51 protein-coding genes (2 of these 51 running past the window's edge) are annotated in these 56807 nt (G+C 63.0%); 33 read left to right on the forward strand and 18 right to left on the reverse strand.

Going from position 1 to position 56807, the window contains the following annotated elements:
* Positions 1 to 919, reverse strand: the start of a protein-coding gene (locus JWV26_RS20350) for a sensor domain-containing diguanylate cyclase (protein WP_241201234.1). The gene continues 944 nt to the left of window position 1, outside the view; 919 of the gene's 1863 nt are visible here — the first part of the coding sequence; it begins with the start codon at positions 917 to 919; its stop codon lies off the left edge, out of view.
* Between the two features lie 203 nt (positions 920 to 1122).
* On the opposite strand from JWV26_RS20350, the gene JWV26_RS20355 reads away from it, so the two are divergent.
* Positions 1123 to 1572: an acyl-CoA thioesterase gene (locus tag JWV26_RS20355; protein ID WP_017677327.1), complete on the forward strand. Its 450-nt coding sequence runs from the start codon at positions 1123 to 1125 to the stop codon at positions 1570 to 1572.
* A gap of 6 nt (positions 1573 to 1578) precedes the next feature.
* On the opposite strand, the gene JWV26_RS20360 is transcribed toward JWV26_RS20355, so the two are convergent.
* Positions 1579 to 1974 carry a hypothetical protein gene (locus tag JWV26_RS20360; RefSeq protein WP_206417675.1) on the reverse strand — a complete coding sequence of 132 codons (396 nt, stop codon included), beginning with the start codon at positions 1972 to 1974 and terminating at the stop codon, positions 1579 to 1581.
* Between the two features lie 96 nt (positions 1975 to 2070).
* Here JWV26_RS20360 and JWV26_RS20365 point away from each other — a divergent pair, with 96 nt between their 5' ends.
* Together JWV26_RS20365 and JWV26_RS20370 are read left to right on the forward strand one after the other, a co-directional pair.
* Positions 2071 to 3018, forward strand: a complete 948-nt coding sequence (locus tag JWV26_RS20365; protein ID WP_206417676.1) for a tRNA dihydrouridine synthase — start codon at positions 2071 to 2073, stop codon at positions 3016 to 3018.
* 244 nt (positions 3019 to 3262) lie between these two features.
* On the forward strand, positions 3263 to 3712 hold the full coding sequence (locus JWV26_RS20370; RefSeq protein ID WP_021489943.1) for an Hsp20 family protein: 450 nt from the start codon (positions 3263 to 3265) through the stop codon (positions 3710 to 3712).
* A 106-nt stretch (positions 3713 to 3818) separates the two neighbouring features.
* Here the strand turns inward: JWV26_RS20370 and JWV26_RS20375 are convergent, their stop codons facing one another.
* Positions 3819 to 7106: a sensor domain-containing protein gene (locus JWV26_RS20375; protein WP_206417677.1), complete on the reverse strand. Its 3288-nt coding sequence runs from the start codon at positions 7104 to 7106 to the stop codon at positions 3819 to 3821.
* A 102-nt stretch (positions 7107 to 7208) separates the two neighbouring features.
* A complete protein-coding gene (locus JWV26_RS20380) occupies positions 7209 to 8090 on the reverse strand; it encodes a LysR family transcriptional regulator (RefSeq protein WP_206417678.1) in 882 nt (293 codons plus the stop codon).
* A 223-nt stretch (positions 8091 to 8313) separates the two neighbouring features.
* Between JWV26_RS20380 and leuC the strand changes: the two genes are divergently transcribed.
* From leuC to JWV26_RS20455, 15 genes are all read left to right on the forward strand, one after another.
* A complete protein-coding gene (gene leuC, locus JWV26_RS20385; RefSeq protein WP_093049805.1) occupies positions 8314 to 9741 on the forward strand; it encodes a 3-isopropylmalate dehydratase large subunit in 1428 nt (475 codons plus the stop codon).
* Positions 9742 to 9752: 11 nt separating this feature from the next.
* Positions 9753 to 10400 carry a 3-isopropylmalate dehydratase small subunit gene (gene leuD / locus JWV26_RS20390; RefSeq protein WP_206417679.1) on the forward strand — a complete coding sequence of 216 codons (648 nt, stop codon included), beginning with the start codon at positions 9753 to 9755 and terminating at the stop codon, positions 10398 to 10400.
* Positions 10401 to 10487: 87 nt separating this feature from the next.
* Positions 10488 to 11570, forward strand: coding sequence for a 3-isopropylmalate dehydrogenase (gene leuB / locus JWV26_RS20395; RefSeq protein WP_206417680.1), 1083 nt, complete (start codon positions 10488 to 10490; stop codon positions 11568 to 11570).
* Between the two features lie 56 nt (positions 11571 to 11626).
* The gene (gene asd, locus JWV26_RS20400) at positions 11627 to 12739 is read left to right on the forward strand and encodes an aspartate-semialdehyde dehydrogenase (RefSeq protein ID WP_003461106.1); all 1113 of its coding nucleotides are present in this window, start codon (positions 11627 to 11629) and stop codon (positions 12737 to 12739) included.
* Between the two features lie 135 nt (positions 12740 to 12874).
* Positions 12875 to 13885 carry an aspartate-semialdehyde dehydrogenase gene (locus JWV26_RS20405; protein WP_206417681.1) on the forward strand — a complete coding sequence of 337 codons (1011 nt, stop codon included), beginning with the start codon at positions 12875 to 12877 and terminating at the stop codon, positions 13883 to 13885.
* A 154-nt stretch (positions 13886 to 14039) separates the two neighbouring features.
* Positions 14040 to 16853 (forward strand): motility hub landmark protein FimV, encoded by a 2814-nt coding sequence (locus JWV26_RS20410; protein WP_206417682.1) that lies wholly within the window; start codon positions 14040 to 14042, stop codon positions 16851 to 16853.
* A 7-nt stretch (positions 16854 to 16860) separates the two neighbouring features.
* Complete coding sequence (gene truA, locus JWV26_RS20415; protein WP_064494613.1) at positions 16861 to 17724, forward strand: tRNA pseudouridine(38-40) synthase TruA; 864 nt, start codon at positions 16861 to 16863, stop codon at positions 17722 to 17724.
* Between the two features lie 24 nt (positions 17725 to 17748).
* A complete protein-coding gene (locus JWV26_RS20420; protein ID WP_420890277.1) occupies positions 17749 to 18402 on the forward strand; it encodes a phosphoribosylanthranilate isomerase in 654 nt (217 codons plus the stop codon).
* A gap of 138 nt (positions 18403 to 18540) precedes the next feature.
* Positions 18541 to 19425: an acetyl-CoA carboxylase, carboxyltransferase subunit beta gene (gene accD / locus JWV26_RS20425; protein ID WP_045733087.1), complete on the forward strand. Its 885-nt coding sequence runs from the start codon at positions 18541 to 18543 to the stop codon at positions 19423 to 19425.
* On the forward strand, positions 19422 to 20699 hold the full coding sequence (gene folC / locus JWV26_RS20430; protein WP_206417683.1) for a bifunctional tetrahydrofolate synthase/dihydrofolate synthase: 1278 nt from the start codon (positions 19422 to 19424) through the stop codon (positions 20697 to 20699). Before accD ends, folC begins: the two co-directional genes overlap by 4 nt.
* A 14-nt stretch (positions 20700 to 20713) precedes the next feature.
* Positions 20714 to 21331, forward strand: a complete 618-nt coding sequence (locus JWV26_RS20435) for an SPOR domain-containing protein (protein ID WP_206417684.1) — start codon at positions 20714 to 20716, stop codon at positions 21329 to 21331.
* A gap of 86 nt (positions 21332 to 21417) precedes the next feature.
* Positions 21418 to 21939, forward strand: a complete 522-nt coding sequence (locus tag JWV26_RS20440) for a CvpA family protein (RefSeq protein ID WP_003461125.1) — start codon at positions 21418 to 21420, stop codon at positions 21937 to 21939.
* Positions 21940 to 22014: 75 nt separating this feature from the next.
* On the forward strand, positions 22015 to 23523 hold the full coding sequence (gene purF, locus JWV26_RS20445) for an amidophosphoribosyltransferase (RefSeq protein WP_003461126.1): 1509 nt from the start codon (positions 22015 to 22017) through the stop codon (positions 23521 to 23523).
* A gap of 53 nt (positions 23524 to 23576) precedes the next feature.
* On the forward strand, positions 23577 to 24788 hold the full coding sequence (locus tag JWV26_RS20450; RefSeq protein WP_206417685.1) for an O-succinylhomoserine sulfhydrylase: 1212 nt from the start codon (positions 23577 to 23579) through the stop codon (positions 24786 to 24788).
* A gap of 2 nt (positions 24789 to 24790) precedes the next feature.
* The gene (locus JWV26_RS20455; protein ID WP_206417686.1) at positions 24791 to 25567 is read left to right on the forward strand and encodes an SDR family oxidoreductase; all 777 of its coding nucleotides are present in this window, start codon (positions 24791 to 24793) and stop codon (positions 25565 to 25567) included.
* Between the two features lie 125 nt (positions 25568 to 25692).
* On the opposite strand, the gene JWV26_RS20460 is transcribed toward JWV26_RS20455, so the two are convergent.
* Positions 25693 to 27357 carry an electron transfer flavoprotein-ubiquinone oxidoreductase gene (locus JWV26_RS20460; RefSeq protein WP_206417687.1) on the reverse strand — a complete coding sequence of 555 codons (1665 nt, stop codon included), beginning with the start codon at positions 27355 to 27357 and terminating at the stop codon, positions 25693 to 25695.
* 324 nt (positions 27358 to 27681) lie between these two features.
* Between JWV26_RS20460 and JWV26_RS20465 the strand changes: the two genes are divergently transcribed.
* Both JWV26_RS20465 and JWV26_RS20470 read left to right on the forward strand, forming a co-directional pair.
* Complete coding sequence (locus tag JWV26_RS20465; RefSeq protein ID WP_012018936.1) at positions 27682 to 28431, forward strand: electron transfer flavoprotein subunit beta/FixA family protein; 750 nt, start codon at positions 27682 to 27684, stop codon at positions 28429 to 28431.
* Complete coding sequence (locus tag JWV26_RS20470; protein ID WP_017677310.1) at positions 28432 to 29361, forward strand: electron transfer flavoprotein subunit alpha/FixB family protein; 930 nt, start codon at positions 28432 to 28434, stop codon at positions 29359 to 29361. It begins immediately after the preceding gene.
* Between the two features lie 69 nt (positions 29362 to 29430).
* Here JWV26_RS20470 and JWV26_RS20475 read toward each other — a convergent pair whose 3' ends face one another.
* The gene (locus JWV26_RS20475) at positions 29431 to 30357 is read right to left on the reverse strand and encodes an alpha/beta fold hydrolase (protein ID WP_206417688.1); all 927 of its coding nucleotides are present in this window, start codon (positions 30355 to 30357) and stop codon (positions 29431 to 29433) included.
* A 108-nt stretch (positions 30358 to 30465) separates the two neighbouring features.
* Between JWV26_RS20475 and JWV26_RS20480 the strand changes: the two genes are divergently transcribed.
* The 8 genes from JWV26_RS20480 to JWV26_RS24440 all read left to right on the forward strand — a co-directional run bounded on the left by JWV26_RS20480 (position 30466) and on the right by JWV26_RS24440 (position 37707).
* Entirely contained in the window at positions 30466 to 31299 is an 834-nt protein-coding gene (locus JWV26_RS20480) for a substrate-binding periplasmic protein (RefSeq protein ID WP_206417689.1), read from the forward strand.
* Positions 31300 to 31308: 9 nt separating this feature from the next.
* Positions 31309 to 31659, forward strand: coding sequence for a DUF4398 domain-containing protein (locus JWV26_RS20485; protein ID WP_206417690.1), 351 nt, complete (start codon positions 31309 to 31311; stop codon positions 31657 to 31659).
* A complete protein-coding gene (locus tag JWV26_RS20490) occupies positions 31659 to 32471 on the forward strand; it encodes an OmpA family protein (protein WP_206417691.1) in 813 nt (270 codons plus the stop codon). The genes JWV26_RS20485 and JWV26_RS20490 overlap by 1 nt, the downstream gene beginning before the upstream one ends.
* A 178-nt stretch (positions 32472 to 32649) precedes the next feature.
* Positions 32650 to 34095: an aminotransferase-like domain-containing protein gene (locus JWV26_RS20495; protein WP_021489928.1), complete on the forward strand. Its 1446-nt coding sequence runs from the start codon at positions 32650 to 32652 to the stop codon at positions 34093 to 34095.
* Between the two features lie 86 nt (positions 34096 to 34181).
* Positions 34182 to 35879, forward strand: a complete 1698-nt coding sequence (locus tag JWV26_RS20500) for a vWA domain-containing protein (protein ID WP_206417692.1) — start codon at positions 34182 to 34184, stop codon at positions 35877 to 35879.
* Positions 35876 to 36448: an RNA polymerase sigma factor gene (locus tag JWV26_RS20505; RefSeq protein WP_045733099.1), complete on the forward strand. Its 573-nt coding sequence runs from the start codon at positions 35876 to 35878 to the stop codon at positions 36446 to 36448. The genes JWV26_RS20500 and JWV26_RS20505 overlap by 4 nt, the downstream gene beginning before the upstream one ends.
* Positions 36445 to 37122 carry a hypothetical protein gene (locus tag JWV26_RS20510; protein ID WP_072424746.1) on the forward strand — a complete coding sequence of 226 codons (678 nt, stop codon included), beginning with the start codon at positions 36445 to 36447 and terminating at the stop codon, positions 37120 to 37122. Before JWV26_RS20505 ends, JWV26_RS20510 begins: the two co-directional genes overlap by 4 nt.
* Before the next feature lie 282 nt (positions 37123 to 37404).
* Positions 37405 to 37707 (forward strand): hypothetical protein, encoded by a 303-nt coding sequence (locus JWV26_RS24440; protein WP_230875498.1) that lies wholly within the window; start codon positions 37405 to 37407, stop codon positions 37705 to 37707.
* Positions 37708 to 37748: 41 nt separating this feature from the next.
* Here the strand turns inward: JWV26_RS24440 and JWV26_RS20520 are convergent, their stop codons facing one another.
* The 8 genes from JWV26_RS20520 to JWV26_RS20555 form a co-directional block, all read right to left on the reverse strand.
* On the reverse strand, positions 37749 to 39575 hold the full coding sequence (locus tag JWV26_RS20520; RefSeq protein WP_206417693.1) for a long-chain-acyl-CoA synthetase: 1827 nt from the start codon (positions 39573 to 39575) through the stop codon (positions 37749 to 37751).
* 309 nt (positions 39576 to 39884) lie between these two features.
* The gene (locus JWV26_RS20525; protein ID WP_206417694.1) at positions 39885 to 40709 is read right to left on the reverse strand and encodes an SDR family oxidoreductase; all 825 of its coding nucleotides are present in this window, start codon (positions 40707 to 40709) and stop codon (positions 39885 to 39887) included.
* An 88-nt stretch (positions 40710 to 40797) separates the two neighbouring features.
* Positions 40798 to 42786, reverse strand: a complete 1989-nt coding sequence (locus JWV26_RS20530) for an acetyl/propionyl/methylcrotonyl-CoA carboxylase subunit alpha (protein WP_206417695.1) — start codon at positions 42784 to 42786, stop codon at positions 40798 to 40800.
* A 172-nt stretch (positions 42787 to 42958) separates the two neighbouring features.
* Positions 42959 to 43756 (reverse strand): enoyl-CoA hydratase/isomerase family protein, encoded by a 798-nt coding sequence (locus JWV26_RS20535; RefSeq protein ID WP_206417696.1) that lies wholly within the window; start codon positions 43754 to 43756, stop codon positions 42959 to 42961.
* 82 nt (positions 43757 to 43838) lie between these two features.
* Positions 43839 to 44999: a citronellyl-CoA dehydrogenase gene (gene atuD, locus JWV26_RS20540; RefSeq protein ID WP_206417697.1), complete on the reverse strand. Its 1161-nt coding sequence runs from the start codon at positions 44997 to 44999 to the stop codon at positions 43839 to 43841.
* A gap of 73 nt (positions 45000 to 45072) precedes the next feature.
* Positions 45073 to 46689 carry a geranyl-CoA carboxylase subunit beta gene (gene atuC, locus JWV26_RS20545; protein ID WP_206417698.1) on the reverse strand — a complete coding sequence of 539 codons (1617 nt, stop codon included), beginning with the start codon at positions 46687 to 46689 and terminating at the stop codon, positions 45073 to 45075.
* A gap of 4 nt (positions 46690 to 46693) precedes the next feature.
* Entirely contained in the window at positions 46694 to 47563 is an 870-nt protein-coding gene (locus JWV26_RS20550) for an SDR family oxidoreductase (protein ID WP_206417699.1), read from the reverse strand.
* Between the two features lie 42 nt (positions 47564 to 47605).
* Positions 47606 to 49420: an acyclic terpene utilization AtuA family protein gene (locus tag JWV26_RS20555; RefSeq protein WP_206417700.1), complete on the reverse strand. Its 1815-nt coding sequence runs from the start codon at positions 49418 to 49420 to the stop codon at positions 47606 to 47608.
* Positions 49421 to 49641: 221 nt separating this feature from the next.
* Here JWV26_RS20555 and JWV26_RS20560 point away from each other — a divergent pair, with 221 nt between their 5' ends.
* From JWV26_RS20560 to JWV26_RS20570, 3 genes are all read left to right on the forward strand, one after another.
* Positions 49642 to 50265, forward strand: a complete 624-nt coding sequence (locus JWV26_RS20560; RefSeq protein WP_021489915.1) for a TetR/AcrR family transcriptional regulator — start codon at positions 49642 to 49644, stop codon at positions 50263 to 50265.
* A gap of 71 nt (positions 50266 to 50336) precedes the next feature.
* Complete coding sequence (locus JWV26_RS20565; RefSeq protein ID WP_420890278.1) at positions 50337 to 51146, forward strand: substrate-binding periplasmic protein; 810 nt, start codon at positions 50337 to 50339, stop codon at positions 51144 to 51146.
* A 76-nt stretch (positions 51147 to 51222) separates the two neighbouring features.
* Positions 51223 to 52041, forward strand: coding sequence for a substrate-binding periplasmic protein (locus tag JWV26_RS20570; RefSeq protein ID WP_206419242.1), 819 nt, complete (start codon positions 51223 to 51225; stop codon positions 52039 to 52041).
* Here the strand turns inward: JWV26_RS20570 and JWV26_RS20575 are convergent.
* From JWV26_RS20575 to JWV26_RS20590, 4 genes are all read right to left on the reverse strand, one after another.
* Positions 51992 to 52750 carry a CPBP family intramembrane glutamic endopeptidase gene (locus tag JWV26_RS20575; protein ID WP_206417701.1) on the reverse strand — a complete coding sequence of 253 codons (759 nt, stop codon included), beginning with the start codon at positions 52748 to 52750 and terminating at the stop codon, positions 51992 to 51994. The genes JWV26_RS20570 and JWV26_RS20575 overlap by 50 nt on opposite strands.
* Before the next feature lie 81 nt (positions 52751 to 52831).
* Positions 52832 to 53005, reverse strand: coding sequence for a DUF2897 family protein (locus JWV26_RS20580; RefSeq protein WP_003461005.1), 174 nt, complete (start codon positions 53003 to 53005; stop codon positions 52832 to 52834).
* 55 nt (positions 53006 to 53060) lie between these two features.
* Positions 53061 to 53825, reverse strand: a complete 765-nt coding sequence (eutC, locus tag JWV26_RS20585) for an ethanolamine ammonia-lyase subunit EutC (RefSeq protein WP_074914631.1) — start codon at positions 53823 to 53825, stop codon at positions 53061 to 53063.
* Positions 53825 to 55219 carry an ethanolamine ammonia-lyase subunit EutB gene (locus JWV26_RS20590; RefSeq protein ID WP_196461048.1) on the reverse strand — a complete coding sequence of 465 codons (1395 nt, stop codon included), beginning with the start codon at positions 55217 to 55219 and terminating at the stop codon, positions 53825 to 53827. The genes eutC and JWV26_RS20590 overlap by 1 nt, the downstream gene beginning before the upstream one ends.
* Before the next feature lie 232 nt (positions 55220 to 55451).
* Between JWV26_RS20590 and JWV26_RS20595 the strand changes: the two genes are divergently transcribed.
* Positions 55452 to 56756, forward strand: a complete 1305-nt coding sequence (locus JWV26_RS20595) for a sensor histidine kinase (protein ID WP_478210381.1) — start codon at positions 55452 to 55454, stop codon at positions 56754 to 56756.
* Positions 56753 to 56807 carry the start of a response regulator gene (locus JWV26_RS20600; protein ID WP_093053565.1) on the forward strand. Its footprint extends 863 nt past the window's final position, so the window shows 55 of its 918 coding nt (coding positions 1-55); it begins with the start codon at positions 56753 to 56755; the stop codon falls past the right edge of the window. The genes JWV26_RS20595 and JWV26_RS20600 overlap by 4 nt, the downstream gene beginning before the upstream one ends.

The raw sequence follows: 56807 nt of genomic DNA on the forward strand, positions 1-56807 counted from the left end.
CCACCAGCACAAAGCTGCCGATCAGGGCCGGTGCGTAGGGGCCAAACAACGCCATCCCCAGCACCAGCCAGGCGCAGAACTTGAGTGTGTTGGCCACCCAGCGGTAGGGCTTCGCGGCCTTGTCCAGTTCCAGCACACCATAGGTGAAGTGAATGCCGAACAGCGTCGCCAGTGCCGAGCTGAGCGGGAAGCTCAGTTGCTGCCAGGTCAGGGCGTCTGGCCACAGCCATTGCAGGGCGAAGCCGAGCTGGATGAACTGGTAGAGGCTGAAGCTGGCGACGAACAGGCTGTACCAGAGATAGTTGCGGTCGCGCGTGATGCAGAAAATGCTCAGGTTGTAGATCAGCATCGCGATCAGGGCGCCGAAGAACAGACCCTGTAGCAACAGGCTGCGCTGTTCCTGGTGGTCGAAGGCGTCGCGTGTCATCAGGCTGGCGCTGAGGTTCGCCGAGCCATCGGTTTGCATGCGCAGCCAGATGCGCTGCTGCTCGCCGGACTCCAGGTCGAAGGGGAGTACCAGTTGCCGGTGTTCGACCCAGCGCCAGTCAAAGGGACGCTGGTCGCCGGCGCGGTAGATACGTTTGCCGTCCAGGCCGTAGGCGTCGAGTTGATCCAGCAGGGGATTGCCGATCAGTAGAACCCAGCCAAGCGAGCGATTGTGCGGATTGTGTACATCCAGGCGCAGCCAGTAGGTGCTACCGCTGTAGCCGAAGCTGGCATCGCGCCGGGCGACGGCCTGCCAGGCGGCGTCGGGTAGTGCGCGGACATCGACGAAGTCGGCCTGGCCACCCGGGTCCTCCCAGACGTGCATATAGGGACCGGGCAGTGTCTGCGTCTGACCGATCGGCAGCGGCAGACTTTCTGCCCAGCTCAGCGCTGGCAGCAGTAGAAGCATCAATAGGCGCAGGATGGCAGTCAATTGCTCGTTCTCGGGCTCTCAGGCGAGTGCGCTGCATTATGGCGCGCGGTGATGGCGCGATGAAAGCTCGGCACTGCATGGAAGGGCTGTGCGGCGTATCATGCGGCACCTGGCCGAACGGTCGCCGAGGATGCAGGCGGCCATGTTCTTGAATCGGATCACCCAGCTTGCTGCATGCAGGCTGCACACCTGGAGGTACAGTCATGAACTGGGAGTTGCCCAGCCCCTTCGTCATCGATATCGAAGTGAGCGCAGAGGACATCGACGGCCTCGGCCATGCCAACAACGCGGTGTACGTCAGTTGGCTGGAGCGCTGCGCCTGGCGGCATTCGCAGTTCCTGGGGCTGGATCTGGTCGAGTATCGCCGTCTGGACCGGGCCATGGCAGTGGTGCGTCACGAGATCGACTATCTGGCCAGCGCCTACGAAGGGCAGCATCTGCAGATGGCGACCTGGATCGTCGAGTCCGACCAGCGTCTGAAGATGGATCGGCGCTTCCAGCTGGTGCGTCCGGAAGATGGCGCTACCTTGTTGCGCGCCAAGACCACCTTTGTCTGCATCGAGCTGTCCAGCGGGCGCCCGAAGCGCATGCCGGCGGAATTCGTCGAAGGTTATGGCAAGGCGCTGATGCAGCCCTACCCACTGGAGCTGTAAGGCCACTCAGTCGATCACCGGCGCGAGAAATACCTGCTCCGGCTCGACCATGACGGCGAACTGGCGGGTTTCACCGGGGCGTAGGATGACGGACTGCGCCACATCCGGCCCACGGCCGCCGCAATAGCCGTCCGGCGCCATGGCCACGGCGACGCTCAGTTCGCCGTTGGGCAGATCAAGGCTGGTTTGCTCGCCAGGGGCTAATTTCGCCACTACCTGCTGGTTGACGTAAAGCTCCACGTCGCAGGCGTTCGGTGCATTGTTGTCGCGACTGAAGATCAGGCGCGCCGGCGCATCGGCCACCGGGTCTGCTGGCATTTGTTCGATGCCGTCAGGCAAGGCATCGTTGGCCTGCGCGCTCATACAGCACATAACTAGAACGATCAGCGCGAGATAATGCATGGCGAGCCTCCCTGTTTGGCGAGGAGCCAGTGTCGCCCATCTTGCGCGCTGCGTGCGACACCTTAAACTGTGCGCCCACTTTTCCCGGACAACCTCATGCAAATCGCCCTGGCGCCCATGGAGGGGCTGGTCGACGAGATTCTGCGCGACGTACTGACCCGCATCGGTGGCATCGACTGGTGCGTCACCGAGTTCATTCGCGTCAGCGAACGGCTGTTGCCCGCGGCCACCTATCGCAAGCTGGCGCCTGAACTGTTCAACGGCTCGCGCACCCTGGCCGGCACGCCGATGCGTGTTCAGTTTTTGGGCTCCGATCCGCAGTGCCTGGCCGACAACGCCGCCTTCGCCTGCACGCTCGGTGCGCCAGTGATCGATCTCAATTTCGGTTGCCCGGCCAAGACGGTGAACAAGTCGCGCGGCGGCGCGGTGTTGCTCAAGGAGCCGGAGCTGCTGCATGCCATTGTCCGTGAGGTGCGACGCACGGTGCCGGCCGAGATTCCGGTGACGGCGAAGATGCGCCTGGGCTTCGAGGGCAAGGAGGGGGCGCTGGATTGTGCGCGCGCACTGGCCGAGGGCGGAGCGAGCCAGATCGTCGTGCATGCGCGGACCAAGGTCGAGGGTTACAAGCCGCCGGCGCACTGGGAGTGGGTGGCGCGGGTGCAGGAGGTGGTCAGCGTACCGGTGTTCGCCAATGGCGAGGTGTGGACGCTGGACGATTGGCGCCGCTGCCGCGAGATCAGCGGCGTGGATGACATCATGCTGGGCCGTGGCCTGGTGTCCCGTCCGGGGTTGGCGCGGCAGATCGCGGCGGCCAGAGCTGGCGAAGAGCCCGAGGACATGAGCTGGGTCGAGCTGCAGCCGCTGTTGCTCGATTTCTGGCAGCAGGCGCGGCGCAAGCTGGCGCCGCGCTACGCGCCAGGGCGCCTGAAGCAGTGGCTGGCGATGCTCACGCGCACCTACCCGGAGGCCGTTGCGCTGTTTGCCAAGGTGCGCCGCGAGCAGGATTGCGAGCGTATTGATCAGCTGCTGGCGCCATCTCCGTAGGAGTCGCGCCTCGGGGCGAAGCTCTTGCTTTGAAGGGGTTCTGTCGTTTCGCCGCGAGGCGCGGCTCCTACATGAGCGGTGCTGTCTACCTGGGAGCGTTGCGCAATGGATGTGCAATGCCGTGTTGTGTAAACGCGTTTTTCAGATGCTTGAAAATTCTCCACCTGACCTCAGATAAGTGACTGCGGGATGCCGAAGTCGGGTTCCGCGATATGAACCTTGCTGAAATTTCAGGAGAATACTCATGAGCAACGTACTGTCCCTGGCCCCACTGTTTCGCCAGTCTGTCGGTTTCGACCGTTTCAACGATCTTTTCGAATCTGCCCTGCGCAGCAATGACGCTGGCAGTTCCTACCCGCCCTACAACGTCGAGAAGCATGGCGAGGACCACTACCGCATCGTGGTCGCGGCTGCCGGCTTCGAGGAAGACGACCTGGAGTTGCAGGTCGAGCGTGACGTGCTGACCGTGGTCGGCAACAAGCGTGATCGCAGCGCTGAAAGCATCAGCTACCTGCATCAGGGTATTGCCCAGCGTGCGTTCAAGCTGTCCTTCCGCCTGGCTGACCATATCGAGGTCAAGGGGGCCAATCTGGTCAATGGTCTGCTGCATGTCGAGCTGGAACGCATTGTGCCGGAAGAGGCCAAGGCCAAGCGCATTCCTATCGGTAGCCAGCGTCCTGCGCTGGAAAACTGAGCCGCTGATGCATTAACCAAGAAGGCGCCCCACGGGGCGCCTTCTTCGTTTCACGCGACAGTCTGCCTCGGCAGGGGGCGCCGTGCGCATCGAGGGTGCTGACAGATTACGCTCGCTGCCTTTCCAGTAGTTGACGAAAGGTCTCCTGCGGCAGCGGTTTGCTGAACAGATAGCCCTGGTAGAGATGGCAGTCCTGTGACTGCAGGAAGTCCAGTTGGTCCTGCTGCTCGACCCCCTCGGCGATCAGCGCCAGGCCCAGGCTGCGCGCCATGGCGACGATGGCACGGATGATCTCGGCATCGTTGGGATCGTGGGTGGCGTCACGCACGAAGGACTGATCGATCTTCAGCATGTCCACCGGCAGGCGCTTGAGATAGGTCAGCGAGCTGTAACCCGTGCCGAAGTCATCCATGGCGAAGCTGACGCCGTGCTTTTTCAGGCGCAACATCTTGCCGACGGTGTCATCGATATTCTGAATGACGATGCCTTCGGTGATCTCCAGCTTGAGCATGGCGTTGGGCAGCTGGCTGTCGCGCAGGCTACTGGCGACTCGTTCGACGAAGTCGTGCTGGCGGAACTGCCGCGGGCTGATGTTGACGCACAGGCTGAAACGCTCGCTGTCGACCAGGCTGTCAGCCAGCAGTTGAGCGCAGAAATGGCAGGCCTCGGCCAACACCCAGCCACCGACCTCGACGATCAGCCCGCTCTCTTCCAGCACCTGAATGAACTGCGCGGGTGACTGCGGGCCCAGCTGCGGATGCTGCCAGCGCAGCAGTGCCTCGGCGCCGACCACCTTGCCGTCACGGGCATCGACCTGGGGCTGGAAGTGCAGTTCGAACTCGCCGCGTGCCAGGGCCAGGCGCAGATCGTTCTCCAGGCGCAGACGGGCGCTGGCAGCGTCCTGCATGGTGGTACGAAACAGCTGGATGGCGTTACGCCCGGAGTCCTTGGCGCGGTAGAGGGCGATATCGGCGCGTTTGAGCAGATCCGCCGGGGTATTGCCATGATCGGGAATCAGCGCGACGCCGATGCTCGGGGTCACCTGCAGGCGGTGACCGTCCAGCAGCATCGGTTCGGCCAGTAGCTGACGCAGCTTGTCGGCGACCTGGCGGACGTGGCGGGTGACTTCGGAGCGCTTGCCCTCCAGGCCGGAGAGCAGCACCACGAATTCGTCGCCGCCGAGGCGGGCCACTGTGTCCTCCAGGCGCACGCTGGCTTCCAGGCGCGCAGTGACCAGGCGCAGCACGGAATCGCCGACAGGATGGCCGAGCGAGTCGTTGATGTGCTTGAAGTGGTCGAGGTCTAGGAACAGCAGGGCGCCGCGCAGATCATGGCGCTTGAGCAGGGCGATCTGCTGGGTCAGGCGGTCCATCAGCAGGGCGCGGTTGGGCAGGTTGGTCAACGCATCGTGGTAGGCCAGGTGCTGTACCTGTGCCTGCGCCTGCTTCAGTTCGCTGATGTCGCGCGCGGTGAGCAGCAGGCAGGGCACGCCATTGAGCTCGATGGGTTGCACGGAAACGTCGACCAGACGCACCTCGCCGTCACGATGCCGGCCATGCATTTCCATGTGCAGCACCTGGCCCTGCTGGGTCAGGTGCTCGATCATGCGCACGCGCTCTTCGGGGTAGGCCCAGATGTCCAGCTCGAAGGCCGTGCGACCGACTACTTCGTCCGGCAGATAGCCAGTGATGCGGGTGAAGCCTTCGTTGACCTCGATATAGCGGCCGCTGTCACGTTCGGTGATGGTGATGGCGTCGGGGCTGGAGTGGAAGGCCTTGGCGAATTTCTCTTCCGAGGCTTGCAGACGCTGCTCGCGCAGCAGTCGCTCGCTGATATCGACCAGCGTGCCGACCATGCGCTGCGGTTGGCCGGCATCGTCGAGCTGCAGTTTGGCGGTGCTTTCGAGAAAGCGCAGGCCGCCATTTTCCAGCTGTACACGATAGGTGACCTGATAGTGGCTGCGGCGTTCTGCGACCAGGCTCTGGTAGCTCTGGCGCAGGCTGTGTCGATCCTCCATCGGTACCTGACGGAAGAAGTCGAGAAAGGCGCCTTCGAACGGTAACGATTCCAGGCCTTGCAACTGGGACGCCCGGGCACTGGCAAACAGCCGGCTACTGGGGATGTGCCAGTCCCAGGTGCCAAGGTCGGCCGACTCCAGAGCCAGGCGCAGGCGCTGCCTGCTTTCGTTGAGTGCCTGCTCCTGTACGCGCTGCTCGGTGATGTTGCGCACGGTGAGGACCAGGCAGGTGGTGCCGTTCAACTCGATTTCGCCACCGAACAGCAAGTTGCTGGTGACGCTGCCGTCGCGGCTGAACAGCCGTACCTCGAGGTTGTTCAGGCGCCCGGTCTGCACGGCGTCGAGCATACGCTGGCGGTCGCTGGGATCAGCCCAGATGCCCAGCTCCAGTGAGGTGCGGCCCACGGCTTCGGCGCTGCTCCAGCCAAATTGCTGCTCGAAACTCGGGTTGACCTCGATGAAGCGGCCGGTCGCCCGGTCAGTGATGGCCACCGCGTCGGGCGTATGCATGAAGGCCTTGGCGAACTTTTCCTCACTGGCGCGCAGGGCGTTTTCTGCGCGCTTGCGTTCGCTGGTATCGAGGAAGGTGCAGAGCATCAGGCGCTCGCCCTGCAGCTCGATGTACTGGCTCGACAGTACGCCATCGAGAATATCGCCATCACGGGTGCGCAGTTGTACTTCCTGAATCACCGGCTCGCGGCTCAGTGGCGCTTGCTGGCGCAACTGATCGCGCTGGCTGGCGTGAACCCAGAGATTCAGCTCATGGGTGGGGCGGCCAAGAATGTCACTGGCGTTCCAGCCGAAGGCGTGGGTGAAGTGCTGGTTGACCTCGACGATCTCGCTGTTGTCGTAGCGCACCAGCATCATGATGTCGGGGCTCAGGCGGAACAGGCTGGCGAAGCGTTCCTCGGAGGCGCGCAGGGCTTCGGCACGCTCCTGCTGAGCGCTGATGTCGCGGATCACGCCGAACATGCGCGGCCGACCATCGGCCTCGCGTTGCAGGCTGCCGGTGATCTCCAGCCAGTGCAGGCTGCCGTCCGGCCAGCGGATGCGGTGGCGGAGGGCGTCGGCAATCTGCTCGCCCTTGAGGATGGCGTCGAATTTAGCCAGAACTTCGGCACGTTCCTCTTCGGGAATCAGCTCGATGTAGTGCAGTTCTCGCGTGACCGGGCGATTGGGGTCGAGGCCGAACAGGGCCTGGGCGCCGCGCGACCAGTTCACCTGGCCACTGCGAATGTCCCAATACCAGGTGCCGAGATGGGCGCCGTTCAGCGCGGCCAGCAAACGCGGCGCGTCTTGCCAGGTTTGCTCGAATTCGGCGGGATCCATCGCCGGTATATGTGGCAGGGGCGGGGTCTGGTCAGTCGATCTGGCCATGGCCGTACCTTCCTCCGGAGTGCGCGATGCGCGGGGCGGGCGTTAGAGGCATGTAGATATGTTTTTGTCGTTATGTCGCCACGTTAGTCTCAGTTCGGATGCCTATGCAAGATCATCGCGCTGGCTGTCGAGCAGATCCATGAATGCCCGTGCGGCATTCGACAGGGTGCGCTCGGTATGCAGGATGTAGCCCAACTGGCGGGTCAGCTGGATGCCCGGTATCGGCAGGCGCGCGACCTGCTCGTCGAGCATGGTGCGCGGCAGCACGCTCCAGGCCAGGCCGATGGACACCATCATCTTGATGGTTTCCAGGTAGTTGGTGCTCATGGCGATATTGGGCGTCAGGCCCTGGGCCTCGAACAGGCCCTGCACGATGTGATGGGTGAAGGTGTTGCCGCCGGGAAAGACCGCAGGGTGCTGCGCCACGTCGGCCAGGCTGATCACCTGGCTGCGGGCCAGGGGGTGTTCCGGAGCGGCGACGAAATCCAGCGGATCGTCCCACACGGCGACGGCGCGGATCGGTTCGCGGGTTTCCGGGGCGAGGGTAATCACCGCCAGCTCGGCGCGGCCATGCAGCACTTCTTCGTACGCCACTTCCGAGTCGAGGAACTGGATATCCAGCGCCACCTGCGGGTGGGCGCGGGTAAAGGCGCGCAACAGGGCGGGCAGGCGGTGCAGGCCGATGTGGTGGCTGGTAGCCAGGGTCAGGCGGCCGCTGACTTCGCCGGACAGGTTGGTCAGCGCGCGGCGCGTGTCGTCCAGCACGTTGAGGATCTGGTAGGCGCGCGGCAGCAGGGCGCGGCCGGCCTGCGTCAGGCCAATCTCGCGGCCGAGGCGGTCGAACAGGCGCACGCCCAGTTGCTGTTCCAGACCGGCGATGCGCTTGCTTACGGCAGGTTGGGTCAGGTGCAGGCGCTCGCCAGCTTCGGAAAAGCTGCCGGTTTCGGCGATGGCGATGAAGGCGTTGAGGTTGGCCAGATCCATGGAGCGCTCCGGTAAGTAATGATGCGCTGAGCATACATTCCTCTTCGGAATCCTTTGAATAAAAAATATGAATTTGAGTTATTTCGTGCCTGGCAATAGCATTCCCCTCATAAGCCGAAGGGCCATTTTCGCCCAGGCATAGAAAGGTGCACTTCTGACGCCAGGCGGTGATAACGCAGGCAGTTTCCGGATGTGCTCAAAAGGCGCTGATGAGGTAAGGCTGATGACTGGCAAGACGCTCTACGACAAGCTCTGGGAAATGCACGAAGTGAAACGTCGCGACGACGGTTCCTCGCTGATCTACATCGATCGTCACATCCTCCATGAGGTGACCTCGCCGCAGGCCTTCGAGGGGCTGCGTCTGGCCGGGCGCAAGCCGTGGCGCATCGACGCCAACATCGCTACACCGGATCACAACGTGCCGACCACCAAGGCCGAGCGTCAGGGTGGCCTCGAAGCCATCGCCGACGAAGTATCGCGTATCCAGGTGCAGACCCTGGACGAGAACTGCGACGACTTCGGCATCCTCGAATTCAAGATGAACGACGTGCGCCAGGGCATCGTCCACGTGGTCGGGCCGGAGCAGGGCGCGACCCTGCCGGGCATGACCGTGGTCTGCGGCGACTCGCACACTTCCACCCATGGCGCCTTCGGCGCGCTGGCCCATGGCATCGGCACCTCCGAGGTCGAGCACGTGCTCGCGACCCAGTGCCTGGTGGCCAAGAAGATGAAGAACATGCAGGTGCGCGTCGAAGGCAAGCTGCCGTTCGGCGTCACCGCCAAGGACATCGTGCTGGCCGTGATCGGCAAGATCGGCACTGCCGGCGGTAACGGCCATGCCCTGGAATTCGCCGGCAGCGCGATCCGCGATCTGTCGCTGGAAGGGCGCATGACCATCTGCAATATGTCCATCGAGGCTGGCGCCCGTGTGGGTCTGGTGGCGGTGGATGAGAAAACCATCGCCTACGTCAAGGATCGTCCGTTCGCGCCCAAGGGCAGCGACTGGGACAAGGCCGTGGCACAGTGGCAAAACCTGGTCTCCGACGCCGATGCGGTGTTCGACACCGTGGTGGAACTCAAGGCCGAAGACATCAAGCCGCAGGTCAGCTGGGGCACCTCGCCGGAGATGGTCCTGGCCGTGGACCAGAACGTGCCGGACCCGGCCGTCGAAGCTGACCCGGTGAAGAAGGATTCGATCACCCGCGCACTCAAGTACATGGGCCTGAGCGCCAACCAGCCGATCACCGCTATCCAGCTCGATCGCGTGTTCATCGGCTCCTGCACCAATTCGCGTATCGAAGACCTGCGAGCTGCCGCTGAGGTGGCCAAGGGGCGCAAGGTCGCCAGTACCGTCAAGCAAGCCATGGTGGTGCCGGGTTCTGGCCTGGTGAAACAGCAGGCCGAGGCCGAGGGGCTGGACAAGATCTTCATCGAGGCTGGTTTCGAATGGCGTGAGCCGGGCTGCTCCATGTGCCTGGCGATGAACCCTGACAAACTGGGCAGCGGCGAGCATTGCGCCTCGACCTCCAACCGCAACTTCGAAGGCCGTCAGGGCGCCGGTGGTCGTACTCACCTGGTCAGCCCGGCCATGGCTGCCGCTGCGGCGGTGACCGGTCGTTTCATCGACGTTCGTGAATTGATCCAGGCCTGAGGAGACCGCACATGAAAGCCTTTACCCAACACACCGGCCTGGTTTGCCCGCTCGACCGTGCCAACGTCGACACCGATCAGATCATTCCCAAGCAGTTCCTCAAGTCGATCAAGCGCACCGGCTTCGGCCCCAATCTGTTCGACGAGTGGCGCTACCTGGATGTCGGCCAGCCGAATCAGGACAACTCCAAGCGCCCGATCAACAAGGACTTCGTGCTCAACTTCCCGCGCTACCAGGGCGCCAGCGTGCTGCTGGCCCGCGAGAACTTCGGCTGCGGCTCTTCGCGCGAGCACGCGCCGTGGGCGTTGGACGAGTACGGTTTTCGTACGGTGATCGCGCCGAGCTTCGCCGACATCTTCTTCAATAACAGCTTCAAGAACGGCCTGTTGCCGATCGTTCTCAAGGACGAAGAAGTCGATGCGCTGTTCGAGCAGGCCGAGGCCGTCGAGGGTTATCAGCTGACCGTCGACCTCCAGGCGCAGACCGTGACTCGCCCTGATGGCGTGCAGCACAGCTTCGAGGTCGATGCCTTCCGCAAGCACTGCCTGCTCAACGGCCTGGACGACATCGGCCTGACCCTGCAGGATCAGGACGCGATCAAGGCGTTCGAGGTTGGTTATCAGCAGAACAGCCCCTGGCTGTTCGGCGCAATCAAGTAAGGCGTTCGATAGGGTGCGCTGTGCGCACCTGATTTAAGACTATTTAAGTGGTGCGCACGGCGCACCCTACGGTTTGATGAGGATGCAATGAGCAAGCAGATTCTGGTTCTCCCAGGCGACGGTATCGGCCCGGAAATCATGGCCGAAGCGGTCAAGGTGCTGAACCTGGCCAACGACAAGTACGCCCTGGGTTTCGAACTGAGCTTCGATGACCTGGGCGGCGCGGCCATCGACCGCTACGGCGTGCCGCTGGCCGAAGAGACCCTGGCGCGCGCCAAGGCTGCCGATGCCGTACTGCTCGGCGCCGTAGGCGGGCCGAAGTGGGATACCATCGATCCGGCCATCCGCCCGGAGCGCGGCTTGCTGAAGATCCGTTCGCAACTGGGCCTGTTCGGCAACCTGCGCCCGGCCATCCTCTACCCGCAACTGGCCGAGGCTTCCAGCCTCAAGCCGGAAGTGGTCGCAGGCCTGGATATTCTCATCGTCCGTGAGCTGACCGGCGGCATCTACTTCGGGCAGCCGCGCGAGAGCAAGATGCTGGAAAACGGCGAGCGTATGGCCTATGACACCCTGCCGTACAGCGAGAGCGAAATCCGCCGCATCGCCAAGGTCGGCTTCGACATGGCGCGCGTGCGCGGCAAGAAGCTGTGTTCGGTGGACAAGGCCAACGTCCTGGCGTCCAGCCAGCTGTGGCGCGCCGTAGTCGAGGAAGTGGCCAAGGACTACCCGGACGTCGAACTGAGCCATATGTACGTCGACAACGCCGCCATGCAGCTGGTACGCGCACCCAAGCAATTCGACGTGATGGTCACCGACAACATGTTTGGTGACATTTTGTCTGACGAAGCTTCGATGCTCACTGGTTCCATCGGCATGCTGCCGTCGGCATCCTTGGACGCCAACAACAAGGGCATGTACGAGCCGTGCCATGGCTCCGCGCCGGACATCGCTGGCAAGGGTATCGCCAACCCGCTGGCCACCATTCTCTCGGTGTCCATGATGCTGCGTTACAGCTTCGGTCAGGTCGCTGCTGCCGATGCCATCGAGAAAGCGGTGAGCCTGGTGCTGGATCAGGGCCTGCGTACCGGTGACATCTGGTCCGAGGGCAAGACCAAGGTCGGTACCGCTGCCATGGGTGATGCAGTAGTCGAAGCGCTGCGTAGTCTGTAATCTTCCCAGCCCCGCCGGGGTGGTTCCGGCGGGCTGTTTATATAGGTGTAGTCGTTATGAAACGTGTAGGTCTGATCGGTTGGCGTGGCATGGTCGGTTCCGTGCTCATGCAGCGCATGCTGGAAGAGCGGGACTTCGACCTGATCGAGCCGGTGTTCTTCACCACTTCCAATGTCGGTGGCCAAGGCCCTGCCATTGGCAAGGACATCGCTGCGCTGAAAGATGCCTACAGCATTGACGACCTCAAGGGCCTGGACGTGATCCTGACCTGCCAGGGCGGCGACTACACCAATGAAGTATTCCCCAAGCTGCGTGAGGCCGGCTGGCAGGGCTACTGGATCGACGCCGCCTCCAGTCTGCGCATGGATGACGACTCGGTGATCGTGCTCGATCCGGTCAACCGCAAGGTGATCGACCAGGCGCTGGACGCCGGCACCAAGAACTACATCGGCGGCAACTGCACCGTCAGCCTGATGCTGATGGCGCTCGGCGGTCTGTACGAGGCCGGTCTGGTGGAGTGGATGAGTGCCATGACCTACCAGGCTGCTTCCGGTGCTGGTGCGCAGAACATGCGTGAGCTGATCAAGCAGATGGGTGCTATCAACGGCGCGGTCGCCGATGAACTGGCCGATCCGGCCAGCGCCATCCTCGACATCGATCGCAAGGTGGCCGAGGCAATGCGTGGCGAAGGCTTCCCGGTCGACAACTTCGGTGTGCCGCTGGCTGGCAGCCTGATCCCCTACATCGACAAGGAGCTGCCGAACGGGCAGAGCCGTGAAGAGTGGAAGGCTCAGGCCGAAACCAACAAGATTCTCGGTCGTTTCAAGAACCCGATCCCGGTCGATGGCATTTGCGTGCGCATCGGTGCCATGCGCTGCCACAGCCAGGCGCTGACCATCAAGCTGAACAAGGATGTGCCGATGGCCGACATCGAAGGCCTGATCAGCCAGCACAATCCCTGGGTCAAACTGGTGCCGAACCACCGCGAAGATTCCATCCGCGACCTCGGCCCGACTGCCGTGACCGGCACCCTGAGCGTGCCGGTCGGTCGTCTGCGCAAGCTCAACATGGGTTCGCAGTACCTGGGGGCGTTTACCGTCGGTGACCAACTGCTGTGGGGCGCTGCCGAACCGCTGCGTCGCATGCTGCGGATCCTGCTGGAGCGCTAGGCGCGAAGCCGGCATCCAGTATCAAACAAAGCCCTTCTGTCTCGGCAGAGGGGCTTTGTGTTTTCTGGGGGAGCCGATTGCCTGGGCGATGGGCCGCAGTTACAGTGCCGCTCCCTCTGTGTCGTAGGTCAGCTCATGAGTCAGTCCATCAATATCGCCGTGATCGGCGCCACCAGCAACGTCGGCGAAGCGCTGGTCGAATTGCTCGAAGAGCGTGAGTTTCCGGTGAAGGATCTGCATCTGCTGGCCAGCAGCGAGTCGGCCGGGCAGAGTCTTTCTTTCCGCGGTCGGCAGGTGCGGGTCAGGTCGCTCGATGCCTTCGACTTCACGCAGGTGCAACTGGCGTTCTTTGCCGCGGGCTTTGACGTGACGCGCAGCCATCATGAGCGCGTGGTCGCAGCCGGTTGCTCGGTCATAGACCTGAGCGCTGCTTTTTCGCTGGAGCAAGCACCATGTGTATTGCCTGAGCTGGGTGCCGCGGGGCTGCCGGCATTGACCAAGCCGTGGTGCGTCAGTGCACCGACGCCTTCTGCGGTGGCCTGCGCGCTGGTGCTGGCGGCGCTGAAGCCTGTACTTCAACCCCAGCAGTTGCAGGTAACTGCCATGCTGTCGATCTCCACTCTGGGGCGTAGTGGTGTGCAGGAGTTGGCGCGGCAGACCGCTGAGCTACTCAACGCTCGCCCATTGGAGCCCAAGACGGTAGATCGACAGATCGCGTTCAATCTGCTGGCGCAGGTCGGCGAGGTAGATGACCAAGGGCATGCTCAGTTGGAGAAGCGTTTGGCGGCTGAGATTCAACAATTATTGAGTCTGCCCGAGCTTCCGGTAGCAGCCACCTGCGCCTTGGTGCCAGTGTTCTTTGGCGATAGTCTCGCATTGGGCGTGTATGCTGATTCGGATATCGATATCAGTGCAGTGCAGCAGTTGCTCGAGGTCGCGCCGGGCATCGAGTTGGTAGAGCCCGGCGATTACCCGACTGCAGTGGGCGATGCGGTGGGGCAAGATCAGGTCTATGTGGGGCGGGTCCGGTGTGGCGTGAGCGATCCAAGGCAACTCAATTTGTGGATTGCGTCTGATAATGTAAGAAAAGGCGCCGCCCTGAATGCTGTGCAGATAGCTGAGTTATTGATAAAACACTATCTGTAAAAGATACTTACCTAGAAATTTGAAGAATCTTTCTAGCTTGGCAATACTGGCTGAGTTGATTGCTGAATGGGGAGCCGCTCGTGGAGCGGAGGCAGGCAGCAATTCTCAAGACCCTCTCGCATGCCGAGAAAAAGATAAAACAAGGGATAACGCTATGGTTCGGGTTCGCAAACTGGTGCTGGCAATCGCAGCCGCTTCCGCGCTGTCTTCCGGTATGGCGCATGCGCTGGGGTTGGGTGAGGTTACCCTGCAATCGTCGCTGAATCAGCCGCTGGTAGCGGAAATCGAATTGCTGGAGGTACGCGACCTTGCTTCCAATGAGGTGATTCCCAGCCTCGCGTCCCCTGAGGAGTTCATCAAGGCCGGCGTCGATCGTCAGTACTTTCTGACGGATCTCAAGTTCACCCCGGTATTGAAGCCCAACGGCAAGAGCGTTATCCGCATCACCTCGAGCAAGACCGTGCGTGAGCCTTATCTCAACTTCCTGGTTGAAGTGCTCTGGCCGAACGGTCGCTTGCTGCGTGAATACACCCTGCTGCTCGATCCGCCACTTTACTCGCCGCAATCGTCCGTAGCCGCTGCCCCGCAGTTGCCGGTTGCTGCGCCTGCGCCACGCCCAGCTGCTGCGCCTGCCGCTGCGCCGACCAGCGCCGCACCTGCTACGGCTCCGCGTCCTACCGCGCCGGCGCCGGCGTCGCGCGCCATTTCCGGTAACGAATACAGAACCACTGCCAACGATACGCTCTGGGAGATCGCCCAGCGTGTCGGCGGTGGTTCGGTCAATCAGACCATGTTGGCTATTCAGGATCTGAATCCGGATGCCTTCATCGGTGGCAATATCAACCGTATGAAGAGCGGTCAGGTGCTGCGTCTGCCGGACGAACAGCAGATTCGCAGCCGCAGTAATGCCGAGGCGATCACTCAGGTTGCCGAGCAGAATGCCGCCTGGCGCGAAGGCCGTGCTGTCGCTTCGCGTCAGTTGGATGCCACTCGCCGCACCGCGGCGGGCGCTGCGCCGGCGACTGCGGAGGCGGGTGATAGCCTGAAGCTGGTCGCTGCTGAGGCAGGTCAGTCCACTCGCGGTAGCGATACCGGTGCGGCTGGCAGCAAGGCACTGGCCGACAAGCTGGCAGTGACTCAGGAAAGCCTGGATTCGACTCGTCGTGAGAACGCCGAGCTGCAGAGTCGCGTAGGTGACCTGCAAAGCCAGCTGGACAAGCTGCAGCGTCTGGTGGAGCTGAAGGACAGCCAGTTGGCCAAGTTGCAGGCCGACCTGTCGGCAACGCCCGCGGCGCCCGCTACAACGGAAGAGCCGTCTGCGGAAACTCCGGCAGCAGCGCCTGAGGCCGAACCGCCCGCTGTGGAGGAGGCGGCCACTCCGCCGACTACGCCGCCTGAGGAGGCAGCGCCTGACTACAACTATTCCGAGGAGCCGGCTGCGTCTGTCGAGGACAGCGCCGCCGCAACCCAACAGCCGGCCAGTGAGCCGGCTGCTGCCGTTGAACCAGCCGCCCCGGCCAAGCCGGCCGAAGCAGCCAAACCTGCTGCACCTGCACCTGCACCGGCCCCACAGGGTTTTATTGATGACCTGATGGCTAACCCGATGACGCTGGGTCTGGCCGGTGGTGGGGCGCTTCTGCTTCTGTTGGTCGGCCTGATGGCGCTGTCGCGCCGCAACGCCCAGAAAGAGTCCGAGCTGCAAGATGAGTTGGCCGACGACCTGTCTCAGGAGCAGGCATTTGCCTCCGACCTGGATATGCCTGAAGACAGTTTCGCTGGCCTCGACGACGAGCCTGTGCAGGCCGCCCAGGCCGCTGGCGAGGAACGTGTCACGGCGCAGACTGGCGACGCGTTGGGCGAGGCTGATATCTACATTGCTTACGGGCGCTTCAATCAAGCGGCCGAACTGCTGCAGAACGCGATCAATGACGAGCCACACCGTGCCGATCTGCGTCTGAAGTTGATGGAAGTCTACGCCGAGCTGGGTGACCGCGAAGGCTTTGCCCGTCAGGATAATGAGCTGCGCGAGATCGGCGGGGTGAATGCTGAAGCCGAGCAGCTGAAATCCAAGTATCCAGCGATCGCAGCCTTCGCAGGTGCGGGTGCCGCAGCTGCCGCTGCCTCCGTCGATGACGACATGGGCGACTTCAGTCTGGATGACCTCAGCCTGGATGAGCCGACCGCAGAAGCGCCTGCTTCCACCGGCGGTGATCTGGATGATGCCTTCGATCTGAGCCTCGACGACCTCGAGGCCGATCTGGAGAGTGATGTTCAGTCGGCCAAGGCTGAGCAAGCGCCGTTGTCGCTGGATGATGATCTGGACTTCGGTCTGGTCGATGAGCCTGCCGCGCCGGCAGCTTCTGCCGACGACGATCTGGGCTTCGATCTCGCTTTGGATGATGACAAGGTTGAGCTGTCCCAGCCGTCCAACGATCTGTCCGCGTTCAGCCTGGATCTGGATGAGGCGACTCCGGCAGTCAGCGATGAAGCTGATGATTTCCTGTTGAGCCTCGATGACGATGCACCGCTGAACCAGCCGACCGACGATCTTTCCGATCTGAGCCTCGATCTGGCTGAAGAAGCGCCATCTGCCAATCTCGATCTGCCGGCTGACTTTGACCTCTCGCTCGAAGATGAAACTCCTGCTCAGCCGGCTGTTGCACCTGACAGCTTCGCCGCGCAGCTGGATGAAGTGACCGCTGAGCTGGATCAGCTGTCGACTGACTTCGAAGAGCCGCAAGCAGCTCCGCTGGCGCCGGCCAGCAGCCTGTCCGCTGATCTGGATGGCGATGATGACTTCGACTTCCTGTCCGGTACCGATGAAACCGCGACCAAGCTGGATCTGGCTCGGGCTTACATAGACATGGGCGACACCGAAGGTGCGCGCGACATTCTTGATGAAGTGATTGCCGAAGGCAGCGATGCCCAGCAGCAGGAAGCTCGCGAGATGATTGCCAAGATGGTTTGATTGATAGATGTCTGACGCAGTACCTGTAGCGGCCGCCGAAATGGCGGCCGCTGGCTTTTTCAGAATCGCCCTGGGCCTCGAATACAAGGGCGCACGTTATCGCGGATTCCAGCGCCAGGGCGCGAATGTTCCGTCGATCCAGGGGCACCTGGAAAATGCCTTGTCCAAGGTCGCCGGTGGTGCCCCGGTCAGCATTCTGTGCGCAGGGCGTACCGATGCCTCTGTGCATTCCAGTGGTCAGGTGGTGCATTTCGATACCACTGTCGAGCGTTCGCTGCACGCGTGGATCATGGGTGCCAACATGAATTTGCCCGGTGACATCAGCGTGACCTGGGCGAAGGTGATGCCGGCGCACTTTCATGCACGCTTCTCGGCCATGGCGCGACGTTACCGCTACGTGATCTACAACGATCCGATTCGTCCGGCGCACATGGCCGAGGAAGTCACCTGGAATCATCGACCGCTGAATGTGGCGCGCATGCGTGAAGCGGCCCTGGCGCTGGTCGGCACCCATGATTTCAGCGCCTTCCGGGCAACCCGCTGCCAGGCCAAGTCACCGATCAAGACCGTGCACCACCTGCAACTGATCGAGCATGGCCGCTTCATCGTGCTGGATATCCGCGCCAATGCTTTTCTGCATCATATGGTGCGTAACATCGCCGGTGTGTTGATGACCATTGGTGCGGGCGAGCGGCCGCCGGAATGGGCGCGCGAGGTGCTCGAGCGGGGCGATCGACATAGTGGGGGAGTGACGGCGCACCCCTACGGTCTATACCTGATACAGGTCGATTACCCGGAGGAGTTCGAATTGCCACAGCGCTATCTCGGGCCGCATTTTCTCTCCGGCCTGCCGGACGTGCGACAGCCATAACCCTTTGTTACCATCCGAGCCCGGATGGCGAGAGGTATGAACGTGACGGTCGTACGTAGCAAGATTTGCGGGATCACCCGCATCGAGGATGTTCTGGCAGCGGTGGAGGCGGGAGCCGACGCCATTGGTCTGGTGTTCTACGGGAAAAGCCCGCGAGCAGTCAGCATCGAGCAGGCCGCAGCTATCCTGCAGGCGTTACCGCCGTTCGTGACCAGTGTCGGGCTGTTCGTCGACATGCCGCGCGACGAGCTGCAGCAGTTGTTGCAGCGCCTGCCGTTGGATCTGCTGCAGTTTCACGGTGATGAGTCGCCGGCCGACTGTGAAGGCCATGGCCGCCCCTATATCAAGGCGCTGCGGGTTCGCCCTGGTGAGGATGTGGCGGCCGCCATGGCGCCCTACGCTGGTGCGCAGGGTATTCTGCTGGATACCTTCGTCGAGGGCGTGCCGGGTGGTACGGGCGCTTCGTTCGATTGGTCGCTGGTGCCTGAAGATGCCGCCAAGCCAATCATCCTGGCCGGCGGCCTGGATGCAGACAATGTCGCGGCGGCGATTCGCCAGGTGCGTCCCCATGCCGTGGATGTCAGTGGCGGGGTAGAGGCCAGTAAAGGCATAAAGGATGCAGGCAAGATTCGTGCATTCGTGCGGGCAGTGCGTGATGCACGATGTGACGGCGATTGAAGCAGGGCCGTCAATTAGCCTGTCACGCCGCCATGGCTCGTTTCGACGGGCGCTGGGTGCGGCAGAAAAGAATTGCTGGAGATGGGCGTTTCACGATGAGGCGTTCATCCGAACCAACGGTTATGGAGAAATGACAGCATGAGCAACTGGTTGGTAGACAAACTCATTCCCTCGATCATGCGTTCCGAGGTGAAGAAGAGCTCTGTGCCCGAGGGCCTGTGGCATAAATGTCCGTCCTGTGATGCCGTGCTCTACCGTCCTGAGCTGGAAAAGACACTTGATGTCTGCCCCAAGTGCAATCACCACATGCGTATCGGCGCTCGTGCGCGTATCGACCTCTTCCTCGATGCCGAAGGGCGTGAGGAGATCGGTGCCGATCTCGAGCCGGTCGACCGCCTGAAATTCCGCGACAGCAAGAAATACAAGGATCGTCTGGCCGGTGCGCAGAAGCAGACTGGCGAGAAAGACGCGCTGATCTCCATGAGCGGCACCCTCGAAGGTATGCCGATCGCCGTTTGCGCCTTCGAGTTCTCCTTCATGGGCGGCTCCATGGGCGCCATCGTTGGCGAGCGTTTCGTTCAGGCGGCCAATGTCGCGCTGGAAAAACGCTGTCCGCTGGTGTGCTTCTCCGCTTCCGGCGGCGCGCGCATGCAGGAAGCGCTGATCTCGCTGATGCAGATGGCCAAGACTTCCGCCGCGCTGGCGCGCCTGCGTGAAGAAGGCCTGCCGTTCATCTCCGTGCTGACTGACCCGGTCTATGGCGGTGTTTCCGCCAGTCTGGCGATGCTTGGTGATGTCATCGTGGCCGAGCCGAAGGCGCTGATCGGTTTTGCCGGCCCGCGCGTGATCGAGCAGACCGTGCGCGAGAAGCTGCCAGAAGGCTTCCAGCGTAGCGAGTTCCTGCTGGAACATGGCGCCATCGACATGATCATTTCGCGCAATGAACTGCGTCCGCGCCTGGCGCGTCTGCTTGCGCAAATGATGAATCGTCCCTCTCCGGTTTCCCTGCCGGCCACTGCATGACCGAACGTAGCCTGGGCGAGTGGCTCGCCTACCTCGAGCAGTTGCATCCATCGGCCATCGACATGGGGCTGGAGCGCTCGCGTGAGGTGGCGCAGCGGCTCGGCCTGGGCAAACCTGCGCCATTGGTGGTTACCGTCACCGGTACCAATGGCAAGGGCTCTACCTGCGCCTTTCTCGCCAGCCTGATCGCAGCCCAGGGGCAGCGTGTCGGTGTCTACAGTTCACCGCACCTGCTGCGTTACAACGAGCGTGTGTTGCTTGATGGGCGCGAGGCGAGCGATGAAGAGCTGTGTCAGGCTTTCGCGGCGGTCGAGGCCGCGCGTGGTGAAATTTCCCTGACCTATTTCGAGATGGGTACGCTGGCGGCCTTCTGGCTGTTCGAGCGTGCTCAGCTGGATGCCGTGGTGCTCGAAGTAGGCCTCGGTGGACGCCTGGATGCGGTGAATCTGGTCGATGCCGATCTGGCCCTGATCACCAGCATTGGCCTGGATCACGCGGACTGGCTGGGCGATACCCGTGAATCGGTCGCCTTCGAAAAGGCCGGGATCATGCGTGCTGGCATGCCCGCATTGTGCGGTGATCTCGACCCGCCGCAGCCCTTGTTGGAGCAGGCGGTGACTTTGGACACGCCGTTGTTCCTGCGTGGTCGTGACTATGATCTGAATGTGCAGGCGCAGGACTGGTCCTGGTATGGCCTCGATGCAAAAGGCCAGGTGCTGCGACTGGAGCAGCTGCCGCTTCTTGATCTGCCAATGGAAAACGCGGCGCTGGCGTTGCAGGCCTATGCGCTTCTGCCGCTGCCGTGGAATCACCAGCAGATCGTTCAGGCCCTGCTCGCCACGCGGGTAACCGGGCGTCTGGATCGTCGTGCGCTGGATTGGCGAGGCAAGTCACTCACACTGTTGCTCGATGTTGGGCATAATCCTCATGCCGCCGATTATCTGGCGCAGCGCCTGGAGAGTCGCCCGTTGATCGGGCGGCGTTGGGCGGTGTTCGGTTTGTTGGCCGACAAGGATCTGCCCGGCGTGGTGTCGCCGCTTCTGAGTCTGGTTGCTGGCTGGGCCGTGGCGCCGCTGGAAACGCCGCGTTCACGCTCTGCCGATGACCTGGCCGAGCACCTGCGGGGGCAGGGCGCGGTGGTGGTGCAGTACCCGGATGTGCGTACCGCGCTCGATGCGCAGTGCGAGCAGGCGGCAGAGGGTGACGAGATACTGTTGTTCGGATCGTTTTTCTGCGTGGCCGAGGCCCTGGATTGGCTGGCCCGCCCGGCTTGATAAGGGGATTGGGGATGGCAATGCTGGACAGTGGGCTCAAGCAGCGCATGGTCGGTGCTCTGGTGCTGGTGGCGCTGGCAGTGATTTTCCTGCCTATGCTGCTGTCGCGCGAGGATGAGATGCGCCGCGTGGTAGTGGATGCGCCGGCCATGCCGCAAGCGCCGACTGCTGCCGAGATCATCGTGCAGCCTGCCGAGGTCGTCGAGCCAGAGGAGTTGCCGCAGGAGCCGGTTCCCGTCGAAGAGGTGGAGCCTCAGATCGTCGAGGTGCCTGAGCAGCCCAAGCCGACCCCGCCGCCTGTCGCGCAGCAGGGCAAGCCCGATCCGGTCAAGACCGAACAGGCGGCGAGCGCTGCTCCTGCCAAGCCGGAAGGCCGCCTGGACGCCAACAGTCTGCCGATCAGCTGGTCGGTACAATTGGCCAGTTTGTCCAGTCGCGCTGGAGCGGAAAATCTGCAGAAAACGCTGCGCAGTCAGGGCTACAACGCCTATATCCGTACCTTCGACGGCATGAATCGGGTGTTTGTCGGTCCGTTGATCGAGCGCGCCGAGGCCGAGCGTCTGCGTGACCAGCTCAACCGCCAGCACAAACTCAGCGGTTTTGTCGTGCGCTTCCAGCCGGAAGCAGGCTAAGCAAGCAAGGGACTTTGCAGCGACTGGTTACCCGATGCGCCGGGCTCTGCTAAAATGCTCCGCCTTTTCCGCTGGTAGGCCGCACCGTGGTATTCACCTGGGTCGATTGGGCGATCATCGCCGTCATCGCCATTTCTAGTTTGATCAGTCTGAAGCGCGGCTTCGTCAAGGAAGCCCTGTCGCTGCTGACCTGGATCATCGCAGGTGTGGTCGCCTGGATGTTCGGTGGCGCACTGGCCCAGCATCTCGTCGAATTTATCGAAACGCCTTCCGCGCGGGTGATTGCAGCCTGTGCCATTCTCTTCATCGCCACCTTGCTGGTGGGCGCCCTGGTCAATTTCCTCATTGGTGAGCTGATTCGCGTGACTGGCCTGTCCGGTACCGACCGTTTTCTCGGCATGGTATTCGGCGCCGCACGTGGTGGTTTGTTGGTGGTGCTGCTGGTCGGGCTGATCAGCCTGGCGCCAGTGGAGCAGGATACGTGGTGGCAACAGTCGCAACTGGTGCCGCATTTTCTGATGGTCGCCGACTGGTCGAAGAACCTCATTCTGGGGTGGTCCGATCAGTGGTTTACCGGTGGATCGGCTCACCCAGCTGATCTGCTTTAAAAGAGTGACCGCTGCGGAGTAACCGCTGCATCGGTCGCTGAATTAGCCTGAACTATCTAGCAGGGGTCGTGGCACATGTGTGGCATCGTCGGTATCGTCGGTAAATCGAACGTCAATCAGGCGCTGTATGACGGGCTCACCGTCCTCCAGCACCGCGGCCAGGATGCTGCCGGTATTGTCACCAGCCATGATGGCCGCCTGTTCCTGCGCAAGGACAACGGCCTGGTACGTGACGTGTTCCAGCAGCGCCACATGCAGCGCCTGGTTGGCCATATGGGCATTGGCCATGTGCGCTACCCGACTGCTGGTAGCTCCAGCTCGGCCGAAGCTCAGCCGTTCTACGTCAACTCGCCCTACGGCATCACCCTGGCGCACAACGGCAACCTGACCAACGTCGAGCAGTTGGCCAAGGAAATCTACGAGTCCGATCTGCGTCACGTGAACACCAATTCCGATTCGGAAGTGCTGCTCAACGTGTTCGCCCATGAGCTGGCCCAGCGCGGCAAGCTGCAGCCGACCGAAGAAGATGTGTTCGCCGCCGTTACCCACGTGCACGAGCGCTGCCTGGGCGGTTACGCCGTCGTGGCGATGATCACCGGTTATGGCATCGTCGGCTTCCGCGACCCCAACGGCATTCGTCCGATCGTCTTCGGCCAGCGCCATACCGATGAAGGTGTCGAGTACATGATCGCGTCCGAGAGCGTATCGCTGGACGTGCTCGGCTTCACCCTGATCCGCGACCTGGCGCCGGGCGAGGCGGTCTACATCACCGAAGAAGGCAAGCTGTTCACCCGTCAGTGCGCGGCCAACCCGCAGTACGCGCCCTGCATCTTCGAGCACGTTTACCTGGCGCGCCCGGACTCGATCATGGACGGTATCTCGGTGTACAAGGCGCGTCTGCGCATGGGCGAGAAGCTGGCCGACAAGATCCTGCGCGAGCGTCCGGATCATGACATCGACGTGGTCATCCCGATTCCTGACACCAGCCGTACCGCGGCGCTGGAGCTGGCCAATCACCTGGGCGTGAAATTCCGCGAAGGTTTCGTCAAGAATCGCTACATCGGCCGTACCTTCATCATGCCCGGCCAGGCGGCGCGCAAGAAATCCGTACGGCAGAAGCTCAACGCCATCGAGCTGGAATTCCGCGGCAAGAACGTGATGCTGGTGGACGACTCCATCGTCCGTGGCACCACCTGCAAGCAGATCATTCAGATGGCCCGCGAGGCCGGCGCGAAGAATGTCTACTTCTGCTCGGCAGCCCCGGCGGTGCGCTACCCGAACGTCTACGGCATCGACATGCCCAGCGCTCATGAGCTGATCGCCCACGGCCGCAGCACCGAGGAGGTCTGCGAGCTGATCGGTGCCGACTGGCTGGTTTATCAAGACCTGCCGGACCTGATCGAAGCGGTCAGCGGCAGCAAGAAAATCAAGATCGACAACTTCGACTGTGCGGTATTCGACGGCAAGTATGTCACCGGTGACGTCGACGAGGCCTACCTGGACAAGATCGAGCAGGCGCGCAACGATGCCAGCAAGGTCAAGTCGCAGGCAGTCAGCGCGATCATCGATCTGTACAACAATTGATTCGAGCGGGCAGGGCAGCGGTCCTGCCTGGGCTGTTTTCGTGAGGAAGCGATATGACTCTGGAATGGGAAGCCGGCAGGCTCGACAGCGACCTGGATGGCGTAGGCTTCGACACCCTGGCGGTGCGTGCCGGCCAGCACCGTTCGCCTGAGGGCGAGCATGGCGAAGCGTTGTACCTGACGTCCAGTTACGTGTTCCGCACCGCTGCCGATGCCGCTGCGCGCTTTGCTGGTGAAGTGCCGGGCAACGTCTATTCGCGCTACACCAACCCAACCGTGCGCACTTTCGAGGAGCGCATTGCCGCACTGGAAGGCGCCGAGCAGGCTGTAGCCACTGCCTCCGGCATGTCGGCGATCCTCGCCATCGTCATGAGCCTGTGCAGTGGCGGCGACCATGTGCTGGTGTCACGCAGTGTGTTCGGCTCCACCATCAGCCTGTTCGAGAAGTACCTCAAGCGTTTCGGCATCGAGGTGGATTACGTGCCGCTGGCCGATCTGGAGGCCTGGCAGGGCGCGTTCAAACCTAATACCAAGCTGCTGTTCGTCGAATCGCCATCCAACCCGCTGGCCGAACTGGTGGATATCGCCGCACTGGCGGAGATCGCCCATGCCCGCGGCGCACTGCTGGCGGTGGACAACTGCTTCTGCACGCCGGCTCTGCAGCAGCCGCTGAAGCTCGGCGCCGATATCGTCATGCATTCGGCGACCAAGTACATCGACGGCCAGGGCCGTGGCCTGGGCGGTGTGGTGGCGGGGCGTAGCGAGCAGATGAAGGAAGTGGTCGGTTTCCTGCGTACCGCAGGCCCCACCCTCAGCCCGTTCAACGCCTGGATGTTCGTCAAGGGCCTGGAAACCCTGCGCATCCGTATGTGTGCGCAGAGTGAGAGTGCGATGCAGCTGGCGCTGTGGCTGGAGCAGCAGCCGCAGGTCGAGCGCGTGTATTACGCGGGGCTGCCCAGCCATCCGCAGCACGAGCTGGCGAAAAAGCAGCAGAGCGCCTTCGGTGCGGTGGTCAGTTTCGAAGTCAGGGGTGGCCGTGATGCCGCCTGGAAGGTGATCGATGCCACACGCGTCATCTCCATCACCACCAACCTCGGCGATACCAAGACCACCGTTGCCCATCCGGCTACCACCTCCCATGGCCGCCTGACGCCGCAGGAGCGTGCCAACGCCGGTATTCGCGACAACCTGATCCGCGTCGCTGTGGGCCTGGAAGAGCTGGAAGACCTCAAGGCGGATCTGGCGCGCGGCCTGGCTGCGCTCTGAGCATGCTGGAGTGGGGGACGAATGACACGCCCAACAACGGGCGTGTCGCCCTGGTCACCGGAGCTGCTCGCGGGATCGGCCTGGGTATCAGTGCCTGGCTGATCACCGAGGGTTGGCAGGTGGTGTTGGCCGACGTCGACCGCGAGCGTGGCTCCAGGGTGGCACGTGCTTTGGGTGATAACGCCTGGTTCGTGGCCATGGATGTAGCCAAGGAGGATCAGGTAAGCCTCGGTGTCGCCGAGGTGCTCGGTCAGTTCGGGCGTCTCGATGCGTTGGTATGCAATGCGGCTATCTCCGATCCGCACACGCCGCCGCTGGAGTCGCTCGACGTCAAGCGCTGGAATCGTCTGCTGGCGGTCAACCTGACCGGCGCCATGCTGCTGGCCAAGCATTGCGCGCCATATTTGCGTGGGCATCGCGGCGCCATCGTCAATATCGCCTCCACCCGCGCCAGCCAGTCCGAGGCCGATTGCGAGGCATACGCCGCGAGCAAGGGCGGGTTGGTTGCGCTCACTCACGCGCTGTCGATCAGCCTGGGCCCGGAGGTGCGGGTCAACTGCGTCAGCCCAGGCTGGATCGACTCTCGCGACCCGTCGCAGCAGCGCCTGGAGCCGCTGTCGGTGTTCGACCACGCACAGCATCCGGTCGGCCGTGTGGGCACGGTGGAAGATGTCGCGGCGCAGGTCGCCTGGCTGCTCTCCGATGCGGCGGGTTTCGTCACCGGGCAGGAGTTCGTCATCGACGGCGGCATGAGCCGCAAGATGATCTATCAGGATTGAATGCCTGTGGGAGCGAGCTCTGCTCGCGGAACGTGGCCTTGAAGCCTTCGCGAGCAGAGCTCGCTCCTACGGATTCGACAGAAACGAAAAGGCTCCCGAAGGAGCCTTTTTCATATCTGGCCGAACTACATGTTGGGGTAATTCGGGCCCCCGGTGCCTTCCGGGGCAACCCAGGTGATGTTCTGGGCCGGGTCCTTGATGTCGCAGGTCTTGCAGTGCACGCAGTTCTGCGCGTTGATCTGGAACTTCTTCTCGCCGTCTTCCTGCGTCACCACTTCGTATACGCCGGCCGGGCAGTAGCGTTGCGCCGGTTCGTCGTACAGCGGCAGGTTCTTCGCCAGCGGAATGCTCGGGTCGGTGAGCTTCAGGTGGCAGGGCTGCTCTTCTTCGTGGTTGGTGTTGGAGAGGAATACCGAGCTCAGTTTGTCGAAGCTCAGTTTGCCGTCCGGTTTCGGGTAGGCGATCTTTGCGCACTCGGCTGCCGGCTTCAGGCAGGCGTAATCCGGCTTGTTGTCGTGCAGGGTGAAGGGCGCCTTGCCGCCGAAGATGTTCTGGTCCAGCCAGTTGATGCCACCGCCGACGATGGCGCCGTATTTGTGGATGGCCGCACCGAAGTTACGGCTGCGGAACAGTTCGTCATAAAGCCAGCTAGCCTTGAAGCCATCCACATAGTTGTTCAGCTCATCGCCACCTTCGCGGCCGGCTGCCAGGGCTTCGGCGATGGCGTCGGCAGCGAGCATGCCGGACTTCATCGCAGTGTGGCTGCCCTTGATCTTGGCGAAGTTCAGGGTGCCGAGGTCACAGCCGATCAGGGCGCCGCCCGGGAAGACCATCTTCGGCAGCGAATTCAGGCCGCCCTTGCTGATGGCGCGTGCGCCGTAGGCAACGCGCTTGCCACCTTCCAGGTACTGGGCAATCACCGGGTGGTGCTTGTAGCGCTGGAATTCGTCGAACGGCGACAGGTGCGGGTTGGCATAGGACAGATCGATGATCAGACCCACCACGACCTGGTTGTTCTCCAGGTGGTAGAGGAAGGAGCCACCGGTATTTTCGGTGCCCATGATGTCCATCGGCCAGCCGGCAGTGTGCACCACCAGGCCTTGTTCATGCTTGGCCGGGTCGATGTCCCAGATTTCCTTGATGCCGATGCCGTAGTGCTGGGCGTCGGCTTCGCTGTCGAGGTTGTATTTCTTGATCAGTTGTTTGCCGATGTGGCCACGGCAGCCTTCGGCGAACAGGGTGTACTTGGCACGCAGTTCCATGCCGGGGGTGTAGTAGCCTTCCTTGGGGTTGCCTTCACGGTCGACACCCAGATCACCGGTGACGATGCCGCGTACCACGCCACTCTCGTCGATCAGCGCTTCCTGAGCGGCGAAGCCCGGGTAGATCTCGACGCCCAGGTTCTCGGCCTGCTGGGCCAGCCAGCGGCACAGGTTGCCCAGGGAAATGATGTAATTGCCTTCGTTGTGCATGGTTTTCGGCACAAAGAAGTCAGGAATTCGGGTAGCCTTGTCAGCGTCGCGCAACAGGTAGATGTCATCGCGCTTGACCGGGGTGTTCAGCGGGGCGCCGAGTTCTTTCCAGTCGGGGAAGAGTTCGTTCAGGGCGCGCGGTTCGAACACCGCACCAGAGAGGATGTGAGCGCCAACTTCGGAGCCTTTCTCGACCACGCAGACGCTGATCTCCTGACCCGCTTCAGCGGCTTTCTGCTTCAGTCGGCAGGCGGCGGACAGTCCGGACGGGCCGGCGCCGACGATGACGACGTCGAACTCCATAAATTCGCGTTCCACAGGCTATCTCCTACTCAAGGCTCTTCGATATTTTATGTTGGAGGGCGCGGCTCGCTCCCTAAGCACGGCGTGGGCATTATATCTACACCCTCTCAGTGGGCCAATACAAACGTTTGTTTGAATTTTCTGTAGGCCTGTTAGAATCGTACTACATCGCGGATGACCGGCCAGTTCGCTGTATTGACCGGGCCAGGCCGCGGGGTCAAGATACGGGCGGTTTTGCGCTCGCCGTCTGAGCTGAAAGGTTGGTTGCGGCCGATTTTGCATCACCGGCCAGGCTCGCCTTGGCGACATTCTTATTCACCGGAGAGTAACGAGGAATCCATGAAGGTTCTTGTAGCTGTCAAACGAGTGGTTGACTACAACGTCAAGGTTCGCGTCAAGGCGGACAACAGCGGCGTCGACCTCGCCAACGTCAAGATGTCCATGAACCCCTTCTGCGAAATCGCCGTGGAAGAAGCCGTACGCCTGAAGGAGAAAGGCGTGGCGAGCGAAATCGTCGTCGTCTCCATCGGCCCGGCTACCGCCCAGGAGCAACTGCGCACCGCGCTGGCTCTGGGTGCCGACCGTGCCATCCTGGTCGAATCCAATGACGAGCTGAACTCCCTGGCCGTGGCCAAGCTGCTCAAGGCAGTGGTCGACAAGGAGCAGCCGCAGCTGGTGATCATGGGCAAGCAGGCCATCGACAGCGACAACAACCAGACCGGCCAGATGCTGGGCGCCCTGACTGGCTTCGGCCAAGGCACCTTCGCCTCCAAGGTCGAAGTGGCTGGCGACAAGGTCAACGTTACCCGTGAGATCGATGGCGGTCTGCAGACCGTTGCGCTGAACCTGCCGGCGATCGTCACCACTGACCTGCGTCTGAACGAGCCGCGCTACGCGTCGCTGCCGAACATCATGAAGGCCAAGAAGAAGCCGCTGGAAACCGTTACCCCGGACGCTCTGGGCGTTTCCACCGCCTCCACCGTCAAGACCCTGAAAGTCGAAGCGCCGGCTGCTCGCAGCGCTGGCATCAAGGTCAAGTCCGTGGCTGAACTGGTCGAGAAACTGAAGAACGAGGCGAAGGTAATCTAAATGACTATCCTGGTTATCGCTGAACACACCAATGCCGCTCTGGCTGCCGCGACCCTGAACACCGTTGCTGCTGCACAGAAGATCGGTGGCGACATTCACGTTCTGGTAGCCGGTGCCAACGCTGGCGCTGCTGCCGAAGCCGCGGCCAAGATCGCTGGCGTGGCCAAGGTCCTGGTTGCCGACAACGCTGCCTATGCCAACCAACTGCCGGAGAACGTCGCTCCGCTGGTAGCCGAACTCGGCAAGGGCTACAGCCACATCCTGGCGGCCGCGACCAGCAACGGCAAGAACATCCTGCCGCGCGTCGCTGCTGCTCTGGACGTCGATCAGATCTCCGAGATCATCGCCGTTGAAAGCGCCGACACCTTCAAGCGTCCGATCTATGCCGGTAACGCCATCGCCACCGTGCAGTCCTCGGCTGCCATCAAGGTGATCACCGTGCGTAGCACCGGTTTCGACGCTGCTGCTGCCGAAGGCGGCAGCGCTGCCGTTGAAGCCGTTTCCGGCCCGGCTGACGCCGGCAAGTCCGCCTTCGTTGGCGAAGAACTGGCCAAGTCCGACCGTCCGGAACTGACCGCTGCCAAGATCGTCGTTTCTGGCGGCCGTGGCATGGGCAATGGCGACAACTTCAAGCACCTGTACGCCCTGGCCGACAAGCTGGGCGCTGCCGTCGGTGCTTCCCGCGCTGCCGTCGACGCCGGCTTCGTGCCGAACGACATGCAGGTCGGTCAGACCGGCAAGATCGTTGCGCCGCAGCTGTACATCGCCGTCGGTATCTCCGGCGCGATCCAGCACCTGGCCGGTATGAAGGACTCCAAGGTGATCGTTGCGATCAACAAGGACGAAGAGGCGCCGATCTTCCAGGTGGCTGACTACGGCCTGGTCGCCGACCTGTTCGAAGCTGTACCGGAGCTGGAGAAGTCGGTCTAAGCCGCTTTTCCCGCAACGAAAAAACCCGCTCACCAGAGCGGGTTTTTTATTGCCTGCGTGTGCTCGGTGTCACTTCAGGCCTTCTAGAAACTGCCGGTAGAGCAGGGCGCTTTCTTCGGGGCGCTCGAGCATGGGGGCATGGCCGACGTTGTCCATGACCACCACGCTGGATTTGCCTAGCAGCGGTTGCATGACGTCGATGCTGGATACATCCAGCACCCGGTCCTGTTTACCCCAGAGCAGCAGAGTGGGGGCCTGGATTTTCGCCAGCTCTGGCTCCAATGGGATGGCGCGCTCCACCAATTGCTTGAATACCCGTTCATAGTGCGCAGCCTTGGCCATGGAGCGCTCGCCCAGATATCGCTTGAGCGACTCGGGCAGATAGGGTGGTTCGACGAAGATGAACTGCAGCAGATTGTCGAAATCCTGCGGTTGCTTGACCACCAGTGGATTGGGCGCACCACTGGTCAGCAATCGATACAGTTCGCTCTTGTGCGGGCTGTCGATTCCGGCGTTGGCCAATAGCGCCAGCGAACGAACACGATCCGGGTAGCGTGCCGCGAAGAGTGCGGCAATGTGTCCACCCATCGAATTGCCCAGCAGATGAGCCTGCTGAATGCCCATGGCATCGAGAATATCCGCCAGCCGTTCAGCCTGGGTGCCGACATCGTAGCTGCCGGGTGGCAGGTCGCTGTCGCCGAAGCCGGGCAGGTCCAATGCGATGACACGGTAGTCCTTGGTCAGGTGGCGAGAAAAACGCAGCCAGTTATCCTTATCTGCAGCGAAACCGTGGAGCAACACCAGGGTTTCGCCACTCGCCGGTCCTCCCTGATAGTAATGGATGTTAAGATCGCGGACAGATAGTCGCTCGTGACTGAGCCCGGCGCGCTGTTGTTCTATCAGGCGCAGGCTGGTCAACTGAGCGGCGGGAAAGAAGTACAGCGTTGCTGAGGCGGCGAGAAGCAGTAGCAGCAAAGCGAGCAGCAGTTTTTTCATGGCGCGTCCTTATCGCGAACTGGCGGCGCCACTAAGCTAGCATGAACACAGAGGGTGCCGGGGTGCCAAGCTCATCCTGCCAATCAACGCATAAACCGAGAGTAGCCAATGCCTGAGCGTTGTCTGTTTAAGTCGCTGTTGCTGTGGTGCGCCCTGGTCGTTATGCCGACTGCAGCCCTGGCCGTTGGTAAATGCGAGCGCCTGGTGGCGACCGGTAATCCGGAATATCCCCCCTATCTTTGGCGTGATCCGCATAATCCGCAGCAGCTGATCGGCGCCAATGCCGATCTGCTCAAACACCTGGCAAATGAACTCGGTGTGGTGGTTGACGTGATCTACACCGGGCCTTGGTCGCGAGCGCAGGATGAGGTGCGTACCGGGCGTGTCGATCTGCTTGCAGGGGCCTTTATCACCCTGCCGCGGTTGGAGCACATGGATTACGTGCACCCTGCGTTCTTCTATACGCCCAGCGTGGTCTGGGTGCGCAAGGGCGAAGCATTTCCCTACGGTAGCTGGATCGACCTGCAGGGGCATACTGGCGACACCCTGGTGGGCAACAGTTTTGGTCAGCAGTTCGATACCTTCGCCAAGCAGAACCTGAAGCTCGAGGGCGTCTCCAGCTTGACTCAGGCGTTCCAGAAGTTGCTGCTTGGCCGCACCGACTATGTGCTCTACGAGCGTTACCCTGGCCTGGCGCTCGCCGAGACGCTGGGTATGGACGATGATCTGGAGGTGCTGGACCCGCCGATTTCCAGCGAAGGCCTCTACCTTACCCTGTCGCATAATTCGGCGTGCAACGAGCCCTGGCTACGCGGCCAGCTGGCGCGAAAGATGACAGAAATGGTCGCCGCCGGGCTGCCTGAGCAGTTCCTGCAACGCAATCTGGAATTGTGGAAGGCACAGCAGATGCAACCTGATCCGGTTGGCGACGTCACTCAGTAGGAAATTTTCGTGATCAATCGAACCCTTCCCTTGCTGCTGGCGCTGGGCCTGACGGCCTGTGCCAGCGATCCTGCTCCGACCGAGCAGATGCGGCTGACCGAACAGGCGTTGGCGCAGACCAAATCCCTGGGGGTGGTCAGCGAACAGTCCGCGTCACTTCGCCAGGCTGAAGAGAAGTTCGCGCAGGCCCAGGCGGCCATGCAGGACGGTGAAAACAAGCTGGCGCGCCTGTTGGCCGAGCAGGCCGAGCTAGATGCGCGCCTGGCCGAGGCCGAGCACCTCAATGCCAAAGGGCGGGAGCAACTGACCGAACTCAATCAACGCATCGGCCGTCTGCGCCAGCAATTGGGAGCCATGTGATGAAGGCTTTTGGTCATCTGGGCGGCCTGATGCTGGTCGGTACGCTGTTGAGTGGTTGTGCGTCCAGTCAGCTGGCGAGTGAGCAGGCTCTGGAAGAGGCGCGTCTGAGTTTCCAGTCGGTCAAGGAAGATCCCAGCGTGCTGCGTGCCGCACCCAAGGACGTGATTCGCGCAGGCGAATCGCTGGGCCGTGCCGAGCGCCTGTCCAATTACTGGGGCAGTGGCGACGATGTGCGTCATTACGCCTACCTCAGCCAGCGCTATGCCGAGATCGCCCGGCAACACAGCGATATCAGTCTTAACCAGGAACGCGCAGCCAAGCTCGAACTGGAACGCCAGCGTCTGCAGTTGACCCTGCGCGAAGCCAAGCTGATGAGCGTGCAGCAGCACAACGGCTGGTTGGAAGAGCAGATGGTCAGCCTCGCCACCAACGAGACCGAGCGGGGCCTGGTAATGACCCTGGGCGATATGTTGTTCGACGCTGGTCGCGCCGATCTGCAACCAGCAGCCAACCGTACGGTACTCAAGCTCGTGCAGTTCCTGCAGATCAATCCGCAGCGCCGCGTGCGCATCGAGGGCTACACCGACAATACCGGTGATGCCGCCGAGAATCTTGAACTGTCGCGCGCGCGCGCACAGGCTGTGGCCGATCTGCTGGTGGATCTGGGCGTGGAAGCCAAGCGTATTCAGGTCGCCGGTTACGGTGTCGACTTCCCGGTTGCGGAAAATGCGTCAGCACGTGGTCGGGCGCAGAATCGGCGAGTGGAGATCGTCTTTTCTGACGAGCGAGGCCAGCTTGGTGCCGAGCGCTGAGCGAAATGCCTGACAGAACCCCGGCAGAGTCCGGGGTTTTTTATGCACTGAAAATGGCGACGATGCCGTGCATGCTTGGCAAGCAATGACGTAAGGGGAAAACAGATCGTATCTGTGCCGGTACAATTGTGTAGCAATAGGTTACTGTTATGCTCCAATGACCACGGAGGATATCGCCATGACCAATCTGCTGCTCTATCAACGTATCGCCCAGCAGTTGGCCGAAGATATTCGTCGCGGTGTCTACCAGCCTGGCGAGCGCGTGCCTTCGGTGCGCAAGATGAGCGCTCAGCTCAATGTCAGCCACGCCACGGTGTTGCAGGCCTACGCCAACCTCGAAGATCAGGGGTTGATTCGTGCACGCCCGCAATCCGGCTTCTACGTGCACCAGACACCAGCGCTGACCGCGCCGACGCCGGACATCGCCAAGGTCGAGCGACCAGGCCTGGTCACTCGCGCCAGCATCATCAATCAGGTGCTCACCGAGTCTCGCCGCGAGGGCGTATTTCCGCTGGGCGCCGCGGTGCCGCATGTCGATTACCTGCCGGTGCGCGCATTGCACCAGCAACTGGCCAAGGTCACCCGTTTTCACAGCCCGCGCGCCTTTAGCTACATGTTCAGCCCCGGCTTCGAGCCGTTGCGCCGCCAGGTGGCGATCCGCATGCGCGATGCTGGTGTAGTGGTCGATCCGTCCGAGGTGGTGATCACCCATGGCTGCGTCGATGCGCTGCAGATGAGCCTGCGTGTGCTGACCAAGCCGGGCGATCTCATCGCGGTAGAGTCGCCGACCTACTACGGTCTGCTGCAGTTGGCCGATCTGCTTGGGCTCAAGGTCATCGAGATTCCCTGCGACCCGACTACCGGCATCAGCCTTGAAGCGCTACAACTGGCGGCCAACCAGTGGCCGATCAAGGCGCTGGTGCTGACTGCGCGGCTATCCAACCCGCTGGGTGGCACCATCCCCGAGGAGCGTCAGCGTCAGTTGTTGCGCCTGGCCGGCGACTACGATTTCCAGATCGTCGAAGACGATATCTACGGCGAGCTGATGTTCGAACAGGGGCCGACCAAAGCATTGAAGTCGCATGATCGCGACAGCCGGGTGATCTATTGCTCGAGTTTCTCCAAGACGCTGTCGCCCGGTGTGCGTATTGGCTGGATCGTCGCCGGCAAGTATCAGGACGAGATCCAGCGGCTGCAGACCTTTTCCACCCATTCGGCGTGCAGCGTCACCCAGATGGCCGTGGCGGCTTATCTGGAGAACGGGGGCTATGACCGCCATCTGCGGCATATTCGCCAGGAGTACCGCAAGAACCTCAATGCCTTCCAGCTGGCGGTGCAGCAGTACTTTCCGGTCGGCACGCAGATGACCCGGCCCAAGGGCGGCTTCATTCTCTGGGTCAGCCTGCCGGCGCGGGTCAATACCAAGGATCTGCACGTGCGCGCGCTGCAGCAGGGCATCTCGATCGCACCGGGGCTGATCTTCAGCAACACCGAGCAGTTCAATCATTGCGTGCGGCTCAACTGTGGCATTCCATGGAACCGCGAGGCGGAGAGGGCGCTGATGACCCTTGGGATGCTGGCCACGCAGCTGTGCCAGGAGGCGGGCGGTTCCTGGGAAGGTTGAGAAAGCACGTCCTGGGTTAACCCGTTTCATCGAAGTGCTGCGTCTACCTGAGCGAAGGTCTCGTGCCATTGCTCAGGAGGTGCACCATGTCCATTTATTCCTCGTTGCTCGTTCGCCCATTCGCCGTCGGTTTTTCCGTGAGCACCTTGCTGCTCGCCGCCTGCAGCGCCTCTGGCCCGGAGCCGGAAGCCCAGGCCAATTCGGAGCCGGCGGCGACACTCGTCCGTGAACGTCTGGCTGCGCCTGTAGCAGCCGAGATGCCTGCTGCTGCCAGCCAGAAGCGCATGTCGACCCTGGTTTACGCGCCGTCGCCCATCGCCGATGTCCTGCCGCCGGGCTACCGTGACGAGTCGCGCGAGCAATACCAGGCTTATGCCGATAATCCGGTGTTCGCGGTTGCCGAGACCCCGGTATCCACCTTCAGCATCGACGTCGACACAGGTAGCTACGCCAACGTGCGGCGCTTCCTCAATGGCGGGCAACTGCCACCGAAGGACGCCGTGCGTCTGGAGGAACTGGTCAACTACTTTCCCTACGCCTACCCGTTGCCGCAGGCCGATGCGCCTTTCGGCGTCAGCACCGAACTGGCGGTGACGCCATGGAACCCGCAGACACGCCTGCTGCGCATCGCCATCAAGGCGTCGGATCGCAGCGTGGAGGAGCTGGCGCCGGCCAACCTGGTGTTTCTGGTCGATGTCTCCGGCTCGATGCATCGCCGTGAAGGCCTGCCCATGGTGCAGGGCACCCTGAAATTGCTGCTCGAGCAGTTGCGCCCGCAGGATCGCGTCTCGCTGGTCACCTATGCCGGTGACAGCCAGGTGGTGCTCGATTCCACGCCCGGCAGCGACAAGGCGAAGATCCGTGCAGCCATCGACCAACTCAGCGCCGGTGGTTCGACGGCAGGGGAGTCGGGCATCCAGCTGGCCTACCAGCAGGCGGGCAAGCACCTAATCGATGGCGGCATCAATCGCATCCTGCTGGCCACTGATGGCGACTTCAACGTCGGCATCAGCGACTTCGACAGCCTCAAGCAATTGGCCGCCGACAAGCGCAAGAGCGGCGTCTCGCTGACCACCCTGGGTTTTGGCGTGGACAACTACAACGAGCGCCTGATGGAGCAACTGGCCGACGCCGGTAACGGCAACTACGCCTACATCGACAACCTGCGCGAGGCACGCAAGGTGCTGGTGGATCAGCTCGGCTCGACCCTGGCCACCGTGGCGAGCGACGTGAAACTGCAACTGGAATTCAACCCGAGCGAGGTCAGCGAGTACCGCCTGCTGGGCTACGAAAACCGTGCGCTCAAGCGCGAGGACTTCAGTAACGACAAGGTCGATGCCGGTGATATTGGCGCCGGTCACACCGTCACCGCGCTCTATGAGATTGTCCCGGCGGGCGGTAAAGGCTGGTTGGAGCCACTGCGTTATCAGGCCAATGCCCAGCCCGCGAGCAAGAGTGGCGAGCTGGCCTGGTTGCGGATTCGCTACAAGGCACCAGGCGAGGCGGCCAGCCGCCTGCTGGAGCGACCTATCGCACGTGCCGAGGCCAAGACGATGAACGCCGCCAGCGAGGACCTGCGCTTCGCCGCTGCGGTAGCCGCCTTCGCCCAGCAGCTCAAGGACGGCCGCTACACCGGCGACTTCGATCTGGCGCAGAGTATCGAACTGGCGCGCTCGGGCAAGGGCGAGGATCGCTTCGGTCTGCGTGGCGAGTTCATCCAGCTGGCCGAAATCGCCCAGAGCCTGCACACTTCCGGCTCCACCCCTGCGCGAGCTCAGCAGTGAACGCACCTCTCACGGATGACGACGCCGCTTTGTTGCGGCGTTACCGCCGCGGCGATGCCGCGGCCTTCAACGCGCTTTACCAGCGCCATCGGCTGGGCCTGTTTCGCTTTCTGCTCGGCCTGTGCGGCGATCACGCCCTGGCCGAAGAAGTGTTCCAGGAAACCTGGATGAGCCTGGTGCGAAGCCAGAGCGAGCAGCGCGAGTCTGTGCTGTTCAAGACCTGGCTGTACCAGATCGCGCGTAATCGCCTGATCGACCACTGGCGCAAGACGGGCCGCCATCAGGCCGGGCATGACGAATACGATGAAGGCCTGCATGCCCAGGCCGACCCGCAACCTGGCCCGGAACAACAGTGGAGCCTGAGTCGCGACAGTGAGCGGCTGCAGGCGGCGTTGGCCGACCTGCCGGAAGATCAGCGCGAAGTATTCCTGCTGCGCGCCCATGGCGATCTGGAATTGAACGAGATTGCCGAGTTGACCCGTACGCCGGCCGAGACGGTCAAGAGCCGTCTGCGCTATGCCCTGCAGAAGCTGCGCCGGCTGCTGGCCACCGAGGAGTTGTCCGCATGAAAGATCAACGAGAACCTCTGGATCACGAGGAGGCGTTGCTGGCGCATTTTCGTGCCCATGGCAGCGGCGAACCCTCGGCCGAGCTGGATGCACGCATTCTGGCGGCGGCAAGCGCGGCCGCCCGTGAGGCGCAGCAGGCCGAAGCGGTCAGTGGCGAAGCTGGCTGGGCGCAACGTTTTCATCAGTGGCTGTTCGGTAGCGGCCGACAGCGCTGGTCGGTGGCCGTGGCCGGGCTGGCTTGTGTCGGGATCGGGGTCAGCCTGACCTGGCGCACGCTGGAGCAGACGCCGGATGCCTTCGATGCCGTGCCGCCCAGCGTGGCCATGAGTCCGGCTGCACCGGCTCCGATGGCGGCCAAGCGTGCGCCAGAGCAGGAGGCGATTGCGCCTATGGCTGCCCCGCAGGAACGCATGAGAAGTCAGGCCATGGCACGTCAGGCGCCGTCTGCCGATGTGGCTGAGGCACCGATGGCCAGTAGCGCTGCGTTGGCGCCCATGGCCGAATTGGTGATCCAGAGCGAACCGCGCGAGGCGCTGCTGCGTCTGCTGGAGCTGCGCAAGGCGGGTGAGCAGGAGGAGGCGCAGCGGTTGCTGGAGCAGCTAAAGGCCGACTATCCACAACTGGATATCGAGGCTGAGCTCGCTCATCTGGCCAGCGAGTCGCCGAGTGAATGAGGCACGAGGTAAAAGTCATGTAAGTCGGCTTGTCAGGCGCGCCCAGGCGGAGGAGCATGGGCGCGTTACTGATCGAGCTACCCTTGTCCCATGATGCGTAAGTCCATTCTTCTATTGCTTTGCCTGGGTTGGCTGAGCGCTTGTGAGCGTGAGTCGGAACCCGTTGCACAGCAGCCCGCGCCAGCGCCGGCAGTGGTCACTGCAACTGCGCCCGTTGCAGAGGTCGCCAAGCCAGAGCCTGTCGAACCAGCACCGCCTGCCAAGGTGGTCGAAAGCAAGCCCATGCCCGCCGCCAAACCGCCCGTCGTTGCCAAGCCCAAGCCTGTTGTAGCGCCACAGCCCAAGCCGGTGGAGCCTGAATCGAAACTGGCATTGGATCTGAGTGTGCCGCAGGAGTTGTTCGAGCAGGCGCTGGAAAGCGAAACCCGCGAGGATCTCTCTCCCTTGCTGCCGCCGCTGTTTGGCGAGAAAACCGAAGTCCAGAGCCCGTTCCAGATCAGTGGTCGGCTGATCAGCAACGAACGGGTCGACGACTACTGGGACTCCATCGAAGGCGCTGAGCTGCAGTTCGAGTTCAAGCAGTAGCAGGGGCGGCGCACCCTACCCATGGCCGGGCTTCATTCTGCTCAGAAACGGTAGTGTCGCTGTTCGATGGCTGCATGCAGTTCGCCATCCAACCACTGAAAGCTGTTCGAGCCAGGCAAGCGCACGTAGAGCGGACCGTCGACCTGGCATGGGTCGTAGCCGGCCTGCTTCAGATCCGTCTTCTTGTACTTGAAGGTACCGGTGGTCTCGACTTCGCCTAGCAGGCGCACGAACAGCGGCGCGGCGTAAGCCGGCAGCTCCGCGTCGAGGTGGGCGGCCAGGGCGGCGCCGTCCAGCTCAAGGCCTTGTGCCAGGCTCAGTGCAGCCATGCCGCAGCGACCGTTGGTACCGGGAATCTCCACGCCGTAGACCACCGCATCCTCCACACCGGGGAAGGCGCCGAGCACGTTTTCCACTTCGGTAGTGGAGACGTTCTCGCCTTTCCAGCGGAAGGTATCGCCGAGGCGGTCGACGAACTGCGCGTGCTTGCAGCCGATATCGCGCATCAGGTCGCCAGTGTTGAACCAGGCGTCGCCCTTCTTGAACACGTCGCGCAGGATCGCCGCCTCGCTCTTGGCCTGATCGGTGTAGCCGTCGAACGGCCACTTGGCGCTGATCTCGCTGATCAGCAGACCGGCCTCGCCCTTGTCGGCCTTTTGCAGAAAGCCCTTCTTGCAACGCAGCGGCTGATCGTTCTCCATGTCGTAACGGACGATGGCGTAGGTGGCGGGGGTGTAGCCGACGGTGTTGTCGAAGTTGAAGACGTTGGTGAAGCCGATATTGCCTTCGCTGGAGGCATAGAACTCGGTGATCTGCTCGATACCGAAACGTTGCTTGAACTCGGCCCAGATCGAGGGGCGCAGGCCGTTGCCGATCATGCAGCGCAGGCTGTTGTTCTTTTCGGTGTCGGTTTCCGGCTGATTGAGCAGGTAACGGCACAGTTCGCCGATATAGCCGAAGCAGGTGGCCTGGTAGCGCGCCACGTCGCTCCAGAAGGCGCTGGCGGAGAACCTGCGGCGCAGGGCGATGGCTGCGCCGCCGGCCAGGGCCGCACTCCAGCATACGGTGACGGCGTTGTTGTGATAGCAGGGCAGGGTGAGATAGAGCACGTCGTGCTCGTTCAGGGTCAGGCCGGAATGGCCGAAGCCGCCGTAGGCTTTGATCCACTTGCCATGGCTCATGATCGAGGCCTTGGGCAGGCCGGTGGTGCCGGAGGTGTAGATCAGGAAGCAGGCATCCTTCATGCGCACACCTTGGCTATCCGGAGGATTGTCTTCGGCCTGGCCGCTGGCGATCTGCATGAGGTTGAGCCAGCCCTGCGGCGCATGGCCGGGATCGCCCAGGCAGTCCTGGTCGGCGATCCAGTAGCGACGTGCCTGCAGGTCATGCAACTGGTCGGCGATTTCGTCGAAGGCGCCGATCAGTTCGTCGCCGATTACCAGGAATCCGGGTTTGACCAGGTTGAAACTGTGCGCCAGCACCTTGCCGCGCTGGGTGGCGTTGATCAGCGCGCCTACGGCGCCGAGTTTGCTCAGGGCTGCGAGGATCGCCAGCAGCTCCAGGCGGTTCTCCAGCATCACCGCGACCACGTCGCCATGGCCGACCCCCTCGGCCTTGAACGCCCAGGCCAGGCGGTTGGCCCAGACATTGAACGCTCGATAGCTGAGCTGGCGGTGTTCATCCATCAGCGCCGGGCGCTCGGGGTGGCGCTCGGCAGCGCGTTGCAGGGCCCAGGCCAGCGACAGATTCTTCTCGCGGTTGCGGATGCCGGCGTAGTAAAGGCCGCGCAGCATGCGCGGCACGCGTGGCAGGTGCTGCGGCAGGTGGGCCAGGAAGCGGAAGGGCGAAATCAGATCGGCTTGGCTCATTGGGGCGCACTTGGCTGTTATGAATTGGAGGCGAGTTCTGACTCTAGTCAGCCTGGCGAACACCAGCCATGGCCCAGGTGCGTTCAGCGGTGGGCAGATCGGCAAATAGCCTTGCCGCTCGTAGGGTGCGCTGCGCGCACCGGACCGGCACAAATCCCGAGGTTGTCTCGGTGCGCGCGGCGTGCCCTACGGATCGAGGCGCGCACGTAGCCCGGATTGCATCCGGCCTACGAAGTCGAAACGGCATTCCCTCTCCCCCAGCCCCTCTCCCATAAATGGGAGAGGGGAGCGGAGCGTATCCCGCAGTGCTCAATCGACGAACAGGTCCGGCACCAGGCTGCCGCCAGCGGGATCGAAACGGTACTGCTCGAAGTCGCTCTGGCCCCGTTCGCGCAGAATGTCCTCGTCGATCAGCAGGCGTCCGGTGAGGCTGCGGCCTTCGCTACTCAGGATGGCGTGGGCCGCGTCGGCCATGATCGCCGGAGTGCGCGCGCGCTTGAAGGCGTCGCGGCTGCCCAGTTCGAATTCGATGGCGGCGGTGGCGATCATGGTCTTCGGCCACAGCGAGTTGACGCTGATGCCGTACTTCTTGAACTCCTCACTCATGCCCAGGCTAAGCATGCTCATGCCGTACTTGGTGACGGTGTAGGGGCCGTGCTGGGCGAACCACTTGGCGTCGAGATTGAGCGGCGGAGAGAGGTTGAGGATATGGCCGTTGGCGCTCTGCTTCAGGTACGGCAGGGCCGCCTGGCTGCAGACCATCACCGCGCGGGTGTTGATCTGGTACATCAGGTCGAAGCGCTTGGGTTCTAGTTTTTCCACGCCCACCAGCTTGATGGCCCCGGCGTTGTTGACGAGGGCGTCGATGCCGCCGAAATGCTCGGCGGCCTGGGCCATGGCTGCCGCCACGGCCTGTTCGTCGCGCACGTCCAGCTGCAGGGCCAGGGCCTTGCCGCCGGCGGCCTCGACCTTGGCGGCGACGCTGAAGATGGTGCCTTCCAGTTTCGGATGTGGCTCGGCGCTCTTGGCCGCGATGACGATATTGGCGCCATCGGCGGCGGCCTTTAGGGCGATCTCGCGGCCGATGCCACGGCTGGCGCCGGTGATGAACAGGGTCTTGGCGGAAAGTGACATGGGCGTGCTCCGGTATTGTTGTTATGAGGGAGGAGGGAATCTAATCGTGAGTTTCCGTCGCGGCTAAAGCCCCTCCCACAGCGATATTTCAGGCCTCTACAGCTTCGATTTCCACCAGCAACTGGCGGCTCTTCACCTGGTCGCCCTGGCTCACGCCGACGCGGCGAACGATGCCGTCGATGCCGGCCTTGAGCGGGTGTTCCATCTTCATCGCTTCCAGCACCAGCAGCAGTTGCCCCTTGCTGACGCTGGCCCCCTCGGCGACCAGTACCTCGACTATGGCGCCATCCATCGGCGCCTTCACCGTGCCGCTGCTGGCGGCGTTCTGGCCACCGGCCGGCTCGTGGGTGACATCCAGCAGTTCCAGGTTGCCATGCTCACCGTACAGCCACAGGCGCTCGCCTTCGATGTGGTAAGCCTGGCGGCGGCGCACGCCGTCCAGCTCCAGGGTCAACCAGCGGCCATCGCTGGCCAGCAGGCGCAGGGGTAGCTGGTCCTCGCCCCGACGCACGCAAAGGTGCGCTTGCGTGCCGCTGGCGATCACGTCCAGTTCCACGGCGTGCTTGTGTTCCCCCTGCTTGAGGACGAAACGCCAGGGCGCGCTGCCGGCGCTACGCCAGCCGGACAGGCCGGGCTGGTGCGCGCGAGCGTTGGCCGAGGTCTGGTAGAGCAGGGCGGCGGCCATGGCCAGCTCGGCCAGGCTGGCCGGGTGCGGATGCAGGCTGGGGTCATCAGCGAAGTGCTCGGCGATGAATGCTGTAGTGGCGTTGCCAGCGGCGAACTGCGGGTGCTTGAGCAGGTTGGCGAGAAAGCGCTGGTTGCCGTTCACGCCCAGCAGCACGCACTGCTCGACGGCGCGTACCAGCTTGCGCCGGGCTTCGTCGCGGGTTTCGCCGTAGGCGATGACCTTGGCCAGCATCGGGTCGTAGAAGGGGGTGACGGCCTGGCCCTCGACCAGGCCGTGATCGATGCGCACGCCAGCCAACAATTCGGGTTCCCAGCGCAGTACCTGGCCGGTTTGCGGCAGGAAGCCGGCGGCCGAATCCTCGGCGTACAGGCGCACTTCCATGGCATGACCGTTGAGGCGGATTTCGTCTTGTCGAAGTGGCAGGGGCTGGCCCTCGGCCACGCGAATCTGCCAGGCCACCAGATCCTGACCGGTGATCAGCTCGGTGACTGGGTGTTCCACCTGCAGGCGGGTGTTCATTTCCAGGAAGAAGAACTCGCCGCTGGCGTCGAGGAGGAATTCCACGGTGCCGGCGCCAACGTAGTTCACCGATGCTGCAGCCTTGACCGCCGCTTCGCCCATGGCCTTGCGCAGCTCGGGCGTCATCACCGGGCAGGGCGCTTCCTCGACCACCTTCTGGTGGCGACGCTGCACCGAGCAGTCGCGCTCGCCGAGGTAGACGATATTGCCCTGCTGGTCGCCGAACACCTGAATTTCGACATGGCGCGGGCGGATCACCGCGCGCTCGAGTATCAGCTCGCCGGAGCCGAAGGCATTCTGCGCCTCCGAGCGGGCGGTGCGGATCTGCCCCAGCAGTTCGGAGGATTCCTGTACCAGGCGCATGCCGCGGCCGCCGCCACCGGCGCTGGCCTTGATCATCAGCGGGTAACCGATGCGTTCGGCTTCGCTGGCCAGGGTTTCGTCATCCTGGGCGGCGCCCTCAAAGCCGGGAATGCAGGGTACGCCGGCCTCCAGCATGGCGATCTTCGACAGGCGCTTGCTGCCCATCAGGTGGATGGCGGAAGCGGTCGGGCCGATGAAGACGATACCGGCTGCTTCACAGGCGCGGGCGAAATCGGCGTTTTCGGAGAGGAAGCCATAGCCGGGGTGGATGGCGTCGGCGCCGGTCTTGCGCGCGGCTTCGATGATGGAGTCGATGCGCAGGTAGGACTGGTTGACCTGGGCCGGGCCGATGCACACGGCTTCGTCGGCGATCTGCACGTGGCGGGCGTCGGCATCGGCCTCGGAGTACACCGCCACGGTGCGGTAGCCAAGCTCAATGGCGGTGCGCATCACCCGGCAGGCGATCTCGCCACGGTTGGCGATCAGGATCTTGTTGAAGGCGGGCATCTTTGTGCTCCTGCTGTGGATGCAATCCGGGGAATCATTTTGGTGAGCGTTCCCGGATTGCATCCAGGCTACGTTCTATTTGTTCCCTCTCCCCTTGGGGAGAGGGTTTGGGAAAGGGGGCAACAGCACCCTCTCCCCCAGCCCCTCTCCCGCAAGCGGGAGAGGGGGGCTATTACTGGGCCCACTTCGGCTTGCGCTTCTGCACGAAGGCCATGGTGCCTTCGACGCCCTCGGTGCCGGTGACCGCGGCGGCGAACTGTTCGGCGGCGCGGTCGAGCAGCGGGCCGAGGGCTTCGCGTTCGCTGGCCAGCAGCAGGGCCTTGGTCTGGGCGTTGGCCTGCGGTGCACACTGGCGAATCTGTTCCAGGGTCTCGTCCAGGCGCTGCGCCAGTGCGATCTCGTCGCTCTCGCAGTAGTGCACCAGGCCCAGGCGCAGCGCCTCGGCACCGTCGAAGCGGGCTGCGGTCAGCGCCAGGCGGCGCGCCTGGGTCAGGCCGATGCGCTGCACGACGAAGGGGGCGATCTGCGCCGGGAGGATGCCCAGCGTGGTTTCCGGCAGGCCGAACTTGGCGCCGCTGGTGGCGATGGCCACGTCGGACACGCAAGCCAGGCCGAAACCACCGCCGAGCACGGCGCCTTCCAGCACCGCCACCAGTACCTGCGGTGCGGCCTGGGCCTCTTCCAGCAGTGCACCGAAGGCGCGGTTCAGTTCGCGGTAGGCGTCGCCCCCTTTGGCACGGGCGCCGGCCATGTCCTTGATATCGCCGCCGGCGCAGAAGTGGCCGCTCGCGCCGCGCAGGACGACGGCACGCACGTTCGGGTCATGGCGCACGGCCTCCAGGGTGGCGCGCAGTTCGCCGACCATGGTCAGACTCATGGCGTTGCGGCTGTCCGGCCGGTTGAGGGTGACGTGCAGCACGCCACCTTCGAGGCTCAGCAGCAGGGTTTCGCAGGAGGGCAGATCGTTCATTGCATACCTCGGTGTAGGACGGGTGAAACCCGCCGCTGCGCTGTGGGTGGCGGGTTGCACCCGCCCTACGAAGAGTGGTGGCTCAGCCCTTCTTTTTCCCCGGCAGAATGCCCATCAGCTTGCAGATGATGCCGAGCATGATTTCGTCGGCGCCGCCGCCGATGCTGACCAGGCGCACGTCGCGGTAGGCACGCGACACCGGGTTGTCCCACATGAAGCCCATGCCGCCCCAGTACTGCAGGCAGGCGTCGGATACCTCGCGGCCCAGGCGCCCGGCCTTGAGCTTGGCCATCGACGCCAGCTTGGTCACGTCGCGACCCTTCACGTACTGTTCGGTGGCCTGGTAGACCAGTGCGCGCAGGCACTCGATCTCCGTCTGCAGTTCGGCCATGCGGAAGTGGATGACCTGGTTGTCGATCAGCGGTTGGCCAAAGGTGTGGCGCTGCTTGCAATAGTCGATGGTGCTGTCGACGCAGTGCTCCAGGCCCTTGATCATGTTGGCCGCGCCGAACAGGCGCTCTTCCTGGAACTGCAGCATCTGCATCATGAAGCCGGCGCCTTCGTGGCCGATGCGGTAGCGCTGCGGTACGCGCACGTTGTCGAAGAACACCTGGGCTGTCTCCGAGCTGCGCATGCCGAGCTTGTCCAGGTGCGGGCTGACGCTGATGCCCGAGGTCTTCATCGGCACCATGATCAGCGACTTGTTGACGTGCGGCTTGTCGTCGCTGGTGTTGGCCAGCAGGCAGATAAAGTCAGCCGACGGCGAGTTGGTGATCCACATCTTGCTGCCGTTGATCACGTAGTCGTCGCCGTCCTTGCGCGCGGTGGTCTTCAGGCCCGCCACGTCGGAGCCGGCGCCGACCTCGGAGACGCCGATGCAGCCGACCATCTCGCCGCTGATGGCCGGGCGCAGGAATTCTTCGCGCAGCTCGTCCGAGCCGAAACGGGCCAGTGCCGGGGTGCACATGTCGGTCTGCACGCCGATGGACATGGGGATGCCGCCGCAACGGATGGTGCCGAACTCTTCGGCGGCGATGATCGAGTAGCTGTAGTCCAGGCCCATGCCGCCGAATTTCTCCGGCTTGGAGATGCCCAGCAGGCCCAGCTCGCCAGCTTTCTTGAAAATATCGTGGATCGGGAAGCGGCCTTCCTTTTCCCACTCATCGACGTGCGGGTTGATTTCCTTGTCGACGAAATTGCGGACGGTACGGCGGAGTTCTTCGTGTTCCTGGGTGAAGATCATTGTTGTTTTTCTCCAGTAGGGTGCGCCGTGCGCACCAGCTCAGGTGTTTTGGTGCGCACGGCGCACCCTACGGTCAGAATCTCGCGACGCCGAAGCTGCTTTTCTTCAGCGGTCGCAGGTTGGCTTCGGCGCAGATGTCCAGCAGAAAGCCCAGTAGCTTGCGGGTGTCGCGCGGGTCGATCAGGCCGTCGTCCCACAGGCTGGCGGTGCCATAGAGGGCCGTGGACTGGCTGTCGAGCTTCTGCGCAGTGACTTGCTCAAGCATGTCGAGCATCTTCGGATCGGCTTCCTTACCTTCCTTGGCGTGCTTGTCCTCGGTGACGATGCGCAGCACCTTGCCGGCCTGGGCGCCGCCCATCACAGCGGTCTTGCTGTTGGGCCAGGCGAAGATGAAGCGCGGGTCGAGGCCGCGGCCGCACATGGCGTAGTTGCCGGCGCCGTAGGAACCGCCGACGACGATGGTCAGCTTGGGTACCGTGGCGTTGGCCACCGCCTGGATCATCTTCGAGCCGTGCTTGATCACGCCGTTCTGTTCCGATTCCGTGCCGACCATGAAGCCGGTGGTGTTGTGGAAGAACAGGATCGGCGTGTTGCTCTGCTCGCACAGCTGGATGAACTGCGCCGCCTTGGCCGCGCCTTGCGGGGTGATCGGGCCGTTGTTGCCGATGAAGCCGCAGGCCTGGCCTTCGATCTGCAGATGGCCGCAGACGGTCTGGCTGTCGAACTCGTTCTTGAAATCGAGGAACTCAGAGCCGTCGGCGATGCGCGCGATGATCTCGCGTACGTCGTAGGGTTTCTTGGCATCGGCCGGCACCAGGCCGAGCAGTTCCTCGGCCGGGTGCAGCGGTTCGCGCCAGGTGCGTTTCTCACGTGCCGGCAGCTGCTGGTTCCACGGCAGCATGCCGACTATCTCGCGCGCCAGGTGCACGCCGTCGGCGTCGTTCTCGGCCAGGTACTCGGCGGTACCGGCGACCTGAGCGTGCATCTCGGCGCCGCCGAGTTGCTCGTCGGTGGCGATCTCGCCGGTGGCGGCCTTGAGCAGGGGCGGGCCGGCGAGGAACATCTTGGCCTTGCCGCGTACCACCACCACATAGTCCGACAGGCCGGGCTGGTAGGCCCCGCCCGCGGTGCTGGAGCCGTGCACCACGGTGATCTGCGGTAGGCCCATGGCCGACATGCGCGCCTGGTTGGCGAAGCCGCGCGCGCCCTCGACGAAGATGTCGGCGGCGTAGTTGAGGTTGGCGCCGCCGCTTTCGGCCAGGGTCACCACCGGCAGCTTGTTCTCGAAGGCGATCTGCTGCAGGCGCAGCGATTTCTTCAGGCCAGTGGGGGAGATGGTGCCGCCCTTGATCGCGCTGTTGTTGGCGATCACCAGGCAGCGCACGCCGGCGATGTAGCCGATGCCGGCGATCAGGCCGCCACCGGCCTGGCTGCCGTCCTTGTCGTCGTGCAGCTTGTAGCCGGCCAGCGAGGACAGCTCAAGGAAGGGCGCGCCGGCATCGAGCAGCAGGTTGATGCGTTCACGCGGCAGCAACTGGCCGCGCTTGTCGAACTTGGCCTTGGCCTCCTGTGCCTTGTCGAGCACCTTCTGTTCCACGTCGCGGAAGGTCGCGATGGCCGCCAGCATGGCTTCGCGGTTCTGCACGAAGGCTTCGCCATGCACGTCGATTTCCGATTGGATCACGGGCATCGCCTTACTCCTGATCTTTCAGTACGTCGGGCAGATAGGCCCGGTGGAAACCGTTGTAGGGCTCGCTGTTCTTGGCCTTGCCCAGCGTCCAGGCACGGGTGCCCTGGCTGGCGGCACCGTCGATACGGATGGTGTTGCCGCTGATGAAGTTGGCGCCGGGGCTGAGCAGGAAGACGATGGCCGCGGCCACCTCGGACTCGCTGCCGATGCGTTGCAGCGGCACGTGGTCCTTGAGGTTGCGGATCATGTTCTTCATCGACTCGGGGTAGGTGTCCATGCCGCTGGAGGCGATCCAGCCGGGCGCCACGGCGTTGACCCGTACGCCGGTGTGGCCCCACTCGTAGGCGGCGGTCTTGGTGAAGTTCTCCATACCCGCGCGTGCGGCGCCGGAGTGGCCCATGCCGGGCATGCCGCCCCACATGTCGGCGAGCATGTTGACGATGGCGCCGCCATGCTTGCTCATGCTCTGCAGGAAGACTTCCTTGGCCACCAGAAAACCGCCCACCAGGTTGGTGCGCACCACGGTCTCGAAGCCTTTCTGGTTGATACCGATCAGCGGCGCGGGGAACTGGCCGCCAGCGTTGTTGACCAGGTGATGGATGCGCCCGCGCTGCCCGGTCACCGCACCGACCATGGCTTTCACCGCGTCTTCGTCGCGGATGTCGCAGATTTGGAAGCTGGCGCTGCCACCATCCTCGATGATTTCGGCGCAGGTCTTTTCCAGCTTCTCCAGCTTGCGCCCGACCAGCACCACATGGGCGCCCAGGTGGGCCAGCTCGTGGGCCACGCAGCGACCGATGCCGCTGCCACCGCCGGTGACCAGGATGGTCTGATCGGCGAACAGGCCAGGCTTGAATATGGAGTCGTAGCTCATTGTTCTTGTTGTCCTGAGTGATTTCGGTGCGCGCAGCGCACCCTACGGGCGGGGTGCGCCGTGCGCACCATTCAAGGTTTCCGCCAGCGCGCTGGGCACCGGCACCGGGAATTCCAGCAGTTGCTGGGCAAAGGCCTTGCCCTGCGGGTCGATACGCAGGCTGGAGACGCCGCCGCCGCCCAACGCATTCTCCAGTAGAAAGTTGAGGCTGTGACTGCCCGGCAGGTACCAGCGGCTGACACGGCCCTGTTCTGCGTCCAGGGTATGTGCCATCCAGTTGGCCACGGTCTCGGGCGTCAGCGCCGCGGCTATCCACGCCAGGTATTCGGGGTCTCTCGCCATCACGCCGATGTTGCTGTGGTTGCCCTTGTCGCCGGAGCGGGCCACGGCCAGGCGGATCAGCGGTACGGCAGCGTCGGCTTCGCCCATCGGTACGGGCAGGGCGGCTGGCGCACGAAGCTGGGCTGGATCGAAGGTATCGATCTGGGGCAGGGCGACCGGATGGCGTTCGCCGCCGATTTCCACCTCCAGCGCGCAGGCGCTCTTGTCCACCAGGAAGCTGAACAGGCGGATCACCGGGTAGACGGTGGGGCGACCGCCGACGATGCCGGTCAGACCCGGCGCCATGCCAGTGGCAGCCTGGGCGATCTCGCGGGAGAAGAGGATCAGCGCCTCCTTCTTGGCATGACGCACGGCGATCTTCACCACCAGCTCGCGGCTGTCCTGGCGCCGAGCGTGGGCACCATAGGTGGCCTCGCTACCCAGCAGCTCGACGCTGACCTCCTGGTAACGGCCCCAGCCACGTTCGGCGAACATCTCTTCGGTCCTGTTGATGATCGCCTGGGCAACACGCTCGGCCTTGGCCACCGCATCGATACCGGCGAGCACACAGCTGGCGGTGCAGCGAAAACCATCTGGGTGGGTGGCGCTGACCTTGTATTGCCCGGTGGGCGGCAGGCCGCGCGCGCCCTGCAGCTGCACTCGGTTATCGCCGACCTGGCTCAGCTCGACCTGAGTGAAATCGCAGGCCACATCTGGCAGCAGATAGGCGCGCGGGTCGCCGATCTCGTAGAGCATCTGCTCGCCAACGGTAAAGGGCGTGACCAGGCCGCCGGAACCCTCCGGCTTGGTCACGACGAAACGGCCATCGCTTTCGACTTCGACGATGGGGAAACCGATGTGCTCGTAGTCTGGCACGTCGCGCCAGTCGGTGAAGTTGCCGCCAGTGCACTGCGCGCCGCATTCGATGATATGTCCGGCCAGCGCAGCCTGGGCCAGCTTGTCATGGTCGTGCCAACCCCAGCCGAACTCGTGTACCAGGGCGGCGCTGACCACCGCGCTGTCCACCACGCGGCCGGTGATGACGATGTCGGCGCCCTGTTCCAGCGCGGCGACGATGCCCGGTGCGCCCAGGTAGGCATTGACCGAAACGCAGAAGGGCGGCAGCGGCTCGCCAGTGAACATCTCGCGGGTACCGGCCTTGATCAGCTCGCCGAGCTTGGGCTGCAGGTTGTCGCCATGCAGCACGGCGATCGTCAGCTTTACGCCGGCCTGTTCGCAGGCTGCGCTCAGGGCGGCGGCGCAGGCCATCGGGTTGACCCCGCCGGCGTTGCTGATGACGCGGATCTTCTTCGCCGCCAGTTTGCCCAGCAGTGGGGTAAGCACCTCGACGAAGTCGCGGGCGTAGCCGTCGTCCGGCTTCTTCATGCGTGCGCCGGCCATGATCGACATGGTGATCTCGGCCAGGTAGTCGAACACCAGGTAGTCCAGTTCGGCACCCTGAACCAGCTGAGCTGCAGCGGTGGAGGTGTCGCCCCAGAACGCGGAGGCGCAGCCGATGCGTACGGTTTTGTTCATTGGAGTTGGCCCGTCACACATTGAGAAGGTGAGTCGACATTACCAAGCAAGCGCTTGGTTGAAAAGCGTTGAGGGAGGGCAAATCGGCCAAAAGTACGGCCGAGCGCTTGCTTGGTCAGCTGGCGCCGCATACATTTCATCAAGCAAGACAAGCACTTGCCGGCTGCAACAAGAATTCATCAGAACAATCGCCGTGCAAGGCAATCAGGGGAGAAGTCAGCGTGGACGAACACAGAGCCCAGGCCGTGATGCAGGAGCTGGTCGCCAGCGGCCAGGTAACCGATCCGGACAGTGCCCGTGGCAAGCTGTTGCAGATGGCCGCCCACCTGTTTCGCAGCAAGGGTTACGAGCGCACTACGGTGCGCGATCTGGCTGCCGCGATCGGTATTCAGTCCGGCAGCATCTTTCACCACTTCAAGAGCAAGGAAGAGATCCTGCGTTCGGTGATGGAGGAAACTATCGTCTACAACACTGCCCTGATGCGCGCTGCACTGGCCGAGGCGCAGGGCACCCGCGAGCGGCTGCTGGCGCTGATCCGCTGCGAGCTGCAGTCGATCATGGGTGGTACCGGCGAGGCCATGGCGGTTCTGGTCTACGAATGGCGTTCCCTTTCGGAGGAGGGCCAGGCGCAGGTACTGGCCTTGCGTGATACCTACGAGCAGATCTGGCTGGCGGTGCTGGGCGAGGCGCGTGAAGCCGGTTACTTCAAGGGCGACCCGTTCATTCAGCGACGTTTTCTCACCGGTGCGCTCAGCTGGACCAATACCTGGTTCCGTTCGCAGGGACCAATGACGCTGGATCAGCTGGCCGAGGAGGCGCTGTCATTGGTGTGCAAGGAAGCCTGAGCGAATTCGGCTAGGATGATAGCAACTGCCGGTTTTCGGCTCGAACACGGGCGCTGGGGTGCTCCCGCGTTGTGATCCGTGACGAGAGGTCAAGTTTGCGCGCACTAGCCTTTTGCCTGTTGTGCAGTCTTTCGCTGTTGCATGTACCTGCTGCCGTTGCCCTGCAGGAGGTGCGTGTCGGTGGTTATCACTTCCCGCCATATCTGGACAAACCCGAATCACCTTATCCGCAAGGTTTGGTGCCCGAATTGTTACGCGCGCTCAATGCGGCGCAGCAGCAATACCGTTTCGTCCTGGTGCCGACCTCGGCGACCCGCCGTTACCGCGACCTCGAGAGCGGACGCTTCGATCTGATGTTCTTCGAGTCCAGTCGCTGGGGGTGGCAGGGCACTTCATACCTGGCCTTGGGGCTGGATATCGATGATGCGGAAGTCTATGTCGCCGCGGCGGAGCCGGGACGTGGGCAAGACTATTTCGAGGATTTCAACGACAAGCGCATGGCGCTCTACAACGGCTATCACTATGGTTTTGCCAGTTTCGATGCCGACCCTGACTATCTCGCACGCACGTTCAATGCGCTGTTGACCTATTCCCACGATAGCAACCTGCGCATGCTGCTGGCGCGGCGCGTCGATATCGCCGTGGTGACGCGCTCGTACCTGGAGCTGTTTCTGGATCGGCATCCGGAAATGCTGCCCGAGTTGCTGGTTTCCGATCGGCTGGATCAGTTCTACCACCATCAGGTGCTGCTGCGGCCCAAGGGGCCGCTGAGCCCGGCTGAAGTTGCCGAATTGTTGAACCGGCTGCAGACCAGTGGAGAATTAGCGAAGCTACTTGGGCGCTATCGTCTGACATTGGGCAACAAAGTGTCAGTGCAGTGAAAATCCATCTGGTCGGTCAGGAGAGACTGGAGTAGTGTGCACCACACTAAGAGAAGGAATTTTTTGGGGACTCGAGATGCGGCATGCGCGGTGCTGGATTCATGGATGTTTGGGTGCCTTGTGTCTCTTGCTAGTGGATTCTCTCTACGCGGCCGACGTGGTCAAGGTCGGTGGCGCGCACTTTCCCCCCTATGTGATCAAATCCAACCTGCACGACTCGAGTGGCTTGCTACCGCAGCTGCTCGAAGCGCTCAACCGAGAGCAGAGCGAATACCACTTCACCATGTTGCCCACCGCCATCGTGCGTCGTTTCAGTGACCTGCAGCGTGGGCGTATCGACATGGCGATTTTCGAGAATCCGCAATGGGGATGGCAGGACATCGACGCTGAAGCTGTCGATATGAGGCTGGAAGATGCTGAGTTGTTCGTGGCCAGGAACGAGGCGCTGCGCGACCAGAGTTACTTCGAACAGCTCGAAGGCAAGCGCCTGGCGCTTTATCGCGGTTATCACTACGGATTTGCCCAGTTCAACAGCGATCCGGAGTTCCTGACCAGCACCTTCAACGCCAACCTCGGTCACTCTCACGACAGCAACCTGCTGATGGTGATACGCGGGCGCGCCGATGTCGCATTGGTCACTCGTTCCAATCTCTATGACTTCCTTGAGCGCAATCGCGAGTATGCACGCCAGTTACTGATCTCCGAGCGTGTCGATCAGGTCTATCGTCACCATGCGATGATCCGCGCTGGCGCGCCCATAACTCCCGAGCGCTTCGCCGCCTTGCTCGAGCAGTTGCGGGAGAAGGGCGAGCTGCAACGCATCTTCTCGCCTTACCGCATTGCCGTCACGCAAGACGTAACGGATAGCTCAGCAACAGAATATGCAGCAGATTGACCGCTGTATGCAGCGCGATGGCCAGGCTCATGCGGCCGCTGTAGTGAAAGGCCAGGCCATAACCGAGGCCAGCGCAGGTTGCCAGCACGGCAAATAGTGCGCTGAAAGGCAGATGGGCCGCGCCGAACAAGCCGGCCGTCAACAGCAAACCGGGCCAGGTGCCCAGGTGCTTGATCAGGACGGTCTGTAGCAGGCCGCGAAAGAGCAATTCTTCCGCCAGCACCGCTACGCAGAGATTGACCGCCAGCCACAACAGCAGACCCTGCGGCCATTTGGGTTGCCAGGCGACCAGGCCCAGCGCCATGGCCAGCAGCGGCACCAGCAGCAGGGTGGCGATGCACGTCAGCCAGGCATTTTTCAGCGAAAGCACGGGTCTGCGTGGCTGCCCCAGCCACCAGGCGAGCAGGGCGCTGCCCAACAGCAGTTTGTCCCAGAACAGGCGCAGGCCATAGGGCGCCGCATCAGCACTGATGAGACGTGGCTGCCACAGCTGCCAAGGGCTGAAACCGGGTATGAGGTGCGCCGCCAGGGCGATTCCGCCAAGCAGGATCAGAGGTAGCCATAGCCAGTTTGGCAGATGCGATTGTCCGGCCAGCAGGACGATGACGAATGCGCTGCCCAGCAGCAGGCCGACGGGTTGGATGAAACCCAGTCCTGTGCCCAGGGCCAGGATCAGGACGGGGAGCAGCAAGCGCAGATGCAGGGGCATGGCACCTCTCCTGGAGAAGGCGCGCAGTCTAGCAGGCTGCGTTGCGGGCAGTCTTGGCGTTACCTGACGGGACGAGTGCGTTTAGCGCTGACGCTCGCGCGCATCCTTGGCTTCCTGCTCGATGGCGCGTTTACGCATGCGTTCGAGCTGGTCTTCGCTCAGGGGCATTTTCTTGGCACTGCTGCGCAGCACCAGCAGGCTACCGATCACTGAGCCAAACACCAGAACCAGCAGCAGCCAGACGTACCAAGGCATGATGACTCCTCATGGGGCAATGAAGTTATCACCATAACCCGCGTGCCGGGTCTTGTCAGTCGGCCTGTAGCGCCACCGGCTGCAGGTTGCTGTCGTCCTTGAGCTGCACGCCACTCAGTTGCAGGCGCAGTGCCTGGCGTGCCAGGTAGTCGAGCTTGTGTGCCGCCAACTGGTAAGGCAGGCCCTCGGGCCGCACGTTGGAGATGCAGTTGCGCGCGCTGTCCAGGCAGCCCACCCGCGGTGCGTAGGTCAGATACAGGCCGAGGCTGTCCGGCGAGGTCAGGCCCGGGCGCTCGCCGATCATCACGACCACCAGGCGTGCTCGCAGCGCTTCGCCGATGCCGTCGCCAATCGCCACGCGGCCCTGTTCGGCAAGCACCACCGGGGTATTGGCCCAGTCGGTGGTGAAGCGTTCGCGAAAGGCCTGCAGCAGCGGCAGGGCATGACGCTGCACGGCGACGGCCGACAAACCGTCGGCCAGTACGATGGCGAGTTCAGGCGCGGGCAGTTCGTGTTGCAGCTGCACGCGGCAGTCGCCGTGCAGGTGTCGGCCGTGATCCGGACGCAGCAGGTAGGTTTGCCGGTCCTCGGCGTTGCTGCGTACTTTCAGGGTACGAAAGCCTGCCGTATGCAACTGATGCTTGAGTTCGCCGAAGTCCAGCGGACGATGCACCGCATCGCGCGCCTGGGCATGGGCCAGGCCGAACTTGAGCACCTCGCGGGTAGGCAGGCTGCAGCCGACGCGACCGAGGGCGATACGCGCCGAGGTATGCGCGCGCAGTTCGTCCCAGGGATTTTGCTGAATCAGGTCATTGGCCATCACGCGGCTCCCGAGATGTGCGGCAGTTGCTTGAGCAGATGGTGGCCACGGCCGATCTCGCGCAGGCGGCCGCTCGGTTCGGTAATGGCCATGCGCGCCAGCCAGGCGTCAAATTCCGGTGCGCGTTTCAGGCCCAGCACGTTGCGCAGGTACAGCGCATCGTGGAACGAGGTGCTCTGGTAGTTGAGCATGATGTCGTCGGCACCCGGGATGCCCATGATGAAGTTGATACCGGCCGCGCCGAGCAGGGTGAGCAGGCTGTCCATGTCGTCCTGATCGGCTTCTGCGTGGTTGGTGTAGCAGACGTCGCAGCCCATCGGCAGGCCGAGCAGCTTGGCGCAGAAGTGGTCCTCCAGGCCCGCGCGGATGATCTGCTTACCGTCGTAGAGGTATTCCGGGCCGATGAAACCGACAACGGTATTGACCAGCAGCGGGCGGAATTCGCGGGCCACGGCATAGGCGCGGGCTTCGCAGGTCTGCTGGTCGACACCATGATGACCGCCGGCCGACAGCGCGCTGCCCTGGCCGGTCTCGAAGTACATCACGTTATCGCCGAGGGTCCCGCGACCGAGCGACAGCGCGGCTTCGTGGGCTTCGCGCAGGATTGCCAGGGATACGCCGAAGCCGGCGTTGGTGGCTTCGGTGCCGGCAATGGATTGGAATACAAGGTCGATCGGTGCGCCCGCCTCGATGGCCTGGATCTGCGTGGTGACGTGGGTCAGCACGCAGCTCTGCATGGGGATTTCGAAGTGCTGGCGCACCTCGTCCATCATCTGCCACAGGCGCATCAGCGTCGGCAGCGAATCGCTGGCCGGGTTGATGCCGACCGTAGCGTCGCCCGAGCCATACAGCAGGCCGTCGAGCATGCTGGCGGCGATGCCGCGCACGTCGTCAGTGGGGTGATTGGGCTGCAGGCGCACGGCCAGATGACCGGGCAGACCCAGGGTGTTACGAAAGCGGCTGATTACCTGGCATTTGCGCGCTACCAGAATCAGGTCCTGATTGCGCATCAGCTTGCTCACGGCGGCAACCATTTCCGGCGTCAGCCCGGCGGCCACGGCAGCCAGGCGCGAGCTGTCGGTCTTCTCAAGCAGCAGCCAGTCGCGCAGGTCGCCGACCGTGAGGTGGCTGATCGGGGCGAAGGCAGTGGCATCGTGGTGGTCGATGATCAGGCGGGTGACTTCGTCCTGCTCGTAAGGAATAAGCGCCTCGTCGAGAAAGCGCTTGAGCGGCACCTCGGCCAGGGCCAGCTTGGCCGCCATACGCTCTTCGTAGGTAGCGGCGGCCAGCCCTGCCAGGTAATCGCCGGAGCGCGCCGGGCTGGCCTTGGCCAACAGCGTCTTGAGGTCGGCGAAGCGGTAGACCAGGCTGCCGATGGTGGTTTGATAGGGCATGGCTGCAACCTGCTGCAAAAGGATGTGCTTGCCGTGCAGTGCTCATGCCAGAGGGCCGGCCGCCCGAGATTTGCGCTCCGTAGAAGCTGGCCGGCTATCTCAGGAGCTGAAAAATGGTGCGGGGAATAGGGCTGGCGCACCAGGGTGGCGCGCCGGCAGCGTGATGTCTGTCACATGATGGCAACTTGGCGCTGTTTGAATGACGGCTTTCCGATAGCAGGGGAGGCCGTTCGTGACCCAAGCCAGAGCGCTGCAATCGCTGATGCGAGCCGTGAAGCCGCTCGCTGCGTCGATGAGCATCAACGAGGTCGCCGATCTGTTTCTGGCGGCTGAACACCGCGCCTTTCTTTCCCTGCCGGTGGTGGACGAGAACAACCGGCCACTCGGCCTGGTCAGTCGCGCCACCCTGCAGGACATCTTCATGCAGCGCTTCGGGCGCGACCTGCGCGGTCGTCATCCGGTTGGCGAGGTGATGAACGACGCGCCGCTGATCGTCAGCCTGGAAGCCAGCCTGGAAGAGGCTTCCAAGCAGGTCACCGCCCAGTTGCAATACCCGATCACCGAGGACTTCGTCCTGATCGATGCCCGGGGCCAATACTGTGGTCTGGGTACGGTGCTGGATCTGCTCAAGGCCATGGAAGCGCGCGTCGCCCAGCGCAATCGCGTACTGCGCCAGGCGCTGGTGGATCTCAAGGAGTCCCAGGTGCAGTTGCTGCAATCGGAGAAGATGGCGTCGCTCGGGCAGATGGTCGCTGGCGTCGCCCACGAGTTGAACACGCCGCTGGGCTACGTGAAAAACAACGTGCAGCTGCTGCGTGAATTGAGTGAGCCACTGTTCGAACTCGCCGCCGCCCAGGCGCGCCTGGGCCAGTGCCTGAGCGACCCTGACTGCGACGAGGCGAGCCTGAGCCAGGCCCTGCAGACCGCCGAACAGGCTCGCCAGCAGGCGGCACCTGAGCTGCTGGCCGAGGATCTGCAGCAGCTGTATGGCGACACCCTGTATGGCCTGGAACAGATCGCCGAACTGGTGGTGGGCCTGAAGGATTTCGCCCGTCTCGACCGCGCCATGAGCGAGGAGGTCGACCTCAATGACTGCATCCGCAGTGCGCTGCTGATCGCGCGCAACCACATCAAGGACAAGGCCGAAGTGGTGCAGCAGCTAGGCGAGCTGCCGCGTATCGCCTGCGCGCCCTCGCAGATCAACCAGGTGTTGCTCAACCTGTTGACCAACGCTGCCCAGGCCATCGATGGCAGCGGGCGTATTCAGATTCGCAGCTGGGCCGATGCCGAGGGCATCCATGTCTCGCTGCAGGACAACGGCCGTGGCATGCCGCCGGAAGTCATGGCGAAAATCTTCGATCCTTTCTTCACCACCAAGCCGGTCGGCCAGGGCACCGGCCTCGGGTTGTCCATCAGCTACAAGATCGTCCAGGACCACGGCGGCCGCATTCGCGTCGCCTCCGAGCCAGGGCGTGGCACGCGTTTTCTGATCAGCCTGCCGCTGCCCGCTACTGTCGCCATGAAAAGGAGCGCCTGATGTCCGCACCCGTTCGCATTCTCTTCGTCGATGACGAGGAGCGCATTCTGC

The sequence above is a fragment of the Ectopseudomonas toyotomiensis genome (genome assembly GCF_017167985.1).
Taxonomy (GTDB): Bacteria; Pseudomonadota; Gammaproteobacteria; order Pseudomonadales; family Pseudomonadaceae; genus Aquipseudomonas; species Aquipseudomonas toyotomiensis.

Excerpts from the sequence above, each read along its gene's own strand:
- JWV26_RS20490 (WP_206417691.1), top strand. The coding sequence starts at position 31,659 with ATGAAGGCTTTTGGTCATCTGGGCGGCCTGATGCTGGTCGGTACGCTG.
- JWV26_RS20570 (WP_206419242.1), top strand. The coding sequence starts at position 51,223 with ATGCGGCATGCGCGGTGCTGGATTCATGGATGTTTGGGTGCCTTGTGT.
- atuD (WP_206417697.1), bottom strand. The coding sequence starts at position 44,999 with ATGATCTTCACCCAGGAACACGAAGAACTCCGCCGTACCGTCCGCAAT.
- JWV26_RS20535 (WP_206417696.1), bottom strand. The coding sequence starts at position 43,756 with ATGAACGATCTGCCCTCCTGCGAAACCCTGCTGCTGAGCCTCGAAGGT.
- JWV26_RS20530 (WP_206417695.1), bottom strand. The coding sequence starts at position 42,786 with ATGCCCGCCTTCAACAAGATCCTGATCGCCAACCGTGGCGAGATCGCC.
- JWV26_RS20510 (WP_072424746.1), top strand. The coding sequence starts at position 36,445 with ATGAAAGATCAACGAGAACCTCTGGATCACGAGGAGGCGTTGCTGGCG.
- JWV26_RS20450 (WP_206417685.1), top strand. The coding sequence starts at position 23,577 with ATGACTCTGGAATGGGAAGCCGGCAGGCTCGACAGCGACCTGGATGGC.
- JWV26_RS20470 (WP_017677310.1), top strand. The coding sequence starts at position 28,432 with ATGACTATCCTGGTTATCGCTGAACACACCAATGCCGCTCTGGCTGCC.
- JWV26_RS20380 (WP_206417678.1), bottom strand. The coding sequence starts at position 8,090 with ATGGATCTGGCCAACCTCAACGCCTTCATCGCCATCGCCGAAACCGGC.
- truA (WP_064494613.1), top strand. The coding sequence starts at position 16,861 with ATGTCTGACGCAGTACCTGTAGCGGCCGCCGAAATGGCGGCCGCTGGC.
- JWV26_RS20455 (WP_206417686.1), top strand. The coding sequence starts at position 24,791 with ATGCTGGAGTGGGGGACGAATGACACGCCCAACAACGGGCGTGTCGCC.
- leuB (WP_206417680.1), top strand. The coding sequence starts at position 10,488 with ATGAGCAAGCAGATTCTGGTTCTCCCAGGCGACGGTATCGGCCCGGAA.
- JWV26_RS20520 (WP_206417693.1), bottom strand. The coding sequence starts at position 39,575 with ATGAGCCAAGCCGATCTGATTTCGCCCTTCCGCTTCCTGGCCCACCTG.
- JWV26_RS20555 (WP_206417700.1), bottom strand. The coding sequence starts at position 49,420 with ATGAACAAAACCGTACGCATCGGCTGCGCCTCCGCGTTCTGGGGCGAC.
- JWV26_RS20550 (WP_206417699.1), bottom strand. The coding sequence starts at position 47,563 with ATGAGCTACGACTCCATATTCAAGCCTGGCCTGTTCGCCGATCAGACC.
- JWV26_RS20405 (WP_206417681.1), top strand. The coding sequence starts at position 12,875 with ATGAGTCAGTCCATCAATATCGCCGTGATCGGCGCCACCAGCAACGTC.
- JWV26_RS20365 (WP_206417676.1), top strand. The coding sequence starts at position 2,071 with ATGCAAATCGCCCTGGCGCCCATGGAGGGGCTGGTCGACGAGATTCTG.
- JWV26_RS20370 (WP_021489943.1), top strand. The coding sequence starts at position 3,263 with ATGAGCAACGTACTGTCCCTGGCCCCACTGTTTCGCCAGTCTGTCGGT.
- JWV26_RS20495 (WP_021489928.1), top strand. The coding sequence starts at position 32,650 with ATGACCAATCTGCTGCTCTATCAACGTATCGCCCAGCAGTTGGCCGAA.
- JWV26_RS20355 (WP_017677327.1), top strand. The coding sequence starts at position 1,123 with ATGAACTGGGAGTTGCCCAGCCCCTTCGTCATCGATATCGAAGTGAGC.
- folC (WP_206417683.1), top strand. The coding sequence starts at position 19,422 with ATGACCGAACGTAGCCTGGGCGAGTGGCTCGCCTACCTCGAGCAGTTG.
- leuD (WP_206417679.1), top strand. The coding sequence starts at position 9,753 with ATGAAAGCCTTTACCCAACACACCGGCCTGGTTTGCCCGCTCGACCGT.
- JWV26_RS20580 (WP_003461005.1), bottom strand. The coding sequence starts at position 53,005 with ATGCCTTGGTACGTCTGGCTGCTGCTGGTTCTGGTGTTTGGCTCAGTG.
- JWV26_RS24440 (WP_230875498.1), top strand. The coding sequence starts at position 37,405 with ATGCCCGCCGCCAAACCGCCCGTCGTTGCCAAGCCCAAGCCTGTTGTA.
- JWV26_RS20500 (WP_206417692.1), top strand. The coding sequence starts at position 34,182 with ATGTCCATTTATTCCTCGTTGCTCGTTCGCCCATTCGCCGTCGGTTTT.
- JWV26_RS20480 (WP_206417689.1), top strand. The coding sequence starts at position 30,466 with ATGCCTGAGCGTTGTCTGTTTAAGTCGCTGTTGCTGTGGTGCGCCCTG.
- atuC (WP_206417698.1), bottom strand. The coding sequence starts at position 46,689 with ATGCCCGTGATCCAATCGGAAATCGACGTGCATGGCGAAGCCTTCGTG.
- accD (WP_045733087.1), top strand. The coding sequence starts at position 18,541 with ATGAGCAACTGGTTGGTAGACAAACTCATTCCCTCGATCATGCGTTCC.
- JWV26_RS20360 (WP_206417675.1), bottom strand. The coding sequence starts at position 1,974 with ATGCATTATCTCGCGCTGATCGTTCTAGTTATGTGCTGTATGAGCGCG.
- JWV26_RS20465 (WP_012018936.1), top strand. The coding sequence starts at position 27,682 with ATGAAGGTTCTTGTAGCTGTCAAACGAGTGGTTGACTACAACGTCAAG.
- JWV26_RS20420 (WP_420890277.1), top strand. The coding sequence starts at position 17,749 with ATGGCGAGAGGTATGAACGTGACGGTCGTACGTAGCAAGATTTGCGGG.
- eutC (WP_074914631.1), bottom strand. The coding sequence starts at position 53,825 with ATGGCCAATGACCTGATTCAGCAAAATCCCTGGGACGAACTGCGCGCG.
- JWV26_RS20410 (WP_206417682.1), top strand. The coding sequence starts at position 14,040 with ATGGTTCGGGTTCGCAAACTGGTGCTGGCAATCGCAGCCGCTTCCGCG.
- JWV26_RS20525 (WP_206417694.1), bottom strand. The coding sequence starts at position 40,709 with ATGTCACTTTCCGCCAAGACCCTGTTCATCACCGGCGCCAGCCGTGGC.
- JWV26_RS20590 (WP_196461048.1), bottom strand. The coding sequence starts at position 55,219 with ATGCCCTATCAAACCACCATCGGCAGCCTGGTCTACCGCTTCGCCGAC.
- JWV26_RS20435 (WP_206417684.1), top strand. The coding sequence starts at position 20,714 with ATGGCAATGCTGGACAGTGGGCTCAAGCAGCGCATGGTCGGTGCTCTG.
- leuC (WP_093049805.1), top strand. The coding sequence starts at position 8,314 with ATGACTGGCAAGACGCTCTACGACAAGCTCTGGGAAATGCACGAAGTG.
- JWV26_RS20475 (WP_206417688.1), bottom strand. The coding sequence starts at position 30,357 with ATGAAAAAACTGCTGCTCGCTTTGCTGCTACTGCTTCTCGCCGCCTCA.
- JWV26_RS20375 (WP_206417677.1), bottom strand. The coding sequence starts at position 7,106 with ATGGCCAGATCGACTGACCAGACCCCGCCCCTGCCACATATACCGGCG.
- asd (WP_003461106.1), top strand. The coding sequence starts at position 11,627 with ATGAAACGTGTAGGTCTGATCGGTTGGCGTGGCATGGTCGGTTCCGTG.
- purF (WP_003461126.1), top strand. The coding sequence starts at position 22,015 with ATGTGTGGCATCGTCGGTATCGTCGGTAAATCGAACGTCAATCAGGCG.
- JWV26_RS20575 (WP_206417701.1), bottom strand. The coding sequence starts at position 52,750 with ATGCCCCTGCATCTGCGCTTGCTGCTCCCCGTCCTGATCCTGGCCCTG.